Consider the following 57671-nt stretch of genomic DNA (forward strand, 5'->3'; position numbering starts at 1 on the left):
GATACAGTAACAAGCGTTTCCGTATCCGGACGGGGAATCAACGTGGTTGGCGAGGTTTCCAGCGCCAACCCCCAGAATTCACGATACCCCAACAAATAAGCGACCGGACGACCTTGAGCACGCGCTGCGACAAGGATCTCGAAACGCGCCCGGACCTCGACGTCTGACGCCCTATCCCCCCAGGTATACAGCCAACTGCGCTCTACACCCAGCACATGACACAACAGCATCTCGGCATCGCGCCGTGGACTCGGCGAGCCAGCCGCATCAAGGCGCCTCCCCGCCATTACCAACAATTCATCCAGCGACACGGACAAGATCCTCACCCCCCTTGAAGGGCCGCCAACTGTTCTGCTTGGTGCTCATGCAACAATGGCTCGATCACGTCATCCAGCTCACCCCCCAGGACCTCTCCCAATTTATACAAGGTCAAGTTGATACGATGATCGGTAATGCGCCCCTGGGGGAAATTATAGGTCCGAATACGCTCACTTCGGTCCCCGGAGCCGACCAATGAGCGCCGGGTATCCGCCTGTTCCTGTCGCTGGCTGTCCACGGCCTCCTGTTTAAGGCGCGCGGCAAGAAACGCAATGGCTCTGGCACGATTCTTGTGCTGGCTGCGCTCCTCCTGACACTCGACCACCACGCCGGTCGGCAAGTGAGTGATTCGTACGGCCGAATCCGTGGTATTGACGTGCTGCCCTCCAGCACCGCTCGAGCGAAACGTATCCACACGCAAGTCATTGGGATCGATATCGACCTCACCAACTTCACGGGCTTCCGGCATGACAGCGACAGTACAGGCGGAGGTATGGATACGTCCCTGGGATTCTGTCGCCGGCACACGTTGCACACGGTGTGCACCCGATTCGAACTTCAAGCGGGCGTAGACGCCCTCGCCCTTGACCCGTGAAATCAGCTCCTTGTAACCCCCCTGTTCACCGTGGCTGGCACTGACGATCTCCACTTGCCAGCCTTGTTTCTCGGCATAACGGGAGTACATACGGAACAGGTCCCCGGCAAACAGGGCCGCCTCATCACCACCAGTACCGGCACGGATCTCCAGATAGACGTTACGGTCATCATCGGGATCCTTGGGTATCAGCAAACGCAACAGTGTGTCTTCAAGCTCGGCGAGACGTGCATGCCCCTCGGCCAGCTCCTCTTCCGCCAGCTCACGCATCTCGACGTCACTGTCTCCTGCCAACTGCTGCGCTGCCGCTATATCGTCTTCCACGGCCCGGTAATCCTGCCATGCCGCTACCAGCTCCTCCAGCTCGGCGTACTCCCGGGAATAACCACGGAATCCCGTCTGATCGGCGATGACGTCCGGGTCGGACAGTAACGCGGCAAGTTCCTCGAAGCGCTCGTGAAAAGACTCCAGGCGCTGTCGCAACGTCTCTTTCATGCAGGATCCTGTAACGGTGAAACAGTCGTCATGAATCGCCGGACCGTGACGAATCAAACAATAACGCCTCGGCAGCGGCGATGATGTCATGCCGCTCGGCTCCCGAGGCTTCGCGAAGGCCCAGGGTCGGCCCATGCATCAATTTGTTGGCCAGTTGGCGGGTCAGGCGCGAAACCACCTTTTCCGGATCTTCGCCACGCGCAAGTTGTGCCAGCGCCTGAGATTCCACCTCGGCTCTCACGGCCTCGCCCTGTTCGCGATAGCGGCGGATCAAGTCCCCAGCACTCCTGATGCGACGCTCATGCTGCCAACTCCCCACCCCTTGTTCGATCAACGATTCTGCCTGTTCGGCTGCCAATTGCCGATGTCGGCGATTCTCTTCGATAACCTCATGGAGATCATCGACGGTATATAGAAACACGTCCCCCAACTCGCCGACCTCGGGTTCGATATCACGTGGCACGGCAATATCGACCATGAATACCGGTCGGTGTCGGCGCCGTTTCAGCGCCCGCTCGACCATTCCTTTACCCAAAATGGGTAAAGGCGATGCGGTGGATGAAATCACGATATCGGCATGGACCAACACCTCGGGAATTTCGTCTAGCGTGACGGCCCGTCCATCGAACTGCCGTGTCAACACCTCGGCACGCTCGCGAGTGCGGTTGGCCACGACGAGATTTCTCACTCCCGCCTCACGCAGGTGGCGCGCCACCAGCTCGATCGTTTCCCCCGCACCGATCAACAATGCCGAGGAACGGGAAAAATCATCGAAGATGTGGCTGGCCATGCTCACCGCCGCATAGGCGACCGACACGGGATTTTCACCAATTCCGGTTTCGGTTCTGACCTGTTTGGCAATCGCGAAGGTATGCTGGAACAAGCGCTCCAGCTCTCCACCCAGACCACTATGCTCCCGAGCGAGTTGGTAAGCCTCCTTGAGCTGCCCCAGAATCTGCGGCTCGCCCAACACCATGGAGTCGAGTCCTACAGCAACACGCATCAGGTGCCTGGCAGCTTCGACATCCAGATAATGGTAGGCACAACCCGCGAGGTCCTCTATCGGCAATCCATGAAAGCGGCCCAGCCAATCCAGGATAGGCCGCTCACCCTGAGTATCATGCGTCACGCAATACAGTTCTGTTCGATTGCACGTCGACAATACCGCCGCTTCACTGACTTCAGGCAGCGCGCGTAATTCCGCCAAGGCCGATTCCAGTTGAACCGGCGTAAAGGCAACCTGCTCCCGCATGTCCACGGCAGCGGTATTATGATTGATTCCGAGGGCCAACAGCGTCATTCGTCAGGGTCTTTGCTTATGCTCATCAAGGCGTTCACGGCGAAGGTATCTTGACCGAATGCCGTTATTCTACCACAGCCCACATCACTGACACGCCCCAACCGATGCTTTGCCCGTGGCAATCGAGCCGTTATGCTGAGCGCTCGGCACATTGAACGAGGCCTCCATGCGCGTAAGCTTGTCACTTTTCGCACTGGGATTTACCAGTCTGGTCACACTGACCGGTTGCGAGGGGCTGGTTACCAAACCGGCGAATGTCAACTCGTCAGACGATCCCATGGCTGGCGCGCCTCCCATTGAAAAAGGGTTGGATGCCGACGGCCTGTCGACACTCCTGACGGCCGAATTCGCCGGGCAGCGCGGCGACTACCGGCGTGCCAGCCGGGATTATCTCGAAGTCGCTGGACGTTACGATTCCATTCCTCTCATTGAACGGGCGGCTCTGGCAGCGCGTTTCGCCGACGACCGGGAGTTACTGGAAACGATCACGGAACGCTGGCAACAACTGGCCCCGGAGGCCGAGGCCCCTATTCGCCTCCTGGGCAGCCTGGCGCTACAACGTGGTGACTGGGAAGCCGCCCTGGCACAACGGCTGGCATTGGTAGAGCGCGGCGGTCAAGGGGAGTTGACCGATTTTGCCGATATGGCGATCGACCGTGGAGCGCCGCTGGAGCCGTTGCTGACCCAACTGCACCGCTATCTCGATGAAAGGGACCAGAGTCAACGCGCGCAATATCCGGATATCGTGCTGGCTACCGCCCAGCTTGAAGCAGCCAATGGCGATCACGAATCGGCACGGACACGATTGGAGGCACTGGCCGACGACTCACCCGAAATGCCTGAATTATGGCTGGCTCGAAGTAATATTGCGCTGGAAACCGAGCGCCCGGCCGAAGCAAAAGAGGCCGCTCAGCAGGGGTTGGACCTGGCACCGGATGATGACCGCTTCATTCTTCTCCTGGCTCAGAGTGAGCTGATGCTGGGCAATCCGGACCGGGCTGAGGTGCAGACCAGCACGCTACTGGAGCGTCATCCCGACAATGACGACCTACGACTGGCCGTGGCGCAGCTGTATCTCGATGAAAATCTCACGGAACCGGCTCGTCGGCTACTATTGCCAATGACCGATCGAGACACTCCGCCGCCACGCGCCTTCATGCTGTTGGGGAGGATCGCTGCCGAGACCGGCGAGACCGACAATGCCCTGCTTTACTTTCGTCAGGTTCCACCGGGAGAGCATTTCCTGCAGTCACGGCAGCTGGCCGCGCAAACGCTCATCGACCATGATCGTCTTGAACAGGCGCGCGAGTTCCTGCATATCGAGCGGCTTCGCCACGAGGAACAGGCCGCGGACCTGATCGCTCTAGAGGTGGAACTGCTGGATCAGGAGGGACTGGAGGAGGACGCCGATCAATTGCTGAACCAAGCCGTCGAGGCCGATCCCGACTCTGCGGATTTGCGTTATGTGCGCGCCATGCGGTCCTTCAATAACGATGACCTTGATGCCATGGAGCGGGACCTCAAGCAGGTTATCGATAATGACCCTGACAACGCGACAGCCCTCAATGCGCTCGGTTACACCCTGACCGACATGACCGAGCGTCATGAAGAAGCCAGAGAACTGATCGAACGCGCCCATGAGCTGGAACCGGACAACCCCGCCATTCTCGACAGCATGGGATGGGTCTATTACAAGCTGGGACAACATGAGCGCGCACTGCCGTATCTCCGGCGTGCCTATGCCGCCATGCCGGATCAGGAAGTGGCGGCCCACCTGATTGAAGTTCTGTGGGTACTGGACAAACGCGATGAGGCGCGGGAACTACTGCAAGAAAGTCAGGAACGCTTTGATTCGCGCCCCTTGATCGAGGACCTGCTCGAACGGCGACCCGACCTGATACAGTAACCGATCATCGATCGTAACGAGAACGCCATGACCCGATTATTCACAGTATTTCTGTTCACCGTATTGATGGTCGGCTGCGCCAGTCGTCCGCCCTCTCACGAAGACGGCCCTCAACCGGGCCAATGGGATGCGCAAGAGTCAACACTCGAAGCGCTCGAGCGCTGGCAATTGGTTGGCAAGGTCGGGCTACGCCTTCCCAACGATTCCACCAGCGCCAACCTGGACTGGCATCAGGGCGCAGCCTACTACCGCATGATGCTGACTGGCCCCTTCGGGTCCGGCCGAAGCGTCCTTGAAGGCCGTTCTGATGAAGTGACGTTAACGACTGGTGAAGGTCGCTTTGAAGCCGAGACACCAGAAGCGCTGATGCAGGAGCAACTCGGTTGGTCCCTGCCCGTCTCGTCGCTTCATTATTGGGTGCGCGGCCTGCCTGCACCCGACAGGGCAAGCCAGCGTGAAATGGATGACCGAGGCTTCCCCGCTGAACTCGATCAGGATGGCTGGACGATCGAATATCGTGACTGGACTCTCGTGGAAGACTTATGGCTGCCACGCCGGATGGTCATGACGCAAGATGATGTCCGTGCCACTCTGGTGGTCAACGAATGGGAACCGCAGGTAGACAATGATTGATGTGGAGAGCACCGAACTACGTCTCCCTGCACCGGCGAAGCTCAATCGTCTACTGCATATCACTGGCCGGCGCAACGATGGTTACCATGAGCTGCAGACGCTGTTCCAGTTTCTCGACATCAGCGATACGCTGGATTTCCGCCGTCGCGACGATGGGCATATTCGTCTTGAACCGCCTTTGCCGACGATCGCCGAGGCAGACAATCTCATCGTGCGGGCGGCTCGTCTGCTTCAACAGCAGAGTGGCACCCGCTACGGTATCGATATTCGCCTACACAAGCGCTTGCCCATCGGCGGCGGACTTGGCGGCGGAAGCTCCAATGCCGCCACGACATTGCTGGCCCTCGACCGACTCTGGTGCCTGGGCCTGGATGCCGACCGCCTTGCAGAACTCGGTCTGACCCTGGGCGCTGATGTCCCGGTCTTCGTGAGAGGCAGGGCGGCCTGGGCCGAAGGCGTCGGCGAACGGCTTCAGCCGGTTGATGATCGCCTCGACCAGCCCTGGTTCCTGGTCATTCATCCAAACGTATCCATTGCCACGGCAGACGTCTTCAACTCGCCGGAATTGACACGAGACACCCCCCCGATTAGTATGGCGCGCGCACTGCAGGGGGGTGTCTCGACTTGGCGAAACGACTGTGAAAGCGTCGTCAGAACCATGTATCCGTCAGTCGATGCCGCCATGAACTGGTTGTCAACACAAGCGCCCAGCATGCTCACAGGCACTGGTGCATGCGTGTTCGCTCAATTGACCAGTGAACGGCAAGCCGATAGCCTGCTGGCCCGAGCGGCTGAGCACTGGCAGGCCTTCAAGGCACGCGGCTGCAATTTATCCCCCCTTCATGCAGCTCTGGGATGTCGCAACTGATCACGACAGGACTCGAATCCAGTTGTTCCCATGCGGTAGCAACACGCATCGAGACTGTCGATCCGCCAAGCAGGTGTTACTGGGGTATAGCCAAGTGGTAAGGCAGCGGTTTTTGGTATCGCCATGCGCAGGTTCGAATCCTGCTACCCCAGCCATTTCTCTTTGGACTCATGGCTTGTCGGCATCCCTGCAAGAGATTCCCAAGACTGCAAAGGTGGCTGCGCGTGTCTAAATTGATGGTTTTCACCGGGAACGCCAATCCCGAACTCGCCCGAAAGATTGCCGAGGGACTCGACAATCGGCTTGGCCATGCCACGGTCGGACAATTCAGTGACGGCGAGATCGCGGTCGAGATCAATGAGAATGTCCGTGGCAAAGATATTTTCATCCTGCAGTCTACCTGCGCACCGACCAACGACAACCTGATGGAGCTGATCCTGATGGTGGACGCGTTGCGTCGGGCTTCAGCCACTCGAATCACGGCCGTCATTCCGTACTTCGGTTACGCTCGCCAGGATCGTCGCGTACGCTCTTCTCGCGTGCCCATTTCGGCCAAGGTGGTCGCCGATATGATGGTCAAGGCCGGAGTCGATCGGGTCATGACCATGGACCTGCATGCCGATCAGATCCAAGGCTTCTTCGACGTTCCGGTCGACAATGTTTATGGCTCTCCGATCCTGCTAGACGATATCGAACGCCAGAATTATGATGACCTGGTCGTGGTTTCCCCCGACGTCGGCGGCGTGGTAAGGGCGCGAGCCATCGCGAAGCAACTCAATGCCGATCTCGCTATCATCGACAAGCGCCGCCCCCAGGCCAACCAGGCCCAGGTCATGCATATCATCGGCGATATCGATGATCGGACCTGTGTTGTCGTCGATGACATGGTCGACACCGCCGGCACGCTCTGCAAGGCTGCCGAAGCGCTGAAGAGCCATGGTGCACGTCGTGCCGTGGCCTACGCCACGCACCCGATTCTTTCGGGCCCGGCGATCGACAACATCAGCGGGTCGGTACTCGACGAACTGGTCGTTGCCGACACGATACCACTGTCCGAAGCGGCACGTCGCAGTGGGAAGATACGCCAACTGTCGGTCGCGGGATTGATTGCCGAGGCCATTCGCCGAGTCAGCAACGAAGAATCCGTCAGCGCCATGTTCCACTGAAGACGACATGGCGTCGGATACGCGCGCCTTCGGGCGCTGATGAAAGCGCCGGAGCCTGGTCGCGGGCCCGAGCGTTTTCCTTTTTTAACTATGAGGTTATTAACCAATGTCAGATTACACACTTACCGGTAACGTTCGCCACGACCTGGGGAAAGGTGCGAGCCGCCGCCTGCGTCGTGCGAACCTTCAAGTGCCCGCCATCATTTACGGTGGCACCAAGGCACCGCAGGCCATCGCCATCGACAAGACGATCTTTTACAAGTCGATCGACGAAGAAGCCTTCTTCTCCTCGCTGATCACACTCGATATCGATGGTCAAAAAGAGCAGGTCGTCGTTCGTGACCTGCAACGGCATCCCCACAAACCACTGGTTACCCATGCCGACTTCCTGCGCGTCGACGCGGCCCAGGAATTGACGATGAACGTCCCCTTGCACGTCATCGGTGAAGAAGACTGCCGTGGCATCAAGGAACAGGACGGTGTCCTGCATATCCTGGCGACCGACATCGAAGTCAGCTGCTTGCCGAAGCACCTTCCCGAATACCTTGAAGTCGACATCAGCGACCTCGAGCTCGGCGACACACTGCATATTTCGGACCTCAAGCTGCCCGAGGGTGTCACGTCTGTCGCACTGTCACACGGTGAAGACCACGACGCCGGCGTCGTCAGCATCACGCATCCGACGCGCGGTACCACCGAGGGCGACGAGGAAGAAGAGCAAGCCGCAGAAGCTGGCGAATCTGCCTCGGAAGAGCCTGAATCAGACAGCAGCGAAGGTGACGAAGAGAACAAGGGCGAATAATCCACGTCTGATCGTTTCGCCATCAACCTGAAGGGCATCGGCATGAGCCAAGTGAAAGCGATCATCGGTCTGGGCAACCCCGGACCGAAATACGACAACACGCGGCACAATGCCGGTGCCTGGGTCATCGAGGCCGTAGCGAAGCATCATAATGTGCCGTTGCGTCTCGAAAAGAAATTCCAGGCTCTGTATGCCCGATTATCGTTGGCAGGCGAAGATCGATACCTGTTATTTCCCCAAACCTACATGAATCGCAGCGGCGCTTCCGTCGCTGCCTTTTGTCAGTTTTTCAAGCTGTCGCCTCCGGAACTGCTGGTCGCTCATGACGAGCTGGACCTCCTGCCCGGCACCGCCCGCTACAAGCATGGCGGAGGTCATGGCGGGCACAATGGCCTTCGAGACATTGCCAGTGCGCTCGGTAATGATAAATCCTTTTCTCGCATTCGCGTCGGGATCGGACACCCAGGCGATTCAAGCCAAGTGACCCAATACGTGCTGGGAAACCCTGGCAAGGCAGAGCGGGCGGCGATTGACGCCGTGCTGGAGGAAATTCTGGCGACGCTCCCCCTGACCTTAGAGGGAGAATGGTCCAAAGCCATGAATCGGCTGCATAGTTTTTCAGCCTCCAAATGAGCAGTCAGTCATAAGCTTGAAGCTATAAGCTGTAAGTCACAGCCTGCTGCGCACCAGGACCGGGGGTATTGGCTTACCGCTTATGGCTTAAAGCCGAGTTGAGTAGACTCCCTGCAACTCTTCACTCATGAAAACGCTTCCAGGAACATCCCATGGGTTTCAACTGCGGTATCGTCGGCCTGCCCAATGTCGGCAAGTCCACACTGTTCAATGCATTGACCAAATCCGGTATTGATGCCGAAAACTTCCCATTCTGTACGATCGAACCCAATGTCGGCATCGTGGCCATGCCGGACCCACGCCTCGACAAACTGGCCGAGATCGCCAAACCCCAGAAAGTCATTCCCACCACCATGGAATTCGTGGATATCGCCGGCCTGGTTGCAGGCGCTTCCAAGGGCGAAGGACTTGGCAACCAGTTTCTTGCCAACATCCGCGAGACGGATGCCATAGCTCATGTCGTACGCTGCTTCGACAATGACAATGTCATCCACGTCAGTAACCAGGTGGACCCCCGCGTCGATATCGAGACCATCAATCTCGAGCTGGCCCTTGCGGACCTCGATAGCGTCGAAAAGGCGCTGCAACGACTAGCCCGGGTCGTCAAAAGCGGCGACAAGGAAGCCATTGCCACCAAGGCAATATTAGACCGCATCCATCCGCATTTGGCGGAAGGGCAACCGCTACGAAGCTTCGGGCTCGATGACGATGAAAAACGTCAACTCAAGAGCTTCAACTTCCTGACCCTGAAGCCCACCATGTACATTGCCAATGTCAATGACGATGGTTTCGAGAACAACCCCTATCTCGATACCGTCAAGGAAATAGCGACTCAGGAAGGTGCGGTCGTCGTCCCCGTTTGCAACCAGATCGAGGCCGAAATCGCGGAGCTCGACGAGGAAGAACGTGACATGTTCCTCGACGAACTGGGAATGGAAGAGCCCGGCCTCGACCGTGTCATTCGTGCCGGCTATCAATTGCTCGGCTTGCAAACCTACTTCACCGCCGGTGAAAAGGAAGTGCGTGCCTGGACAGTACCGATCGGCGCCACGGCTCCGGAAGCTGCCGGTGTCATCCACACCGACTTTCAGAAAGGCTTTATCCGGGCCGAGGTGGTCAGTTACGCGGACTATGTGTCCCTCGGCGGAGAACAGGCTGCCAAGGATGCCGGCAAATGGCGTCTAGAAGGAAAGGATTACATCGTTGCCGATGGCGACGTCATCCATTTCCGTTTCAATGTCTAGATGACATACCACCCGGGATCGGGACTCCATTCGAGTTCCGACTCCCGTTTCCCGGCCGACACTGGCGTATTCCTTCTTTCTCCATCCGTTCGCAACGGCAGATTACCGGTTGCCATCAGCCCTGTCATGGCCGACACTCTGGTTAGACTAAGGTCTAAATTCTGTCACACCTACATCATATTCCCCGGTTTTTGACAAATCCTGCCAAGAAATTGGCAAGACACCCTGCCGTCACCCACTCTACATTCTAGGCACGAAACCGTTGGGCCGGAAACCACATCAACCGCGCCTTGGGACATCGCCATGCATCACCATGCACGCGATCTGACGGTGCCTTGGTTTCCTTTCGCCCAACCATGACACGCTAGGGGTAATCAGATGCTGAATGCCAATGACATGCTCGTTAGCGCTACCTGGACGCAGGAGCTCGATACGCTCTTCAACCGGATCAGCGAGCATTACATCGTCGATGAAAATGCTTTCGTGGCTGAACTTGTCGATGTCCTATCCGCCGACAAGGACGATTACAAGCGCATCGCCGACAAGACGGCTGAACTGGTTCGTGACGTGCGCGACATGGACACGGCTGTCGACACGATCGATGAACTATTGCAGCAATACAGCCTGGATACCCACGAGGGTCTGATGCTGATGTGCCTGGCCGAAGCGATGTTACGCATCCCGGACAAGGCAACGGCAGACGCCCTGATCGAGGACAAGCTGGGACCGGCGGACTGGAAATCGCATCTGGGTCAGAGCGAGTCCTGGTTCGTCAATGCATCGACATGGGGGTTGCTGATGACGGGCCGCGTCATCAACCTCGATCAGCCCAAGGAAGGCAAACCTGCCAGCTTCATCAACAAACTCGTCAATCGGATGGGAGAACCCGTCATCCGTCGAGCCATGTACGAAGCCATGAAGATCATGGGCCGGCAGTTCGTTCTGGGACGCGATATCGACGAAGCGCTGAAACGCTCACGAGCACTCTTCGATAAAGGGTATACCTACTCGTACGACATGCTGGGCGAAGCCGCACGGACACGCAGTGATGCCGGTCGTTATTTCGATGATTACGCCAACGCCATCAAACAAGTCGGACATACCAGCCAGACACTGGCAAGCACGACACCGGCCCCGTCGATATCCATCAAACTCTCGGCACTGCATCCACGTTATGAGTTCGGACGTCGCGCGCAGATCCTCGATGAACTGGTTGCCACCGTGAAGCAACTTGCCCAAATGGCGAGGGAACGGGACGTCGCGATTACCATCGATGCCGAGGAAGTCGACCGACTGGAACTGTCACTAGAAGTGTTTCGGGCGGTGTATGAAAGCGATGTCTGCCGTGGCTGGGGGCATTTCGGCCTTGTGGTCCAGACCTATTCCAAGCGTGCACTACCGACGCTTCACTATCTTAACCGCCTTGCCGACACGCAGGGTGACGTCATTCCCGTCCGTCTGGTCAAAGGGGCCTACTGGGATAGTGAAATCAAGGAAGCCCAACAGCTCGGTGTCGACGGCTACCCTGTCTATACTCGCAAGGCCAATACCGACGTCGCCTATCTGGTCTGTAGTCATTTTCTGCTGTCCGACGACACTCGAGATCATCTGTTTCCTCAGTTTGCCACGCACAACGCCCATACCATCAGCACCATCCTGGAGCTCGCCAACGAGACCGATCGTGCCTTCGAATTCCAGCGTCTTCATGGCATGGGGGAAGCCCTCTATGACGCGGCACTCTCCCGTGCTCCCGAGGGAACCTATTGCCGTATCTATGCACCGGTAGGTGCCCACAAGGATCTACTGCCCTACCTGGTTCGACGGCTACTGGAAAATGGCGCCAACTCTTCCTTCGTACACCAACTGGTCGACCCCCGGGTGCCGGTCGAATCGTTGTGCGTTCACCCGGTAGAAACGCTTCAGCAATACGAAAGCTACGCCAACGACAAGATTCCACTACCGCCTTATATCTATGGTCCGAAACGCAAGAATTCGCAGGGAGTGAACTTGAACATTCACAGTCAGTACCAGCCACTCATCGACGAGATGGCGACCTTCATGGACAAGGAGCACCACGCCAAACCACTGCTGGCCTTCAACGTCGACGACGATACCGATGCACGCCATACCGTGCTTTGTCCGTTCGACCGACGCGTTCAGGTCGGCAGTGTGCAGTGGACCTCCGCTGACCAGGCAGCCAAGGCGGTCGATGCAGCCTGGTCGGCATTTCCCCGCTGGGAAGCGACTCCGGTCGGCGAGCGGGCCGAGATTATCCGCCGCCTGGCGGACTTGATGGAAACCCACATGGCGGAATTGATGACACTCTGTTCTCGCGAAGGTGGGAAATTGCTGACGGATGGCGTGGCTGAAATTCGCGAAGCCGTGGACTTCTGCCGCTACTACGCCGTGCGTGCAGAAGAATTGTTCGGCGAGTCAACGCCGCTGCCAGGCCCCACAGGCGAGACCAATGAGCTGATACTCGGCGGTAAGGGTGTCTTCGCTGCGATCAGTCCATGGAACTTCCCCGTGGCAATTTTCTGTGGCCAGATGGTTGCGGCCGCCGTTTCCGGCAACACCGTCCTGGCGAAACCGGCTGAACAGACGTCGCTGGTTGCCCATCGTGTCGTCGAACTGCTCTACGAAGCCGGCATGCCACGGGATGTCGTGCAGTTGTTACCCGGCGATGGTCCCACCGTAGGCAGCATTCTAACTTCCGATCCCCGTATCACGGGCGTTGTCTTCACTGGCGGCACCGATACCGCGCAAATCATCAACCGAAGCCTGGCAGCTCGCGAAGGGGCGGCACTTCCGACCCTGATCGCCGAAACCGGCGGACTGAATGCCATGATCGTCGACTCGACAGCCCTGCCTGAGCAAGTGGTCGAGGATGTCATCCAGTCCTCGTTCCAGAGCGCGGGCCAACGTTGCAGTGCATTACGCGTGCTCTATTTGCAGGAGGATGTCGCCGAGCGTGTCATCGAGATTCTCAAGGGAGCCATGGACGAATTGCGTGTCGGCGATCCCAGAGACCTGGGGACCGATGTCGGTCCAGTGATCGATGATGATGCAAGGCGAGGCCTCATGGCTCATATCGATGGACTCAAACAGGAAGGCCGACTGGTCGCCGAAGCCCAACTCGATCCGACACAGACGGGCAATGGTACCTTCATTGCGCCCACCGCCTTCGAAATCGATGGCATCAACGATCTCGAGCGTGAACAGTTCGGCCCCATCCTGCACATCGTGCGTTACCGTGCCGCCGATATCGATGATGTCATCGAGTCAATCAACAAACGGGGTTACGGGCTGACCTTCGGCGTGCACAGTCGCAACGAGTCCTTCGCTGAGTATATTGCCGAAAAGGTTCGTGTCGGTAACGTCTATGTGAATCGCAATATCATTGGCGCCGTTGTCGGTGTGCAGCCTTTCGGTGGACAAGGGCTGTCAGGAACGGGACCCAAGGCAGGAGGCCCACATTACCTGTTGCGCTTTGCGACCGAAAAATCACTGACCATCAACACCGCAGCTCTGGGCGGCAATGCCTCCCTATTGGCACTGGAGGATGACTAACAAACTGACTGATTCGCCGCATCGTCGATGGAGCATGCAAGCTTGTGCATCACGAGCGCGTGAAATGTCACGGCGTTTCAGCTAATACTCATAAAAGATGGAAAGTGTCCGATAGCCCGTCCATAGAACGGGCTGCAAACACAACACATGGCGCAATCAGCGCATGTCAAACAGCCCCTGGAGAGGACAACCCCATGGTTCAAAACGACTTCACCATCGGTTTGACCTTTGCCGTCTACCTGGCCGTCATGCTCGGTATCGGTATCGTCGCCTACCAACGTACCACCAACTTGTCCGACTACATACTAGGGGGACGTTCCCTGGGTCCGTGGACGTCGGCGATTTCCGCCGGCGCCTCGGATATGTCCGGCTGGTTGTTGCTCGGTTTACCGGGAGCCGCCTATGTCAGCGGAATTTCCGCCAGTTGGATCGGTATCGGCCTGCTTATCGGCACCTGGTTGAACTGGTTGATCGTCGCTCGGCGTCTGCGCATCTACAGCTTCAAGGCCAATGATTCACTGACCCTGCCGGATTTCTTCGCCAACCGGTTCCGCGACAAGACACAGCTTTTGCGCGTCGTATCAGCCGTTTTCATCCTCCTGTTCTTCCTGTTCTACACCAGTTCCGGACTGGTGGCTGGCGGCAAATTGTTCGAAACGGTCTTTGGCCTCGATTACACAATTGCCGTATCGGTAGGCACGTTGGCGATCGTCGCCTATACCTTCTTTGGCGGCTTCCTTGCCGTCTCCTGGACCGACTTGATCCAAGGACTGATGATGGCCGCCGCCCTGGTGATCGTCCCCGTTATCGCCTTGGTGTCTCTGGGTGGATTCAGCGGCGCCGGTGAGCAGATTCTGGCCGAGAATCCCGACATGTTGAGTTGGTTCGTGGATGCCAACAACGGGGAAGCGCTCACGGTCATCGGCATCATCAGCTCATTGGCCTGGGGACTTGGCTACTTTGGGCAGCCCCATATTCTGGCGCGCTTTGCAGCCATTCGCAGTGAAGACGATATCCCCACGGCCCGACGTATTGCCGTAAGCTGGTCGGGTCTGTGCCTGATCTGCGCCGTTGCCGTCGGCGTGCTGGGACTGGTCTACATGTCCCGCGATCTAGGAGATGGTGAAACAGTCTTCATGGTCATGGTCAACGCCATCTTCCACCCGGCAGTGGCCGGCATCCTGCTGGCAGCCATCCTGGCCGCGGTGATGTCCACCGCTGACTCGCAACTCCTGGTATCATCCTCCGCCTTGACCGACGATTTCTACAAGGCCATGTTCCGCAAGGATGCCTCACAAAGCGAATTGGTCTGGGTGGGACGCCTGGCTGTCGTTGGCATTGCGATCATCGCCTACCTGTTGGCCATGAACCCCGACTCCACCGTGCTCGGACTCGTCTCCTACGCCTGGGCCGGATTTGGAGCCGCCTTTGGTCCAGCACTCGTCATGTCCTTGTTCTGGCGCCGCATGAATCAGTGGGGCGCACTGGCAGGCATCATCGTAGGAGGTGTCACGGTAGTCCTCTGGGCCGAACTGACTGGCGGGATATTCGATCTGTATGAGATCGTGCCCGGCGTCGTCCTTGCCTATATCGCTATCGTCATCGTCAGCCTGGTCACCGCGGAACCCAGCCAAGACATCACCGACGAGTTCGATGAGCTCAAGCAATCTTGATCTCGATGGCCGGAGCCTTCCACAGAGAAGGCTCCGGCATGCCCGAGTGTCAAGCCCGCCAGATCAACAGCAGGGTAAACACGCCCAATACCCACCAACAGGTGGGGGCTCCCAATAGACGCTGGCGCCAGTGGCTCTGATCATACAGGCCCATTCCATACACGAAGCCTGCTCCCAGCGCCCAGACTCCGAGCGCAATGGCAGGCAAGCGTAGTGGCATGGCCAGAGAGGACAATAATTCCGGCCGCCACAGCAACCACAGAGCCAATCCAGCCGTGACGCCCATCGTCATCAGCGGCGACCAAGGATGGCGGTAAAGACGGTCATGCCCCATCGCTTCTCTCCATGTCGACTTTTACTCTCACGCTCCCAGTAAAGACGATTTTCGGTATTGAGGCGACTCGGTGTCATCCAGCCTGTGTACCTACGATACCGGGATAATTCGCTGACATTATTACGACTATTGTCGTGATAGTTTTTTTAAACATGACTTAGGAAACACTGTTTCCTATACTCCAGTTGTTCAAGATGACGCTTCATGCCTATCGGTAATGACACTTTGATAGCATGAAGTTGTTACACAAGGGAGGGTGACTGATGAACAAACTCAAACTCATGACTGCCGCAATCATCGCCGGAGGCTGCCTGTTTACTGTCCAATCGGCGTTGGCTTACAGTGCCGGTGACATTTTCGTTCGCGGCGGTGTCGCCAAGTCCGAACCCGACGGTTCCGATAACGGCGACATCCAGGGCAGTGATCTGACCATCAAGGATGAGACAGGCTTTACTTATGGCCTAGGCTACCTGTTCACCGACAAGGTCGGTGTCGAGCTCGGTGGCAGCGAAAAATTCGAACACGACCTACGTCTGAACGGCGCCGATGCGGAAAGTGTCGATCGCATGCCGGTCAATCTGATGGTCAACTATTACCCGCTAGGCGGCATGGACTCCCGCGTACAACCCTATGTGGGTGCGGGCGTCAATTATACGCGCTTCTCCGGCGAACCAGGCGATCTTGACGTGGATAGCTCCTATGGCGCCGTCGGCCAACTGGGTGTCGATCTCGCGGTTACCGACAACGTCATGCTCAACGGTTTCGCCAACTATGCCGATGTCGACGGCGATATCGAACAGAACGGTACCAAAGTCGGTAACGCCGATGTCGATCCCGTTACCATCGGAGGCGGCGTAACCCTGCGCTTCTGAATATGGCACTCGAATGACGTCAATGTCGAGGTCCAGTAAACGACGACGCCGTCCCAAGGAGCGGCGTCGTCGTTATCTGTGTCCTGCAGCTTATCGTGGCGAGTGACGTGAAAGCCCCAGCATGGTCAATACAGCATCATCCAGCCCCTCGACGACGTCCACTTGGGAGAGTTGGCGGTGGTATGAATCACTCAGGAAGGGCCGCCCGGCCAACAGATGATCAAGATACTCCCGAGCCGGCTTGAGCCCGGGACGAATGCGCTCAGGGACGGCAATATAGACCCAGGCATCAATCGTGCCCAGCGAGGTCAGGATCGCTTTCCGTTGCCGCTGATAATCATGCGGGACCCCTTCGAAAGGGTCCATCAACTCGACCTGGGCGGCATCTGCCAATTGAAACAGCGCCCCTTCCACCTGGGAGCCAGGCTGGTGAACAACATTGGCATGGGCGATACCGGGAATGCGAGATGCCTTGTTGAAGGACAAGGCGTGATCGGGAAGCACACCGGCAAGGACCCGTTTTGTCGAACCGATACGGGCTTGCACCCGATCGGGATTCATATTACTGCCATAAGCAAAGTAGTAGGTCATACCTCAACCGTTCTCCGTTATGACACGATCCACTTCCTCAATAGCCCTGACCACCAGCAACAACTTACTGGCTTTTACCTGCTGCTCCTTCAGATAGTATTCCACCATCGGTGCCACCTCGCTTTTGTCAGGTAACGCCGATTCTTGCTCGATGATGATATCCAGTTTCGATATGAAAACGAACCGCAGCCACTGCGGCAGTTCCATGGTATCGATACAAAAGGGTTGCTGACTTTGATAAGCCTGTGGCGGCGGTTCCGGCACGCGCCACATATCGCTCGCTTTCAACGTCGCTTCCAGGCGGCGCAACGACTCATCAAGCTCATGGTATACATTCATATCGCCCCCATACGGTCTTTGCCACCATTATCCCGACCATTGATGCCTCTGGCCAGAATCTATCGACCAACAATGTCTGTGACTTCATTCACAATTGGCGTGAAAGATCCTGTGGACAAACATGGGAAAACGCTTCACAGCCAAAGCGACATGCCGCTCTCAAGACATTGATCAAAAATTGTCCACCCCTGCTGGCAATCACTCCCGCAAGTGGCTGACAAGATCCCAGTCGGCAGGGTACAGTGCCACCGTCCGGGACGGGATACGATCTATGCAACCGATTCATACGCTTCACGACTTCTTCATGCGCAGCGGCGCGTCCTTGCACCTTTACCATTTGGGCCGACGCCTGGCGTCTTGCCCCACGCAGGTACTCGCCGACTTCGAGGCCAACCAGACCCCTTGGCCATATCCATGGCAGGGAGAAGCCCGAATGGCCTGTGTTTTCCGCTTGGGGGAACGTCAGGATCCGATCATCTGGTTTCTCGCCCTGCCTGTGGATGAGCAAGGTATGTTACAGCCGGGTCCTCGTGATGCGTTCATCCATCGATTGCTCGAAACGCTTGGTCGTAGCATGGAGGGGGCGTCCAGTGACGTGGATAACCTGATGTCGGATAACCCGCTGGCATTTACTCCCAGTCTCCCCATGCAAGCCATGTTGCATGCACGCGCAACACTGGAGTTGGACCAGCCTGCCAGTCAACACCATGAACTGGCTGAAGCCTATCTGACAGGCGAATTGAGTGACCAGCCCTGGCAGGCGCTGGGTCTACAGGGTCTGGCTGATGTCATCACGCGCATGGATGACAGTGAGAGCCAGGCACTGGCGGGACGACTTCACATGCTCCCCGTCGAAGTATTACGGCCACTCGGTGACTGCCTGGCGCACATCCCGATAGAGAGAGCACTGGCGCAGGCGCTCCGTACTCGCGGTGACAAGGCGGCGCAAGAGGGCGACATCGAAACATTCTGCGCTTGCGTGCGCGCTATCGCGCAGGGACCGACCGACATCACAGGACAATGGTACGACGCCCTTTTGCAGGATCCGGCCGCGTGCGGTCCTGATCTGTTCGCGGCAATGGCCGCCAGAGGTTGGGAGCAGCTAGAGGATGGAGACAGACTCCCTCTGTTCCTGACACGTCTCGCGGAACACCCCAAGGCGGACTTTTCTGCATTGGCCAAGGACCTCGCCATGATCCCTCGACTTCGCTTACCGGTACTCATGTGTCTCCGCCATGCCGACCCCGATTCACCAATCGGCAAGCGTCTTGCCCAACTTCATCGGCCAGCTTGAGAGCACGTCACCATGAAAGAGCTACCCTATCAGCCCAAGGCGATCATCGGCCGTCGCGAAATGGTCACGTTGCCCGCACTCCAGCTCAGCCTCTGTTGCAAGGCCGATACAGGGGCACGGACCTCCTCCCTGCACGCTGAAGAGATCGAAACGTTCGAGGAAGACGGCCACATGTGGGTGAGTTTCGTCACTCGCAGCGGTGGTGCCAACAGTCCCGCACATCGTTACCAACTCCATCTCCATGATCGTCGGCGTGTTACCAGTTCCAATGGTATGGCAGAATGGCGCTACATTATCCGCACCCGGATCCTGCTAGGCGAACTGGATCTACCCATTGAACTGTCACTTGCGGATCGCAGCGACATGCGCCACCCCATGTTACTGGGACGGCGCGCTATGCGCAGACTGCTGATCGCCCCCGGGGCCGCCTTTCTTCATGGCGAACCCTGATCGATTTTTACACGCCGCTATGTCCCGAGACGGAGAGAGCCATGCATATCGCCCTGCTATCCCGCAATCGTACGCTATACTCGACCCGCCGGTTGATAGAGGCTGCCGAAGCGCGTGGGCATAGTGTACGCGTGGTCGATACGCTGCGTTGCTACATGAATATCGCGTCTCATCGGCCATCGATCCATTACAAGGGCGAAGAAATCGAGTCATTCGATGCCATCATTCCCCGTATCGGTGCATCAATCACGTTTTATGGCTGTGCCGTACTGCGTCAGTTCGAAATGATGGGGACCTATGTACTCAACGACAATGTGTCCATTACACGCTCTCGGGACAAGCTGCGTTCACTCCAGTTGTTATCGCGCAAGGGGATCGGCCTGCCGGTGACGGGGTTCGCCCACTCACCGGATGACATCCCCGATCTGATCAAGATGGTCAGGGGCGCACCGTTGGTCATCAAATTGCTTGAAGGCACCCAGGGCATTGGCGTCGTCCTGGCCGAAACCAATCAGGCGGCAGAGAGTGTCATCCAGGCATTCATGGGAATGAAAGCCAATATCATGGTCCAGGAGTACATCAAGGAAGCCAGGGGAGCCGATATTCGCTGTCTCGTCATCGGGGATAAAGTTGTCGCCTCGATGAAACGACAGGCCATTGAAGGTGAGTTTCGTTCCAACCTGCATCGAGGCGGTAGTGCCAGCGTCATTCGTATTACTCCGGAAGAGCGATCAACGGCCATTCGTGCCGCCAAGGCGATGGGACTGCGTGTCGCCGGGGTCGATCTACTGCGCTCCAATCACGGTCCGGTTATCATGGAAGTCAACTCTTCGCCGGGACTACACGGCATCGAAACAGCGACGGGCAAGGACATTGCCGGTCTGATCATCGACCATCTGCAAAAGAATGCGGTCCGTTCCCGCAAGACACCGCCAAAACCCAAAGGATGACATGTTCAGCTGTAATCAAAAGCGCAAAATTCTTCCAAAAAGGGCTAGCAAAACACTGTTTCCACCCGCACAATCAGCGTCACCGGAGGAGGTGATCGCTCATGTTTCTCGATAATCGCCAAGTGGCGATGGATAGCGTTCTGGAAGCGCTTGCGGACAGTCTCGATTATTTTCAAGACAATCTGGAGCGCTTGCGACCATCGCTACGCGAAACGCTGAAGCCGCATTATGAGGCCCGTAGCAAGGACCTGGAGGAATTGCAGGAACTCGCTAAAAAGCACCTGCACATGCTGCCGCGCGATGCTGACGTCGAGCGTGACGATTACCTCTGGCTCTGGAGCAGACTCAAGAGCTTCGTCGGTAATGACAGTCAAGTCCTGCTCGGAGAACTGCTCGAGCAGGAACGGGTACTGATGCAAGCACTGGCGACCCTGCATACCCACCCTCTTCCCGATCCCATTGAACCGGTGACAGAGCGTTGCTGGAAAGGTTGCCGGGAATTGATACGCGTGCTCTACCAGCTACAAAAGAAAACGACATAGCTCGATTCAGTCGCTCGTTGATTCTCCTCGATCGGCAGGTACCGCTGGGGGTAGCAATTGATCGGGGGGTACGATCCGAAGTGGCTCACGAGGCCCCAGGAAGTAAGGCTGACGTCCCCACAAGTAGATATCGCCTAGCATGGAGACCCGTGCAATCCATTCACGTGCTTCCAGCCGCCAGCTTTCCGACGCATGATCCGGTGACACAGCGCAACCAGTGGCGTCGAGTCCCAGCGCATCGGCAATATACAGTGCACGAGGCAAATGCCAGGGTTGCGTCACCAGCATGGCGCGTTCGACACCGAAAACTTCCCGTGCCCTTGCCAACGTGTCAAATGTGCTGAAGCCGGCATAATCCAGTGTCATGTCAGCCTCGGCCACATCTCGACCACGAAGGTCTCGCCACATCGTTATCGGTTCATTATAGAACTGCGTACGATTATCGCCGGATAACAGCAGATGACTGACTTGTCGCTGACTTATCAGATCGGCCGCCCCCCGCATACGTGCCTCGAAATAGGGGTTGCGTCCGCCGGCACGAGTCCAATGGGAGGTACCGAACACGATACCAACCGGCTGCTTGGTGCACTGTGCCACCCGATGCTCAATGCGCCCCTGAGTTCGCGTCAGTACCCAGAGATTGGCTGCCACGAAAAACAGGCCGACGATTACCACGCCGGCCCCGAGTATCATCAGTAGTGTTTTCAGCCATTTCCATCGTAGCGGCTGCATTCGCTCTCCCCAACGTCGGCCGCCGCATGGCTACCGGCCAACCAAGCTAGAACATACCCAGCTCCAGCTTTGCCTCGTCACTCATCATCTCTCGACTCCAGGGAGGATCGAAGACGGTTTCGACGTGAACCTGGGAAATCTGAGGAGCTCCCAGAATCTTGTTTCGCGCATCGGCCGCGATCACGTCTCCCATTCCACATCCCGGCGCCGTCAGCGTCATGCGAATGGTGACAATACGTTCGCCGGATAACAAGCGTTCGATCCGACATCCATAGACCAGTCCCAGCTCGACGATATCGACCGGAATCTCCGGATCATAGCAAGTGCGCAGTTGGTCCCAGACGAACTGCTCGAGCTCCTCATCACTGGCCTCCTCCGACAAAGTGGGTCTCGGCAACGGGTCCAGTCCCAATGCATCGAGATCGGCTCCCTGAATCAGATAGAGCCGCCCTTCGACAGCAACGGTCACCGTACCGCCCCTGGCCTGCATGACGGATACGATACAGTCCTCGGACAGAGGCTCGGCTGTGCCAAACGGTATGGCGATGGCATTCACCTCCCGCTGCAACGGTAATTCTTGTCCCTTGTCGAGCGCCTCAAGCTGCTCCATCTTGCCATGGACTCCTGTTCAGAAAGGGGATCAGCGAAGCATACCCAATACCTTGTCGAGCGACTCGACGAAGATATCCACCTCTTCTGGTGTATTGTATGCAGCGAACGAGGCCCGGCAGGTAGCTTCGACACCAAACGAAGCCAGCAAGGGCTGGGCGCAATGATGGCCAGTGCGAATCGCCACACCGAGCTGATCGATCAACAGCCCGATATCCTGAGCATGCGCACCATCGACGACGAATGAAATCACCGCGGCCTTATCTGGCGCCGTGCCAATGATACGCAAGCCATCGATACGGGACAGCTCATCCGTGGCATGCGCCAGCAAACGCTGCTCCCAGGCACGAATCAGCGTCATACCGATCCCGGATACCCATTGCAGCGCCTTGCCAAGCGCAATAACTTCCGCAATCGGTGGTGTTCCGGCTTCAAATTTGTGGGGAATGGCCGCAAAGGTGGTGGGTGACTCGAATGATACCTGATCGATCATCTCCCCACCGCCCTGCCAGGGCGGCATGGCCTCCAGCAGCTCCGCCCGACCATACAGGACACCCACGCCAGTCGGGCCATACACCTTGTGGCCGGAGAACGCATAGAAGTCGGCTCCAATCGCCTGGACATCAATGGTTTCATGAGGAGCGGCCTGCGCCCCATCGATCATCACCAGCGCACCGTACTCATGGGCGATACGCGTCAATTCGATAACAGGATTGACGGTACCACAAGCATTCGAGACGTGATTGACGGCGACAAGACGAGTACGGGAAGTGAACAGATCACGATAGGCCGCAAGATCCAGGACACCCCGTTCATCAATCGGGATAACCTTGACGACGACTCCCAACTGCGTGGCAAGCAGCTGCCAGGGAACGATATTGGAGTGGTGTTCCAACCGCGACACCAGCACTTCATCGCCCTCGCGCAATTCGCTACGCCCCCAGGCATTGGCCACCAAATTGATCGCTTCCGTCGTGCCTCGGGTAAAAATGATCTCACGCCGCTCTGCGGCATTGATGAATTCCCGGACAGTATCACGCGTCGCTTCGAATGCCGCCGTCGCTTCGTCTGCCAGGGTATGCAGCCCTCGATGGATATTGGCGTTATAGCGATTATAGACCTCTTCCAGCGCCGCTATCACCTGATGCGGTGTCTGGCTGGTGGCCGCATTGTCGAGGTACACCAACGGTTTGTCGTGAACTTGCCGACCGAGTATCGGAAAGTCACGACGTACCTTGACCACATCCAGCATCAGATCACTGAAATCGGTCATGATCACTCTTCTCCCAGCGCTGAAGCGGACTCGACCAGTCCGGCCAGGTTGAAGCGTTCGGGCAACTTGCCGGCTACGGCGAGTTCGACACGCTCGGCAATTGCATCGACCTGCACCTGCTCCATGACCTCTCCCGCGAAGGCCAGCGTCAACAAGCCACGCGCCATTTGCTCGTCAATACCACGGGTGCGCAACGCATAGACGGCCTCCTCGTCGAGTTGACCGGTCGTCGCGCCGTGTGAGCACTTGACATCATCGGCGTAGATTTCCAACTCGGGCTTGGTATCGATTTCGGCGCGATCGGACAACAGCAGGTTGGCGTTGTTCTGATACGCCTCGATCTGCTGACTATCGCGCTTGACCATCACCTTGCCGTTGAAGACGCCACGAGCACGATCATCGAGAATCCCCTTGTAACTCTCATTGGAGTAGGTCCGAGGCGCATTGTGATTGACCAGCGTATGGTTATCGACATGCTGACGGCCACGCACGAAGAACAGACCGTTATACTGAGTCTCAGCACCTTCGGCATTGAGGTCGGCGACGAGATCGTTACGAACCAGCGCCCCGCCCAGGGTCAGATTGAACGACGTGAAACGGCTATCACGTCCCTGCTCGGCATGCAGACTCGAGATATGCAGGTCACCTACCGGTGCCTCCTGAAGCTTGTAATAGGACAGGATGGCGCCACGGTCGAGCATGATTTCACTGACCAAGTTGGTAAAGTTGGCGGCCTCTGCTTCCCCGGCATGATGCTCGATAACGGTCGCCTCGCTACGACCACCGGCTTCGACCAATACCCGAGGATGACTCATGACAGGCCGGTCATTCGCACGCGACAGAAATTGCACGATGATCGGTTTGTCGACCACGGTGCCAGCGGCGAGACGGATCACGGCTCCCTCTTCGGTAAAGGCGGTATTGAGTGCCGTGAAAGGAGAAAAATCGATTCCGGCCAAGCGACCCAATGCACCGCCAACCGCTTCATGATTAGCCTCCAATGCCTGGGACAACGGTTCGATGGAGACCCCTTCCGGGAGTGAATTCAAATCCGACAGCGACCGCGAAAACACGCCATCCACAAAGGTCAGACGTAACGCATCGATCGGGAGCGTCAACGCTGCTGCAGTGGCAGGAGAAAACTCGGCGTTGTCGGTCAGTTCGAAATCACCGCGGGAAATGGACCGTATATCCGTATATTTCCAGTCCTCGACCCGCTTGTGAGGGAAGCCGACCGCCTCGAATCGTGCTGCACCGGCCTGACGGCGTGCCGTGATCCAGGTCGGCTCATCACCACGAACCGCATTGCGGGCTTGCAGCTTGTCGAGAAAGGTCTGTTCATCACTCATGCGGCAGACTCCTCGAGCACCCAATCGTAACCACGTGCTTCCAGGTCATAGGCCAATTGCTTGTCACCGGTCTTGGCAATGCGCCCATCGACCAGAACATGGACAACATCCGGCTCGACATGCTCCAACAGGCGCTGGTAGTGAGTCACGATGAGAATGCCACGCTCCGGGTCGCGCAGCGAGTTGATGCCTTGGGCGACAACGCGCATGGCATCGATATCCAGCCCGGAATCGATTTCATCGAGCATGACCAGCTTGGGTTGCAATACCAGCATCTGGAGGATTTCGTTACGCTTTTTCTCGCCACCCGAGAAACCCTCGTTGACGGCACGCTGCAGAAAACTGGGATCCATTTTCATGGCCGCCAGTTGTTCCTTGACGAGTTTCATGAACTCAGGGGCCGGAATCTCATCCTCACCTCTCGCCTTACGCTGCGCATTGAGCGCGGCCTTGAGCAAGTAGATGTTCTTGACACCGGGAATCTCCACCGGGTATTGGAACCCCAACAGCAAACCGGCCTGGGCACGCTCTTCAACATCCATTTCCAGCACATCACGCCCTTTGAACGTGATGCTCCCCGAGGTCACCTCATAGCCTTCCTTTCCGGCGATGACGGCGGATAGCGTCGACTTGCCGGCCCCGTTGGGTCCCATGATCGCATGGACTTCCCCGGCCTTGAGGGTCAGGTTCAAGCCCTTGAGAATTTCGCTGCCTTCTACCGTTACGTGAAGATCCTTGACTTCGAGCATGTTTTACCTCTGTTTCGTTCCGAGCCGCCGCGGCAACTCCAGCAGTATGATGTCCTGATAAGACCAGGAAAATGACAGTTGATGAGCAGCTCTCTGCTTACCCTACCGAACCTTCCAATGTGACATTCAGTAACGCTTCAGCCTCGACAGCGAACTCCATCGGCAGCTCCTGGAACACATCCTTGCAGAAGCCGTTGACGATCATGTTCACAGCGTCTTCCTCGGAGATACCGCGGCTCTGGCAGTAGAACAACTGGTCCTCACCGATCTTGGAGGTCGTCGCCTCATGCTCGACCATCGCAGAACTGTTGCCGATCTCCTGATAGGGATAGGTATGCGCACCACAGGTGTCGCCAATCAATAGCGAATCGCATTGCGTGAAATTCCGCGCATTCCTGGCCCTCGGCCCGACCTTGACCAATCCCCGATACGACTGATTGGCACGACCGGCGGAAATCCCCTTGGATACGATGGTGGAACGCGTGTTTTCACCGATATGAATCATCTTGGTCCCGGTATCCGCCTGCTGACGTCCATTGGTGACGGCCACTGAATAGAATTCACCGGTGCTGTCCTTGCCTCGCAGCATGCAGGACGGATACTTCCAGGTAATCGCTGAACCGGTCTCGACCTGTGTCCAGCTGATATGGGAACGGTCACCACGGCAATCGCCACGCTTGGTGACGAAGTTGTAGATCCCCCCTTTGCCGTCCTCATCACCGGGATACCAGTTCTGTACGGTAGAATACTTGATCTTGGCATCTTCGAGCGCCACCAGCTCCACGACCGCTGCGTGCAGTTGGTTCTCATCACGCATGGGTGCCGTGCAGCCTTCGAGGTAGGAAACCTGCGCCTGCTTGTCACAGATAATCAGTGTGCGTTCGAACTGGCCGGTGTTGGAGGCATTGATCCGGAAATACGTTGACAGCTCCATCGGACAGGTAACGCCTTCGGGAACATAAACGAAAGAGCCATCAGTAAACACGGCCGAATTGAGCGCGGCAAAGAAATTGTCCCCTTGGGGCACGACACTGCCGAGATACTGCTTGACCAACTCGGGATACTCGCGGATCGCTTCGGAAATCGAGCAGAAGATCACACCCGCTTCGGCCAGTTTGTCCTTGAAGGTCGTCGTCACCGATACGGAATCGAACACGGCATCCACCGCGACGCCGGCCAGTGCCGCACGTTCATGAAGGGGGATCCCCAGCTTCTCATACGTTTCCAGCAGCTTGGGATCGACTTCATCGAGACTCTGGGGGCGGTCCTCCGGCTTTTTCGGCGCACTATAATAGGAGATCGCCTGGTAATCGATTGGCGGATAGTTCAGATGCGCCCAGGACGGTGTCGTCATCTTCAACCATTGCCGATATGCTTCAAGCCGCCACTCGAGCATCCACTCAGGCTCGCCCTTCTTCCGGGAAATAAAAGCAATGGTATTTTCATCCAGACCGGGCGGTACCGTATCGCTTTCAATGTCTGTCACGAAACCTTGCGTGTATTCGCGACGGACAAGCTGCTCCATCTCTTCACTAGCCATGTTTTCCCCTCCCGGGCGGTTGCTATCGAGCCCTGTGCTCGGGTCTTGAATGTCAGCGGCTGGCCTCGGCGGCCAACGTCACGGTTTGTATGGGTAAGTGTACGGGTAATTTGATTGGCGTCGTCTGCGCCAGATGAGCCAGCGTTACCCCATCCAGAAATGTGCGGATGGCCTGCGAGACACGCTGCCAGTTATCGGCGACACCGCACGTCGCCATCAGATCACAGTCACCATCTGCATGACTGCATTCCGTCATGGCGACAGGACCTTCCATGGCACTGATGATGTCACTGGCACTGATGGCCGATGCAGGCCGCGCCAACAGGTAGCCTCCTTGCGCACCTCGCTGCGACACCAGCAGGTCGGCCTTTACCAGCATCTTCAGGGTCTTGCTGACCGTGGGATACGGCAGATTCACCGCTCCGGCCAACTCCGCAGCCGCGTGAGGATGATCCGGATGGCGCGCTATCTGCGCCATGATCACCGCCGCATAGTCAGTCAATCTGGATAGCTTTAGCATGCTTTGGCTTCCTGAAGTCTTGCGACGACCCTGTATTCGATTGAGGACCATTTTAGTCCTGTATAAATCGGATGTGAAGACTTCAGGCTTGTTTACGCGCTTTTCTGTATCGGAAGGATATTATCGCGGCACTTTTGACGACAATGGCATCAAAAAAGCCAATCATTCCCATTCATCATAGCTATCGCGACCATCCAGCAGAAACAAGAGAGGCGCCCATTGGGCGCCTCTAGAACATCTCATGAGAGACAATACATCTCAGCAGACTCAACCATCGAACGGATCGCGAAGGAGGATCGTCTCGACACGATCTGGCCCCGTGGAAATGATATCGATCGATGTGCCAGTCTGTTCCTCCAGAAAGCTGATATAGGAGCGAGCATTGGCAGGCAGATCGTCGATCCGTTTGGCACCTAGCGTGGAACCACTCCAGCCCGGCAGATCCTGATATACGGGCTCGATGGCCTCGTATCCTTCTGAATCCACGGGCGCGTCCAGGACTTCTCCGTCCTTACTACGATAGCCGACGCAGACCCGGATATTTTCAAGACCATCCAACACATCGAGCTTGGTCAGACACAGTCCCGACACGGAATTGATTTGAACGGCATGTCGCAGGGCAACGGCATCGAACCAACCACAACGACGGGCCCGACCTGTCGTGGCACCGAACTCATGCCCCCGCTCCGCCAGGTGTCGACCGAACTCATCGAACAGTTCGGTCGGAAAGGGGCCGGATCCCACACGTGTAGTATAAGCCTTGGTAATGCCCAGCACGTAGTCGAGATACAGTGGCCCGACTCCCGAACCGGTTGCGGTGCCACCGGCCGTCGTATTGGAACTCGTCACATAAGGGTAGGTACCGTGATCGATATCAAGCAACGACCCTTGCGCCCCCTCGAACAGGATATTCTCGCCGGCCTTGCGTATCTCGTGCACCAGACTCACGGTATCACTCACCATGGGGCGTAACTCGTCAGCCATCTCCATGGCCTCGTCAAGGACTTCCTGGAAATCCACCGGTGCCTCACCGTGATAGTGCTGCAGTACGAAATTATGATAGTCAAGAACTTCACCCAATTTCGACGCGAAACGCTCACGATGGAGCAAATCGCCGAGACGCAGTCCCCGACGCGCCACCTTGTCTTCATAGGCGGGGCCGATACCGCGCCCGGTCGTGCCAATCTTGGCAATGCCCCGTGCCCGCTCACGAGCCTGGTCGAGGCGTACGTGGTACGGCAGGATAAGAGGGCAAGCCGGCGACAAACGCAACCGTTCACGTACCGGAACCCCTTTAGCCTCCAACTCCTTTATCTCGGCAATCAACGCCTCCGGTGACAGCACGACTCCGTTGCCGATCACGCAGGTCTTGTCGCTACGCAGGATTCCCGAGGGAATCAGGTGCAGCACGGTCTTCTCGCCGTCAATCACCAATGTATGGCCAGCATTATGCCCGCCTTGAAACCGAACAACGGCCGCTGCCGATTCCGTCAAAAGGTCAACGACCTTACCCTTGCCTTCGTCACCCCACTGGGTGCCCAACACGACTACGTTCTTGCCCATTACTCTCGTCTCTCATGAGGGATTCGCGATAACAGCTCGGGAATCCGTGCACTCCCCGGCTCAATTCAGGAACGATACTTGCCAATGACCGTTGCCATCTTTCATCAATTGACGATTGCACCGGTGCTGCTCAGGGCCGGTACGCTGGCCCGGCAAGGCCTGCACAACACGCTCTCCCTGTGAACGCAATGTATTCACGCTGTCACGAAGCGACGGACAATCGTCAGCCGGTGCCCAGATACCGTCATCGGCGGGCGGTTCGACAGCCAAGGAGGCCAATAACTTGAGGTCCATGGAAAACCCGGTCGCCGGACGCGCCCGACCAAAGGCGCGCCCCGAGTCATCATAACGCCCCCCCTTGGCAATCGCCTGGCCATAACCGGGAACATAAGCGGCAAACATCATCCCCGTGTGGTACTGATAACCACGTAATTCCGCCAGATCAATATACAGATCGATATCGGGGTAAGCCGAACGCACTCCTTCGACCAGACTCTCCAATTGATCCAATGCGGCCCCCACAGCGGGTGGAGCCTCTGCAAAGACGCTGCGCGCCTCGTCAAGCACTTCGACGCCGCCATGCAGCTCGGCCAGCGCGATCAGCATCTCCGCCAATGTCGTGTCGGAAACGCTGTCACGTACGCACTTACCCAGATCGCCCGGCGATTTGAGCTCCAGGGCTTCAAAAATGGCGCGCTCCTGAGCACTCTCCAGAGCCGCTACCTGTACCAGGCTGCGATAGATTCCAATATGACCAAGCGCCAGATGAATCTCTTCGCCCCCTGCCACCTGCAAGCTGGACAGTGCCAGATTCAGAATCTCCAGATCGGCTTGCTCACCGGCGTGACCAAAGAGTTCAACCCCGACCTGAACCGGACTCCGTCCTCCTTGATACTGATCCGCCTTGGCACGCAAGACATTGGTGCAGTAACTCAATCGGGCGGGGCCCTGGCGTTTCATGGAGTGGGCATCCATTCGCGCCACTTGCGGCGTCACATCGGCACTCACCCCCATCATCCGGCCAGTGAGTTGATCGGTCAGCTTGAACGTCTGCAAATCCAGGTCGGTACCGGTTCCCGTCAATAGCGAGTTCAGGAATTCTACCGGTGGCGGCATCACCTGGTCGTACCCCCAACGGTAGTAGAGATCAAGCAAGGTACGTCGAAGCTCTTCCATGCGTGCGGCCTGAGGCGGCAGCACCTCATCCATGCCGTCGGGGAGCAGCCAGCGGTCAGCGATGGTCATATTGCTATCCTGCCAGAATCGTTCAGCCCATAGTCGAGGGGCGGACCCACAAAAAAAACCGGGCCATGCCCGGTTAATGGAGTCTACCATGTTTAGCGCAGTGATGAACCCGAAATGGGTAACCCGGCGCCACCTGACGCCGGGTCGGGGGAGTTACTCCCCGCCATTTCCGGTTTCCTCGAGCGACTCGAACTGGTTCAGATAGCGGAAGAAGTCACTGTCCGGTTCAAGAACCATCATGTCTCCCTCGCCATCGAAGCTATCGAGATACGCATTCAGGCTACGGTAGAAACTGAAGAACTCAGGATCCTGCTGATAGGCTCCGGCGTAGATCCCGGCCGCTTCTGCATCCCCTTCACCACGCAATGTCTCGGCTCGCTCTTCAGCCTGTGCAAGCAGCACTTCGCGACGCCGGTCGGCATTGGCGCGAATGCGTTCGGCCTCTTCTGACCCCTGGGCCCGCCATTCACGTGCCTCACGTTGACGTTCGGAGCGCATCCGTTCATACACTGCCGAAGAGACGTCATCGGGTAGATCTATCTGCTTGACCCGGATATCGCGAATCGCCACACCCAGTTCGTTACGCATGAGTTCATCCAGCTCTTCGGCCGAACTGGTCATGAGATCATCCCGCTTTTCAGAGATGATTTCCTGCAGGTCCAGCCGCCCGAACTCATTACGCAGGCTTTCGTCGACACGTGGCTGGATCAACCCCAGAGCTGCCATTTCATCCCCCGACGTGGCTTCGTAATAGCGCGTCGGATCGACGATCTGCCATTTCACGTAGGAATCGACGATGACGGCTTTCTGCTCCAGTGTCAGATAGCGGCTCGGATCCGTATCCAAGGTCAGCACGCGGGAGTCGAACTTGCGCACAGTCTGGGTTATCGGGATCTTGAAATGCAGCCCCGGCTGGATGTCTTCTTCCACGATTGCCCCAAAGCGCAGTTTCAGTGCGCGCTCGGTCTCGTCGACGATGTACAGCGAATTGCTGCCCAACCAGGCAAGGGCACCCAGCCCGGCGACGATCAGCAAGGAACGATTATTGATCATTACCGACCCTCCCTGCGGAGACCGCTGCTTGTGCCACTACTGCTGCTATTTTGTTGCTGGCTTCGTATACGCTCCAGCAATTCCGCATCGACCTCATTGTCACTAAGACTGTCATCCTCGCTTGATCGGCTACCCGATCCGCTACCGCTGCGCAACTGATCCAAAGGCAAGTACATGACTGGGCTGCTTTCATCGACATCGAGCAATACCTTCTCGGTTCTGCCCATTACCTCGCTGACGGCATCCAGGTAGAGACGTTCGCGCATCAACTCGGGCGACTGTTGATATTCAACCAGTAACGAGTTGAAGCGATTCGCCGCACCCTGCGCTTCGGCGACGACGGATTCACGATAGCCTTGGCCACGTTCGATCAGCCGCTGAGCCCGGCCTTGCGCTTCCGGAATGATCGCATTGGCATAGGCCATGGCCTCGTTGATCGTACGCTGACGATCCTCACGTGCACGGATCACATCATCAAACGCGTCAATGACAGGCTCGGGCGCGGATGTCGATTCAATGTTGATCGTTTGCAACCGAATACCCGTGCCGTAGGCTTCCTGATACGACTGCAGACGACTGGCCACGGAACTGCCAAGAATTTCACGTCCCGAGGTCAATATATCGATCATCTCTGTACCGCCAACCACATGTCGCAGCGCAGAATCCAGAGAATTATCGATACTCAGTTCCGGATCACGGACGTTGAGCACGTAATCCCGCGGATTCGCCACTTGATACTGCGCCGATATCTCGACTTCGACGATGTTTTCATCTCGCGTCAGCATCGACTGCGTCTGCGTCAGAGAACGTACGCGCGTCACGTTCACCATGCGAACGTCATCAATCAGTGGCGGGTTCCAGTGCAGGCCCGGTGTCACCGTCTCCAGGTACTTACCGAAACGCAGTACTACCCCCCGCTCCGACTGATCGACCAGATAGAACCCGCTGGCGGCCCAGATCGCCGCCGCGACAACCAGCAGCAGCCCAGGCAATGTAAAGCTGTTCCGGCGGCCACCGCCACCGCTGCCTTTTCCGCCACCGCCACGCTTGCCGCGACCACCGAGCATTCTGTTGATCTTGTCCTGAAACTTCTTCAGCGCCTCGTCGAGGTCTGGCGGTCCTTGATTCTTGCCACCGCCTTTGTCACCACCCCCGCCACGGCCACCGCCGCTCCAGGGGTCGTTTTGCTTACCACCGCCAGGCTCATTCCAAGCCATACGTCCTCTCCACTATGTGTTGCGTTACTCGAGCTGTAGACATCAGTCGCAGCGGCATACCGCAACATCGCATACCGCGCCTTCGGTTGCACTTTGGCGAATGTCGAATGGCGTTTCCCCGATTGCTGTCTGCAACCTCAAGGGTCCCAAACCGGTTTATCACGCTGATCCGATGACAAATACTCGTCGGCATTCTCATCCAAACGTGACAGCAGTTGCATGAAATCACGTTTAGGCAGGCGTATGTCCAGTAGACTTCGCCCCTGATTATCAAATTGTTCTTCATTCACGGCACCGAGTTCATGCAACCCGGCACGTAACCGTGCCTTGGTCGGTGACAATGTCAAGCGGGTATCGAGCACATCCCCCGCGAGACGCTCGGAAAGCGCCTGATTCAGCAAATCGAGCCCCCGTCCCTGCTGTGCCGACAGCCAGACGATCTCGGGGACGCCATCACTGTCTCGCTCGATTCGCGGTGCCGCATCGAACAGATCAATCTTGTTCATGACCAGCAGCGTCGGGACTTCGTCTGCGCCGATTTCCTGTAATACGCTACTCACTTGCTCGACATTGACGTCACGATCCGGATCAGCCGCATCAATGACATGCACCAGCAGCGATGCCTCGGCCGCTTCCTGCAATGTCGCCTGAAACGCCTCGACCAATTTATGCGGCAAATGCCGGATGAATCCTACCGTATCGGCCAGAACGACCGGCCCGACATCAGCAATCTCCAAGCGACGCAAGGTCGGGTCAAGCGTGGCGAACAGTTGATCCGCGGCATACACCGATGACTGGGTCATGGTATTGAACAGCGTCGACTTGCCGGCATTGGTATAGCCGACCAGCGAGACACTCGGAATCTCCGCACGTGCGCGAGCACGGCGGTTCTGGCCGCGCTGGCTTCTGACCTTGTCGAGCCGTTTATGGATTGCCTTGATACGTCCCCGAAGCAGTCGCCGGTCGGTCTCGAGCTGCGTCTCGCCGGGACCACGCAGACCGATACCACCCTTCTGGCGCTCCAGGTGTGTCCAGCCACGTACCAGGCGAGTGGACATATACTCAAGTTGTGCCAACTCGACCTGCAGTTTCCCCTCGTGGGTACGGGCCCGCTGAGCAAAGATATCGAGAATCAAGCCGGTCCGATCCAGCACCCGGCATCTCAACGCATGCTCCAGGTTACGTTCCTGGGACGGGCTAAGTGCGTGGTTGAAGATCACCAGCTCGGCACGATGCTCAGCGAGACGCTCGCGCAACTCCTCGAGCTTGCCGCTACCAATGAAAGTGCGGGGGTCGGGACGTCGCCGACTCCCCTGCATCATCGATACCGGTTCAGCCCCGGCGGAACGCACCAGTTCGAGAAACTCTCCCGGATCTTCACGCGCCTGCTCATCCTGAAAATCGATATGGACGAGTATCGCCGTTTCGCCGGCATCGGGTCGTTCAAAAAACAATCACTACCTCGCGATCAACTATCATCCTCGGCTATTGCGGGATCCTGAGCCGGCAATCTTACGCTACGCGATGGAACCACCGTAGAGATAGCATGCTTGTAAACCATCTGACTAACGGTGTTGCGCAGCAGAATGACGAACTGATCGAAAGACTCGATCTGTCCCTGCAACTTGATGCCATTGACCAGGAAAATCGATACCGGAATGCGCTCCTTGCGCAGAATGTTCAGGTATGGATCTTGAAGGGACTGCCCTTTGGACATTTTGCTCTCCCTAATACTGTCTCTTTGATTAATGTCATTCTTCTCGTTCGCCGATCGCCTTGGCGGGTCGGCGCAAGAAAACGTCGATAGGCCATGGCCGTCTCATCGAACCTGCCATATTACGCTAAGTGGTGCTTTTGCGCACGATCTTCAATACTTCGGAAAAGGCTTCTTTTCGTTGCGCATCCACCCAGTACAACCCTCGCCACCCTCGCATCCAGGTGATTTGGCGCTTGGCCAGCTGACGAGTCGCGATCACACCTCGCTGGTATAGGGTGTCTCGATCCCCATAACCATCGAGATACTCCCATGCCTGACGATATCCGACACTTTTCATGGATGGCAGTTTCAAATGCAGATCGCCCCGTTCACGCAAGGCGGCAACTTCATCGAGAAATCCCTCATTCAGCATATGGGCAAAACGTGTCGCAATGCGTTCATGCAGAACCTGCCGATCGGCCGGTGCCAGTCCTATCGACAGGGTACGCCAGGGGAAGGTGTCAGGACGCTGCTCACGCCATAACTCGCTCATCGGTTTCCCCGTGACTCGATACACTTCAAGCGCTCGCATCAGGCGCTGAGGGTCGTTGTCACTGATACGGGTCGCCGCTTCCGGATCGACACGCGCCAGCTCAGCATGCATGGCTGCTAATCCCTCGCTTTGTCGCCAGGCCTCCAACTCGGCTCTGACCGAAGGGTTCGCCGACGGAAGGTTGGCCACGCCATCCACCAGATGCTTGTAGTAAAGCATGCTTCCACCCACCAGCAACGGTACCCTGCCTGCTGCGGTAATTTGTCGCATCTCTCGAAGAGCATCATCGCGAAATTCGGCCACCGAATAGGGTTCGGCAGGGTCTCGGATATCGATCAATCGATGCGGGGCCCGGGCCCTCTCGTCGTCGTCGGGCTTGGCGGTACCGATATCCATCTCGCGGTAGACCATGGCCGAGTCCACGCTGATCAAGTCGCAATCCAGCTGCTCATGCAGCTTGATCGCCATATCGGTCTTGCCGGATGCCGTGGCGCCCATCAAGAAAATCGCCAATGGGCGGGAATCTGTATTGCTCATTGGCCACGCAGGAACAGTCTATCGAGTTGATTCATGGACATCTCACACCACGTAGGACGCCCGTGATTGCATTGACCACTGCGTTCCGTACGCTCCATGTCACGCAGCAACGCATTCATCTCCGGTATCGTCAGTTGACGATTGGCTCTGACACTGCCGTGACACGCCATGGTCGATAACAAATCGTTAATGTGTGCTTCGAGACGATTGGACTGCCCATAATGCTCCAGGTCATTGAGCATATCGCGAATCAGTGGCTCGACATCGGCATCGGCCAGCAGTGCCGGCAACTGACGCACCAGTAGCGTTTCAGGTCCGGCAATATCCAGTTCGACCCCCAGGCGGGCAAAGGCCTCGCGCTCTCGTTCGGCGGTTTCGACCTCTCTCGCACTCACCGCCATGGAGACCGGCATCAGCAGATTCTGCGCATCCAGGCGTCCTTCATGGACCTGAGTCTTCATGCGCTCGTAGGTGATTCGTTCATGGGCCGCATGCATATCTACCAGGACCAGGCCACGCTCGCTTTGCGACAGAATGTATACCCCATGCAATTGGGCGATCGCGTATCCTAACGGGGGCGCCCGTGTCGCGTCATCGCTGTCCGGCAATGAGGTCACCGGCTTGACCGGGGGCTCGGCTGTATCCCCCGATGCGTCTCCGCGCCTTACCACCGATGGCGTGTCCTGCTGAGGAGTCAAAAGGCTCGCTTCATGATCGGGATGCAACGCTTGGTAACCGGCCATGAACTCGCGGACTCGAGCCGGTGTCGGTCTGGTCGCGTCGTCCCTGGCATGTAACGCCATGGGCTGTTGCTGCCACCTCGGGGTTTTCGGTTGCTGAAGCGCTTCCGGTTGAACATCCGTGGTCGATGCTTCATCAGTTGCTGGTGTCTCGACCGAGTCCCCAGCGGGTCGAGCCTCACCCAGGGCACGATGCAAACTGGAAAAGAGAAAGTCATGCACCATCCGACCATCACGGAAGCGCACCTCATGCTTGGTCGGGTGCACATTGACATCGACCACCGACGGGTCGAGCTCGAGATAGAGAATGAACACCGGGTGCCGGCCATGAAACAGCACATCACGATAGGCTTGTCGAATGGCATGAGCGACCAGCCGGTCACGGACGACTCGGCGGTTGACGAAGAAATATTGCTGGTCGGCCTGGGCCCGCGAATGGGTCGGCAGCCCCACCCATCCCCAGAGACGCATCCCCCCGGTTTCCATATCCAGGTGCAGCGCATTATCCAGAAACTTGCTGCCCAATAGGGCGGACACCCGGCGCTCTCTTGCGCTGGCATCCACGCCCGGACGCAATTGATGCAGTGTCTTTTGCTGATGGCGTAGCGTCAGTCCAATATCGAAACGAGACAGTGCCAGGCGACGAAACGCTTCTTCCACATGGCCAAATTCGGTTTTTTCGGTTCGCAGGAACTTGCGGCGAGCCGGGGTATTGAAAAAGAGGTCCCGTACCGTCACTGATGTACCGCGTGGATGCGGCGCCGGTGACAACCGCGGCTCCATCTCACGCCCTTCAGCAACGACTCGCCATCCCCACTGGGGGTCGTCATGAATGTTCGATATCAGCTCCAGACGAGACACTGAACTGATCGAAGCCAGCGCTTCTCCACGAAACCCGAGGCTACCGACGCCCTCAAGATCGTCCAGCGATGCGATCTTGCTGGTGGCGTGCCGGGACAGTGCCAGCCCCAGTTCTTCCTCGGCGATACCGCCACCGTCGTCGCGAACCCGTATCAATCGGGTACCGCCGTTTTCAAGCTCGATCTCGACACGTTCACTGCCGGCATCGATGGCATTCTCGACCAACTCCTTGACCACCGAAGCAGGACGCTCCACCACCTCTCCGGCAGCGATCTGGTTGGACAGGCGGGGATCGAGGATACGTATGTGTCGATGTACGGTCATAAGTTATGAACTGGGGATTCTCAGCACCTGGCCGACGCGAATGATATCGCCATTGATCTCGTTGGCTTGTCGCAGCCGGGCGACCGGCACCTGATGCCGCGAAGCGATTTCCGACAGGGTATCACCGGGTTGAATCCGGTACTCATCATTGGACTCTCCCCGTTCTTGATCACGCTGCCAGGCCAACAGGCTGGTCGGCGGGGGATTCTTCTCGAAATGACTCAGCATACCGGAGAAAATCGCATTGGCCATTTTCTTTTGATACGCCGAATCAACCAATCGACGCTCCTCCTCCGGATTGGAAATGAAGCCCGTTTCCACGAGCAGAGAGGGGATATCCGGTGACTTCAACACCATGAAACCCGCCTGCTCCACCTGGGACTTGTGCAACCGATTGATTTGTCCCAACCGTCCCAGCACCTGATCACCAATGGACAAAGAGTCATTCAGTGTCGCTGTCATGGTGAGATCCAGCAATACGCCTCGCAGCACTTCATCCTTGTCATCAAGCGATAGATTGCCATCCACACCGCCGATCAGATCGGATTCATTCTCGCTTTCCGCCAACCACTTGGCTGTTTCGGATGTCGCGCCCCGCTGCGAAAGGGCAAATACCGAACTGCCTCGAGGTTGAGAGCTGCGAAAGGCATCCGCATGAATCGAGACGAAAAAGTCGGCTTTCTGCTCGCGTGCGATTCGAGTACGTTCCCTGAGCCCCACATAGTAGTCACCGTCACGAATCATGACGGCCTTGAAACCTTCCGCCTCATTGACTCGGCGCTGAAGCCGGGTGGCGATGTCGAGCACGACATCCTTCTCACGTGTTCCCGCCGGCCCCATGGCCCCCGGGTCCTCTCCACCGTGCCCGGCATCGATGGCGATAATGATATCGCGTTTGGGATGCGGCTGGGCCTGTTGCAACGCATCGACGGCCGACTCGTCGACGTCCAGACCTTCCATCCGACTCTTCGCCTGTACCCGATCGGCGGCAATTTCCTGCTCACGAATCATGGCTTCGATGGGATCGATGGGATCCTCGACGGCACTTTCTCCGGGATATTCCAGATCCACGACCAGTCGATGCCCATACTTGTCGTTGGGTGCCAGGGTGAAATCTCGCGGTTCGATGGCACGATCGAGATCAAGCACGACACGCAGGTCATCGCCGTTACGAACACCGGAGCGAACGCCGCTTATTGCGCTGCCATCGAGGTCGAGAGAATCCAGCTCGGTTTCCAGGCGGCTGTCGTCAAGGTCGATCACCAAGCGATCCGGGTCCTCGAGCATGAAGACATTGGCTTCAGCCGCTTCCGAGAGGTCGAATACGAGCCTCGAGTGATCGGGTGCGGCCCACAGGCGAACGTTATCGATCTGAGCGGCGACCGCAGGCGTCGACCATGGCAGCGCAATAGCCATTAGCCACCCCGTCATCCGGACGAGCCACCGGAATGCGTTTTCCGACGTAACGAGCTGCCCCTCTCTTTTACCCACGACGACGTTCAAAGCGCCCATCCCATAACCTGCTCTGTCATGTTCCATCATCCACACTGGCGGCACCGAGCCACGCCGCCCCGGGGTCTTCGAGAGACTGCAATGCCAGCCTGCCATGGTCGCTATACGCTGCCACAGACAAGCAACGGCCTGATGAGGCGACCTCTAACCGTATCCAGAGGTCCGGCAGCGGAAGCCATCCCGCACCGCGGCTAGGCCATTCGACCAGGCTCAGACTCTCTTCGCCCAGCAGATCACGTGCCCCCATGAACTCCAACTCTTCCGGGTCCCCCAGCCGATACAGGTCGAAATGATATAGCGTGACCTGCCCCAACCGATAGGGCTCCACCAGTGTGTACGTTGGGCTTTTCACGGCGCCATGGTGGCCATAGGCAAGTAATACGCCACGAGCCAGGGTCGTTTTCCCGGCACCCAACTCGCCCTCGAGATACACAAGCCCCCGCCCCTGCAAGGCCACCCCCAAGGCCTTGCCAAAGGCGACCTGTGCCGTTTCATCGGGAAGCGTTATGCCATCCATCTACTTGTCTTGCCTCTTTTCAAGACGCCTCTCGGGACTCACAGAGCGAACGGTTGAGCCATGACCGCGCATAGGATGCCAGATCACTGGCCAGCAAGCCACGTTCGCCCTCTTCTCTGGCCGCCTTATCCGCTGCCAGCGCATGCACCATCACCCCGAGGCAGGCAGCACGCTCGAGCTCCTGCCCCTGAGAAACCAGCGCCGCCACGATGCCGGTCAGGACATCTCCCATTCCGCCACTGGCCATGCCGGGATTACCATAAGGACAAACCCAAGTGCCATGCTTCGCTGCAATCAAGCTTCCGCTACCCTTGAGGACGGCGACGCCGCCAAAGGTTTCCTGCAAACACCTGACGGCCTTCAAACGATCGGCCTGTACCTCATCGGCACGCCACCCCAGAAGGCGAGCGGCTTCACCAGGATGCGGCGTGAGAATCCAATCCTCGCGAACCGTCACACTAGAAGCACCAGCTAGCAGATTGAGCCCATCGGCGTCGACGACCAACGGACAATCGACATTCCGTACCGTCTGAAGAGCCCCCTGCCCCCAAGCGCTCTGGCCGAGTCCCGGCCCCACCGCGACGACATCCACACCGTTGAGAAGCCGCTCCAGATCCCCGGCACTGCGTACCCCATGCACCATGACTTCGGGACATGACACGAGACTGGCCGTGACATGTTCCGGGGCCGTCGCCAGGGTCACCTTTCCGGCCCCCGCTCGGGCCGCGGCGCGACTGGCCAGCAGTGCGGCACCCCCGAAACCGGGCGCACCGCCCACGACCAGCACGTGGCCGTAGTTTCCCTTGTGACCATCACGCGATCGTGACGGCAACCATGTCGGCAACAACGACGACGACAACAATCCGGCAACCGGTGCCAGGTCGGTATGCAATGACGCATCGACATCCAGGGTTTCCAGGCGGTGCTCTCCGACATAGGCTGGTGCATTACCGGTATGCAACCCCAACTTGTCGGCAATGAATGTCACGGTCAGCGTGGCATGCACCACCGTTCCCAGCACGACCCCGGTATCCGCCGAAAGCCCGGAGGGGATATCGATGGCCAGCACCGGTAATGCACTGCCATTGATATCGGCAATGGCCTCTTCATAAGGGGATCGGACGTCGCCTTGCAAACCGGTTCCCAGCAGAGCATCCACGATCACTTCCCCTTCCATCCCGCTGCCGGGATGCCAAGCGGCCGGCTTGACGCCCGCCTCACTGGCCATCGTCACGGCTCGGGCCGCGTCTCCGGACAACGATTCGGGATCACGCAAGGCCAACAACTGGACTCCCAGTCCATCCGCCGCCGCCAGCGCTGCGACGACATAGCCATCGCCGGCATTATTCCCGGCTCCACAGAACACCGTTATGCGCCTGATTTGCGGCCAACGGCGTCGCAGGGCACGATAAGCCGCTCTGCCCGCCCGCTTCATCAGCGCGAACCCATCGCCGTTCATGTCGCCAGCGATGACCCGACGATCCAGTTCTCGCACCTGTTCGGCCAAATACAGTACTGACGCAGGGAACGACATAGGTTTCTCCGTGCATGGCATGAGGAACATATACTAGTGTAGGGTGAGCAGCGCGCCAGCCAAAGTCTGCTCCATACGACGCCACGATATTTCCACGATCATGTCATCCGCCGCCGAACGCGAACTCAATGAGTCCGACCTTGCCCGGCTCGCCGACCTTATCAAGACCTGGGGTCGTGAACTGGGCTTCCAGCAAGTGGGTATCACCGATACCGACCTCGAAGCGCATGAGCACTATCTCGAGCGCTGGCTCGCCAACGGTCGTCACGGTGAAATGCAGTTCATGGAAAAGCATGGTCGCAAACGTACGCGTCCCGCCGAACTCGTTCCCGGGACGCTGCGGGTGATCAGCGTGCGCATGGACTATCTGCCCCCTGAAGTCGAGACGACCAAAGTCCTCGGTCAGCCCAACCGCGCGTATGTCTCGCGCTATGCGGTTGGTCGTGATTACCATAAGGTCATCCGCAAACGCTTACAGCAACTGGCAGAACATATCGAAGCCGAAGTCGGCCAGTTCGGTTATCGGGCCTTTGTCGATTCGGCACCGGTCATGGAGCGAGCTCTCGCTCAGAAAGCCGGCTTGGGCTGGTTCGGCAAGAACTCGATGCTTCTCAATCCCCGAGCGGGGTCGCTGTTCTTCCTTGGTGAGCTCTATACGAATCTGCCACTGCCTACCGATCCCCCTTTCGAGGAGGAGCATTGCGGCAGTTGTACCTCCTGCCAGACAGCGTGTCCGACCGGCGCCATCGTCGACGACAAGGTGGTGGACTCCCGCCGTTGTATCTCGTACCTCACCATCGAGTTACACGGCAGCATCCCCGAACAGTACCGTGAAGCGATCGGCAATCGAGTCTATGGCTGCGACGATTGCCAACTCGTCTGCCCATTCACCCGTTTCACACGGGTCAGCGACGAAGACGACTTTGCCCCTCGCCATGACCTCGACCGCATGGATCTGGTGAGTCTTTTTGCCTGGAGCCGCGAAGAGTTCCTGACCAAGACCGAAGGCAGCCCCATTCGTCGCATCGGTTACGAACGCTGGCTACGCAACCTCGCCGTAGGCCTGGGCAATGCGCCTTGGAGCGACCGCGTGGAAGCCGCCCTACGTGCCCGCCTCGCGTATCCCTCCGATCTTGTCCGGGAGCATGTTCGCTGGGCCTTGGGCAAGCAGCAGGAAAAGCGACAACGCGTCATCACGAAAGCGTGAATCACTCGCCTGCCTTACTCTTCCTCATCACCGGATGGTGTTGGCCGCAGAAACGTTTCTCGGTAATGCGCCAATTCAGCAACCGACTCGCGGATATCATCAAGTGCCTGATGTGCATTCTGTTTCTGGAAGCCACTCATGGCTCCCGGATTCCAGCGTTTGGCCAGTTCCTTGATGGTGGAGACATCAAGATTGCGGTAATGAAAGAATGCCAGCAGTTCCGGCATCTCACGCTCGAGAAAGCGACGGTCCTGATGCACGCTATTGCCGCATACCGGTGACGTACCCGGTTTGACATGGCGCTTGAGGAAGTCGAGCGTCAGGCGTTCAGCCTCGGCGGCATCCGTGGTGCTCTGCTGAACGCGTGCAATGAGCCCAGACTCACCGTGGGTCTTACGATTCCAGGCATCCATCGCCTCGAGCAGTTCATCCGGCTGATGCACGGCAATCACCGGTCCTTCAGCCACTATATTCAAGTGATTATCGGTGATCAGTGTGGCCACTTCGATGATACGCTCACGGTTCGGATCCAGCCCGGTCATTTCCAGGTCGATCCAGACCAACAGGTCATCACGAGGGGGTTGCGGCTGAGACATCAGGCTCTCCTTGGCATGGCGGGCGGACAATGCGCCTGCCTGTGGGTAGAATGCATGGTCATTGTACAAAGCTTTGGGTAGGGATGAGCAAACGCAAACTCACACGTCAGCAGCGCTGGCGTATCGAAAAGATCCAGGCAGAACGAGCGGCCCGGGCCGCCCGGCGCGATCACGAGGAAGCGACGCGACCCACCGCCGGCCAAGTCGGTGTCGAACGCGAAGGGCGGGTGATCGCTCACTTCGGCCATACACTCGATGTCCGAGCCGCCGCGGATGGCGTTGTCTACCGCTGCCATCGACGCGCGAACCTGGAAGGGCTGGTGACCGGTGACCGGGTCGTGTGGCGCGCTGCGGACGACGGCACTGGCGTCGTCGTGGCCAGAGGGGCACGTGACAATATACTGCAACGCCCCGACAACCGAGGCCAACTCAAACCGGTCGCCGCCAATCTGGACCAGATCCTGATCGTATTTGCAGTGGAACCTGAACCTTATCCCAATCTGATCGACCGTTATCTCGTTGCCGCCGAAGCGACGGGCATTCCCCCGATCCTGGTACTCAACAAATGCGATCTACTATCGACCCAGAAGTCAGGAAGTGATCTCTCCCACTTACTGGACGGTTACCATGCACTGGGTTATCCGACGATCAAGGCATCGACGGCTCAATCCGATGGACTGGATGCCCTGTATCACCAATTGGCCGGCAAGACCTCCGTATTCGTCGGCCAGAGTGGTGTGGGTAAGTCCTCACTCATCGACCGGCTACTTCCCGGTGTGTCACTAAGGATTGGTGACCTGTCCGGCGATGCTCGCAAGGGGACGCACACGACGACCACGGCACAGCTCTATACTCTTCCCGAAGGCGGTGAATTGATCGATTCGCCAGGGATCCGCGATTTCAGCCTCACCCATCTCGATGAGCAACAAGTCACCGAGGGATTCATCGAATTCCGTCCTTTCCTGGGACGATGTCGATTTCGTGATTGCCGGCATCGCAACGAACCCGGATGCGCTCTGCAAGCCGCCGTGGAACGTGGTGACATCCATCCCGATCGTTTCGACAGTTATCGGCGCATTCTGAACAGCCTCGGTATAATGACTTGAGATGAGCCGCTATCACAACACGTGCTACCTTGTGTCATCCTGATGCGCCTGTGTCATCATTGATTTCATCGTTCCAGGGCCCGACTGCTTCACTGCCGACGAGAGGATTGCCCCATGAGTTCCGAAGCCAACCTACTGCCATTGATCGTCGAACCCGAGCAACTGGCACAACATCTCGACGCCCCAGAATTGTTGATCGTCGATGTGCCCCTGCGCGCCGAGAGCTATGCGGCCGGCCATGTCCCGGGCGCGGTGTTCCTCGACCACCGACAGCTCCTGCGGGGCCGTGGCGAGATCCCTACCGAGGTTCCCGATACCGACACGTTATCGGCATTGTTCTCTTCCCTGGGACTGACCCGCGATACCCATGTCGTTGCCTACGACGATGAAGGCGGCGGCTGGGCGGGACGCCTGCTATGGACCCTGGATTTGATCGGTCATACTCGCTACTCCTACCTGAACGGCGGGATTCATGCCTGGCGAGCCGAAGGCCTTCCCCTGTCCACCGACGATGTCGCTCCGACGCCCAGTCACTATCAGGCCGACATTCTCAACCCTGACGCCGCCATCGACCGTGAGACCCTTCAGGAACGACTGGGAGAGAAAGGACTGGCCATCTGGGATGCACGTTCACCGCAAGAGTATGGCGGGGAAAAGGGCCAGAACCGCCACCTCGGCCACATCCCCGGTGCCGTCAACATGGAATGGACAGATGCCATGGATCGTGACCGCCACTTGCGTATCCGCGACTATGTCGAACTCATCACTGAACTCGAGGCCATGGGTATTACACCGGATATGGAAGTGGTCACTCACTGCCAAAGTCATCACCGCAGCGGTTTTACCTGGCTGGTCGGCAAAGCGTTGGGTATCGAGCGTATGCGAGCCTACCCGGGCTCCTGGCAGGAATGGGGTAACCGCGACGATACACCGATCGAACGCTGATATAATAACGGATTGCTAATATCGTCAGGATCGCCGCCCCCGAAGCCAGAAGGAAGAGTATATCCCTTGTCACGCGACAAACTTTTCGCCCTCATCCAATACCCGCTGCCCCACCACCTGATTTCACGCGCGGTGGGCACGCTGGCCCGAAGCCGGATCAGTTGGCTCAAGAACCTGCTGATCAAGACGTTCATTCGACGCTTCCAGGTCGACATGAGTCAGGCCCAGGAGCCGGACCCGACAGCATATTCTACCTTCAATGATTTCTTTACCCGGGCCCTGAAAGCGGAGGCCCGCCCTATCGGTGACGGCATCGTCTCGCCCGCCGACGGCACCCTATCGCAGGCCGGACGGACTCATCACGGCACTCTCATTCAGGCCAAAGGACAGGCGTATTCCATCACCAGCCTGTTGGGCGGTGACATGCGCCGCGCGGCACCTTTCCGACAAGGAAGCTTCGCCACGATCTATTTATCCCCCAAGGATTACCATCGCGTCCATATGCCGGTGACGGGCACATTGAAAGAGATGATCTATGTCCCCGGACGGATTTTTTCCGTCAACCGGGCCACGGCCGATCATGTCTCCAACCTGTTCGCACGCAATGAACGCGTAGTATGCATCTTCGATACCGAGGAAGGCCCCATGGCCATGGTGCTGGTCGGCGCCATGATCGTCGCAGCGATAGAAACTGTGTGGGCGGGCCAGGTCACTCCCCTTTCGGGGGATGTTCAGACGATTCGCTTCGACACGCCCATCACGCTGACCAAGGGCGAGGAAATGGGGCGCTTCAAGCTCGGCTCAACCGTCGTGCTCTGCTTCAGCCGTGAGATCGATATCAGAGCGGGAGATCACGATATCCCGGTGGCCATGGGTGAGAGACTCGACCGACCCACCGAGGCTGGAGAGACGCCTGATGCCACTGCATCCGTAGCCGATAACGCCCGGGGAGAGCAGCAGGCTTGACTAGCACCTCGGGGTCGCAAACGCCATCACGTCGGCCACGCATGTCTTCCCCAATGCCAGTTGCACCAGGCGGTCGAACCCGAGTGCAACGCCGCTGCCTGACGGCAGGCCGGCTTCCAGCGCCCTCAGGAGCCGGTGGTCGACCGATACCTCGGGTTTGCCGAGCTGTCGACGCCGGTGATTGTCCTCGCTGAAACGAACGGCCTGCTCCTGGGCATCTGTCAGCTCATCATACCCGTTGGCCAATTCCAGGCCGGCCAGATAGACCTCGAAGCGTGCCGCGACCGGGGTGCCGTCCTCGTCATCGTGATACCGACGTGCCAGTGCCGCCTGGCTGGCCGGATAGTCACGGACGATATCCACCCCCTGCTGCCCCAGTCGGGGTTCGATCATATGACTCATCAGGAGATCCAGACAGTCATCACGCTCCGCTTGGGACATATCGAGCCCCCCTTCACGGGCAGCAAGATCACGTAACTCGACCAGCGGCAGGGTAAAAGGGTCAATACCGAGATGTTCACGAAACAGATCGCGATAACGATGATAGCGACAAGGACCGGGGTCAGCCGATAGTACGCTCCTGATCAGGGAGTCGACCTCGCCCATCAACGCCTCCAACGCCATGCCGGGTCGATACCACTCCAACATGGTGAACTCGACATTGTGACGCCGGCCGACTTCGCCATCACGAAAGGTCCGGGCCAACTGGAATATCGGGCCGCTGCCCGCCGCCAGAAGTCGTTTCATGTGGAATTCCGGCGACGTCTGGAGCCACAGTCGCTCGCGTCCGGTATCCGTGGTCGCCTCGCAGCTCAGCGATTGCAGGTGCACATCGGTGCTGCCGCCATGGCCCAATACCGGGGTTTCGACCTCCAGCACTCCACGTTCGGCAAAAAACGACCGTACGCGCGCGAGCAACCTTGACCGCTCTCGCAGGGCCTCGATGGATGCCGAAGGTTGCCAATCCGCCGCCATACCGGCCTCCTCGGAAACGACGAGGCCACACCGTGGGGTGTGGCCAGATGCCATGGTCAGGTGTTACAGACGCGTGATGCCCCTGACCTTGGTCGACTACGCGCGTCCGACGTATTCCCCGGTACGCGTATCGATCTTCAGCTTTTCCCCCTCGTTGATGAACAGAGGGACACGAGCCACGGCACCGGAAGAGAGCGTCGCCGGCTTGGAGCCACCTTGCGCGGTGTCACCTTTCACTCCCGGATCGGTTTCGGTCACTTCCAGTTCGATGAAGTTGGGCGGCGTGACATTGATCACCGCATCGTTCCAGAGCGTGACGGTATAGATCACCTGCTCCTTGAGCCACTTCTCGGTATCTCCCAGCGCCCGCTTTTCTGCAGGATACTGTTCGAACGAGCCGTCATTGAGCATGAAATACCACATCTCGCCGTCGGTATAGAGGTACTCCATCTCGAGTTCCAGGACATCAGCGGCTTCGAGGGATTCACCGGACTTGAACGTACGCTCCCAGACGCGGCCGGTCATCAGGTTTCTCAGCTTGACCCGATTGAACGCCTGCCCTTTGCCGGGCTTGACGAACTCATTCTCGACGATGGTACAGGGATCACCATCGAGCATGACCTTAAGACCGCCCTTGAATTCGTTGGTAGAATAGCTTGCCATGACTCCTCGCTGCTGATGATAGCGGGCATCGCGCCCGCGCTACTGAATGTCCAGCGAGCCTTGCTCGCTCCTCGTAACTGGTGATGCATGATAACCCGAAGCCCGACCAATGTGCAGACCAATACCATCGCGCTCCATGAAGACGCCTCAACGCGATGGCAGACTCAGCTCGCCCGGGCCATCCGCGATCCCAGGGAGCTATGCCGGCGACTCGACCTGAACCCGCAATGGCTGCCGGGAGCCGAACGCGGTCACGAATTGTTCGAAGTTCGCGTGCCGGAGGCCTATCTCGCACGCATTCACCACGGTGACCCCGATGACCCGCTATTGCGCCAGATAGTCCCCCTTGCAGAAGAAGACGTGGCGACTGAGGGGTATGTCCCCGACCCTCTCGCCGAGACCGATCAAACTCCACGTCAGGGCGTCATCCACAAATACCGGGGACGCGTACTGCTGATCGCCAGCCCCGCCTGTGCCATCAACTGCCGTTACTGCTTTCGTCGGCACTTCCCCTATCAGGAGAACTCCCCGTCACGCGAGCAATGGCGAGACAGCCTGGCTTACATTCAACAGGACGCCAGTTTGCGTGAAGTCATTCTCTCCGGAGGCGATCCGCTAGCGAGCAGTGACCGACAACTGGATTGGCTCGTCGGGCAACTCGATGCCATCCCCCACCTGAAACGGCTTCGCATCCATACGCGGCTACCGGTGGTCATTCCCGATCGCATCGACGATGCCCTCAGCCAATGGCTATCGCGCACCCGCCTTGCAAAGATCGTGGTGCTGCACATCAACCATGCCAACGAAATCGATGACGCCGTCATCAAGGCCTGCCAGCGACTCAAGGCACTAGGCGCCACCCTGCTCAATCAAAGCGTACTGCTCCGTGGTGTCAATGACAGTGTCGACGCCCTGGACGCCTTGTCAGAACGGCTGTTCGACGCGGACATACTGCCCTATTACCTCCATGTACTCGACCCGGTCAGCGGTGCTGCACACTTCGATGTCCCGGACGATGAAGCCAGATCCCTGGTCGACGCCTTGCGGTCTCGCCTGCCTGGTTTCCTGGTGCCACGCCTGGTACGGGAAATCCCGGGAGAGGCGAGCAAGACCCCTTTATAGCACAAGAAGGAAAGCCGCATCCCGCTGACATTTCCTTCTTGAAGAGGCGTCATCACATCAGGCCAATGTTTCCGCCGTGACATTCGGCGCGGCCTGATCGGTTGCTGCCATATGGCGGTTGAGAGCACTGACCACTCCCTTCATGGACGCGCTGGTGATACTGCCGTCGATACCGACACCGAATACGGCCTTGCCATCGAGACGCACCTCGACATAAGCAATGGCCTCGGCGTCCGACCCCTGACCCCGGGAGTGTTCATGGTAATCGATGATCTCGGCATCGACACCGTTGGCCGCCAGCGCCTTGATGAAGGCTGCCAACGGGCCATTCCCCTCTCCGACGATCGTCCGACGCTCGCCATGGATTTCGACATCCGCCTCCATTCGTACATGAGGGCTGTCAGGGTCGGAGGAGAGGCGATGGGAAATCAATTTATAGGGCTGATCGGCATCGAGGTATTCGTCTGCGAACGCCTGGAATATCATCTCCGACGTAATCTCTTTCCCGGTACGTTCCGCCACTTCCTGAACTACCTGGCTGAACTCGATGGACAGTCGGCGGGGAAGCTCGATGCCGTGCTCCTGTTCGAGAAGATAGGAGACGCCACCCTTGCCGGATTGACTGTTGACCCGTATCACTGCCTCATAGCTACGCCCCACGTCCATCGGGTCGATCGGCAGATACGGAACATCCCACATGGCCTCAGGATGCTTGCGACGCTCGTTCATCCCCTTCTTGATGGCATCCTGATGCGAACCGGAAAAGGCAGTGAACACCAGGTCACCGACATAGGGGTGACGGGGGGGCACCGGCAACTGGTTGCAGTATTCCACTTCGCGCATGATGGGTGTGATATTGGAAAAGTCGAGCCCCGGATGAACGCCTTGCGTATACAGATTCATGGCCAGGGTGACGATATCCACATTACCGGTTCGCTCGCCATTGCCGAACAACGTCCCCTCGACCCGATCGGCTCCTGCCATCACTGCCAACTCGGCGGCCGCGATACCCGTACCCCGATCATTGTGGGGATGCACACTGACGATCAGACTCTCCCGGTTTCTGACGTTACGACAGAACCATTCGATCTGATCGGCATAGTGGTTGGGCGTTGCGATCTCGACCGTCGCCGGCAGGTTGACGATCATCGGTTTCTCGACGGTTGGTTCGTAGGTATCCATGACCGCCTCGACGATCTCCACGGCGAAGTCCAGCTCGGTCGAGGTAAACAATTCCGGTGAATACTGGAAAGTCCAGTCGGTTTCCGGGCGCTGGGCCATCAGGTCGCGGATCTGGGCCGTCGCCTCGGTGGCGATATTGACGCACTCGGACTTATCGACCTTGAAGACCACCTCGCGGAACATCGGATCCGTCGCATTGTAGACGTGAACAATGGCTTTCTTGGCCCCCTTCAGTGCATCGAAGGTCCGTTCGATCAGATGCGGACGCGCCTGAGTCAACACCTGGATCGCCACGCCATCCGGAACAAGATCATTGTCGATCAGCTCGCGCACGTAATCGAAATCGATCTGGGACGCCGAGGGGAAGCCGACCTCGATCTGCTTGAATCCTATGTCGACGAGCAGATTGAAGAATCGCCGCTTGCGCTCCAGGTCCATGGGATCGATGAGCGCCTGGTTGCCATCGCGCATATCCACACTGCACCACTGAGGAGGCGTGTCGATACGCCGATTCGGCCACTGGCGGTCAGGCAGGTCGACGGCAACAAACGGTCGGTATTTGGTTGCGGGATCGTTGAGCATCATGGCGCGGTCTCCAGGCAAAACGGCACTAGGTTCGATAGACACTAGGCACAGGGACGAAACGACAACGCCCCGGCAACAGAATGTTGGCCGGGGCGTCAAGATAACCACTGGCATCGCGATGATTCGGGCGATACGTGCCCATCATTACACTCGCGATGGCATCGTTGATAGTGATGAAAACGGTGATTGCAGACATTTCGATACCCCAGCTTACCTTGACACGATAACGCAATGCACATTGCATTGCCCGAACCCTTTACAGGTCGGTAAGTCGTAGTCGTAGGTCTAGGCTGAGTCGAAATGTCATAGTCATGGTTATAAGCAAATCAGGCGATGGCTTGCTTGTCAAGCTGATACTCTCGATACATCGCCAATGGCAGGGCATCTTGTTAGCGGCGATCGAGCTTGTCCTCCATCCGCGATAGCTGTTCCCGCAAGGATCTGACGTCCTCGCGCAACCCCTGAAGCTCGGCGGCTTCCCCCTCACCGCTTTCGAACTCGATTTGCGCCCCTTCCTTCTGCATGACGTCGAGCACGATGCCGACCATCATGTTGAGAAAGATGAAAGCCGTCAGGAACAGGAAAGTCAGGAAGTAGATCCAACTCCAGGGATAGAGCTCCATGGTGTCATAGAGCACATCCGTCCAGTCTTCGAACGTAGCGACTCGAAACAGCGTCAACAGTGCCAGGGCAATATTGCCCCATAGGAACTCATCAACGTCGGCAAACAGGAAGCTACCGATGGCGGCGTAGATATAGAAGATGATGAACATCAACAACGCCACGTAGCCCATGCGAGGAATCGACTTGACCAATGCCGCCATCAACACCCGTAGTTCCGGGATCATCGATACCAGCCGGAGAACACGGAATATACGCAGCAACCGCGCCAGCAGTACCATCTCGCTATCATTGAGCGGAACCAGACTGGCCACCACGATCAGGAAATCGAAGACATTCCAGCCACTGCGGAAGAAATCGCGCAACCGGCGCTCGGCAGCCATGCGCACCAGAATCTCGGCCAGGAAGAACAGCGTCACTGCCCAGTCGAAATAATAGAGCACCTGTTCGAAGCGGCTGGCTTCATCGTAGGTCTTGGCGCCGATCAACACCGCCGAAAGGATGATGATGGCGATGACAAACGCCTCGAACAGCTTGTTGGCACGCAGCCGCTCGAAGCGCGACTGCCAGATATCCAGGGTCTCGCTCATGATGACTAAACCAAACTATCTATTTGATATTTTAGGGATTTTAACAAGCAAGCCTGTGCTATAACCTTCTTTGAGATAAGCGCCACGACCCACCTTACGTACAATCCTACGTACAATTTCCGCATACCGGAGCCGCGATACTACCATGTCGCTTACAGGTGTCATCACTACCCTATCCGAATCAAGCATCTACGGGTGCTTTTCCCGTGAATTAGCTTGATCCCGGTATGGTCTGGTCAGCATTTCAAACGTAGCCAGGCCTGTCATGAAGCTTACCTCCTTCAAAACTTCGCCTGGGCTGGCAAGCCTACACAAGCATGACTAATCTCACCTTGAGGGTTATCCCTCAACTACCACAACTGACTGGAGGGTAATATGGCTAAGGCCCCAATTGGCACTACAGCACGCACGGGTGAGAACTGCCCAGAAAGTGGAGTATGGAGAAGCCAGGACGCTGCGAGTACGACCGCCCCCATTGCAAAAGGCAATAGGATGCCTCCTCACAATGATAAAGCTGTGACCTGGAAGCTAGTCCAATATGCATAACGGAGGCCGACCTTAAAGCGCCTCGGCCCTTAATGCCGGGGCGCTTTAAGCAGCAACGAGTCGGACACGGGCCTGTAGGAAATCTCGATCAATCCGGCACATTGTTGTCATCGTCATAAACTCGGGCATCGTAATTGATCGCAGTCACATTGACTCGCTCGAAGCCGCGAGGACTGATCGCCTGCACCAACACCGGGAATCTCCAGCGCTCGATGGTGCCGAAATAGACGTGAGGCGGTTCCTTTTGCGGGTCGATCTCAGGCACTGGATCACCGTCATGGGCCGCTAGAATCTGATAATCGTCCGCGCCTGGCTCTGCAGGAAATGGCCCCGCCAGAGTGCCGTCAGGACGACGCCATGCCACGACGTGATCGGCATCACTGCCCCAATCCATTGGCTCACTCACGACCAGCAGATACTGCTCACCCTCATCGGCAACCATCTGCAGGATGCTCGATTGCCCGTATCCCGGCACATCATCGATCACCGCGTCATAACTGAGATAGCGGCTGTTGAGCGCATCAAGCTCGGTGGCAAAGTCGTACTCCCAGCGCCGGTATTTCAGTTCGCGCCGGCGACGCATCCCGATACGCCATGCCCTTGTTCGGCTCGTCACCCCCTCAAGCGTCACTTTCTCCGCTCTTACGCCCTGGTCGCCCGGCAGCCGACACTCGACGGTTTCCTCTGTCCATGAATCCGACGACACAAACTCGACATCCACGCCATCCGCATCATCCGGGCGGGGCGCTTGAGCCTTGCGCGTCGGCGGTGACAGCATATTTTGCTGCGAGTACGGGTGCTCGATCTCCTCACGCGGCTCGTCACGTGCGGGTCGCAATCGGCCGGCATCGATGGTCAGCTCGGCCATTCCGGCACGTAGGCAGCGGTTGATGCTTTCTTTGACGGTTGAGTCGTCCTTGGTCACGAAATCGAAAAAGTCGCCGCGTGCCTGCCAGGTATCGTCGAGCCGTTCAAGCTCATCGAGATCGAGCTCGTCATCGGTATAACCCACACTCTTGGCGATATAGGCAAACCAAGGCGCGATATCGCGCGTAGCTTGTGGCTCCGTCCATCCGTCGCCGTCTCGCACCGGCAGCATCCGTGTCGACACGACCGAGATCTGATTTTCGGTCTGTGAAGCAATCGTGTCGGAGCCGTAGACCGTCATCGCCAGTGTCGTCACGCCCTCGTATGAGGTTTTGTCAGGCAGCCGGGAGCGCAGGCCATACCACTCAAGCTTGTCGAGCGATTGCGTCGACGTATCTTCCTGGCTCGTCCGCCGTAGCCGGACCTCGGGCGTCATCTGTGAACCGAAATTCGTGGAGAACGTCCATCCTAGCTGATCGCGTGATTGCCCGATCAGCGTCTCTGTGACCGACGTCCAAGCGGTGTCCCCGTAGTTGCGGTATTGCAACTCGACATTGCGCGAGCGAGAGAGGATCGCACCATCATCGGCTATGCGTCCCAGACCGCTCGGTGCAAATATATCCCACTCGATACGGCTCGTTGTCTCGTTTTCCGGGCAGGCGAGATAGGGGCCGAGCCAGTCCGAGTTGAGGTCGTCGGTATCGACAGAGATCTCAAAGTCGCTGGTCGAGCCCTCTGCAAACCCACTCCAGCCAGTGTCGATCGAACCATCGGGATTCGTGCGAGAGACGATCAATCCCCGGCGCGTGGTGTACGACTCATCGCTGCCGTAGTTGCCCTTCGTGATATTGGCAATGCCGGCAGTAACGTTTGTCAATTCACTGAGGCTACCGTCTACCTCAATCTCTGTCGCGGTGATGTTGAGCACGCCATATTGCCCGGCATTCGGCGTACCGAATACCTCGATGGTATCGCCGATCTCGATGTTGAGCCCGGCGAATCCGCCCTCATTGGCACTTATCGTCTGCGCGACATCACTAAAACTCACCTGCCAATACTGAATGATGGCATCGATGATATAGCGCACACCGGTGATATCCACGGCTACGCTGTACTCGTCGGGCTCCAGAAACGCCTGAGGCTCGCCACCGGTCGAGTCGAGCGTCATCCCATCGGGGTCGCCGGAAACGATCTCGTTGATAACATAGTTGCCGTCAATCGCGGTGTCGCCGCGTATTGTGATGGCGTCACCGTCACTCAGGCCACTGAAATCGCCCTGGAGAATGTCGCGCAGATAGTTGTCATTCTCGTCTTGCCCGCCATCGATCACGATCACGTCAGCGAACAGATCGACGATCAAGCGGAAACCGGTCTCCCAGTTCTGCGGGATCGTGCCTGACCCGCTCGGCAGCGTGATCGCCTGACCGCTGAAGTTGGCCGCACCGGCATTGAGCGCTGGGGTGACGACGTTGCCGCGATTCAGGCGAAGCCCGCTTGACCCTGTGCTGGGGCCGACCTCGGGCGCGTTGAACCAGTTGCGGTGTGCCTGGTGGCCGCTCACATTCTCGCCGGGATCGAACACCTGATAATCGACATCCTCGCCGAGCGATTCAATCGGTGTCGAGCCAATGCGGATCTCCATACCGTCACGGCTGAACTGTCCCTTGCCGATGCACAACAGGATATCGAGCGCCTGGTTTCGCTTATCGACGAAATAGCGGCGGGGCGCCGTCAGATAATCCGGCATACGCCGGTACCGACCAGCCTGCTCAGGAATTACATCGCCCAACTTGGGCTGGTTGCCTTCGGCAGTTACCTCGAGCAACTCGCGCCCGCGCTGCGATGACTGGTTACGCTGGCTGGGCATCGACGGCTTGAGCAGCAACGTTGCCGCCACTGCCGCCACGCCCGCGACCACGGCGGCGATCAGCAGCTCGGGGCCGCCTTTTGGCTGGGGGCGAATCTCGACACAACTATCGCGATCAATGCGGGTGGCTGACCACGCGCACGGCGGCACAACGTGCCCGTCTACAGCGATACTGATCGGCGGAACGTCTCTCGGTTCGTATCCCTCGACATGCGCGTACAGCCACTGCTCAACAGTAACGCCGCTAGACTCATGGCGCTCCATCGGCTCGCCCGGCAGGTTACTGGGATAGACGAGTATCTGGCCCATGCGGGCTCCTATGCATAATAGATAATGGTCAGGTACTGGCGTTCGAATGCGGCCACTGAGAGCCAACGAGGGCCGGTCGATGCGCTGGTTTCCAGCACGCCTCGGCGGCCATCCAGATCAACACACACGGCGACGTGCGTGCATAACGGCTCGTCACCGTGCTTTTTCCAGACGGTCGCTATCGCACCCGGCGACCATTTTTTCCCCGGTGTAAACGCCCCCGCCTCATGGCGACACGCCTCGGTCAAACCCCGCTTGTCGTCAGCGCTGATACCGCCGTAACTCGGCAGCAATGGCAGCCCGTAAACCTCATGGCGTATCGCTCGCGTGAGTCCGTAGCAGTCATACTGCCGTTGGCCTGACACGACATCGCCGCGCCCGCCATCGAGGTAGGCGCTATCCAGATAGGGTTGGAGCATAAATCAGCCGATATAACGCAGGCCCGGCGCGAACGTGGCGGTGTACCGATCACGCGGCCATGCAGTGTTGATGATGTCTTGAAAACTCGCCGTCACCTGCACCGTCGATCCCTCGAATTGCGGTTCGACGAGCACCATTTTCAGCGGCGGTTCGGCAGGCTCGGAAAGCTGGTCGGCAATGTACGAGCGATAGATCACATCGATCTGGCCACCCGCCTCCAGTGCGCGGTCGATAGCGTCCTGAGCAATGCCGGTGACATTCTCGATGGCGAACTGGAGATTCTGCTGGCCCGACGGGTCACGCGACGGCAGCGAGATATCCAGCCCCGACCCCTGAAACGTCACCTCTTCGCCGGTTTCCAGGGTGACCGTATGGTCTTCGAACCCCGTGCAGGTCAGGATCGGGCCATCAGGAAACGACGGGTGGCTGATTTCCAAGGTCGGAATCAGCACTTCATCGACCGGGGCCGAGGCGTAGAGGGTTGAGAGGATGGTCATTTAAATTTCATCTTTTAAAACATTTATGCATCGTAGAAATCATAAATTATATCTCTCACCCGAGAGCTTGATCCTGCGATCTTAGATCGAGAATAGCGAGTACCGAATACACGTATACCACCATTCCCGCCAGGGCTGGAATCATCAACATCAATATCGTAGGTATCATTTTCCAGATATCCGCCAAGCATATTGACACGTATCGCGGGTGTTCCATCGGATTCTCCCGCAACTCTGACTCCTCTATTGTTACCCTCTCCTCTGCATCCATGTAGATCAACATGTTCCAGTCCTCTGAATTGGAACCCTGTTGCGTTAGCGTCAGACCTGCATTTATCGAGCACGTTATCGTTGGCTCGTCGAGTTCCAGAATTCGTAATATCCCCGTCAAAATAGAATCCTCTATTATCAAATCCTATTGTCTGAACTTGTACAAAATCGTTTTTATAAACCCCATAATCTTCTTCGGCTTCAACTTTAACACCGTCAGTACAAGTGCCAATGTTCCTGAACAAAACTTTCTCTATAATGCACTCCCTGCAACCCTTAAGGTATAGTGCTGATTCACCTCCACCGCTAATCTCAACGTAAAGATCACGCATCGATGCACCACGTAACGGATCATTAGCATTCCCTATAATCTCGAATGTGTTTCCTGAGCCGTTATAAACAATCTTGGTACCGGAGCCATTAATGCTGCACCCATGTCCCTTAATAATGCCGCCAGATAATAATGGTAGTTTACTGTCCATTCTGATTTCGCCTTGCGGCAAAAGAAGCATACCTGGAGATGCGTAACTGTAAGCGGCTTGCAGCTCTGACGATCTATCGATATTGTCACCAGTAGTCACCCCCCACCATTGGGCGAGATAGTAACCATCAACTATCGTCTCCCATGCTCCAGAAGCACCAGTGGCATCACTATCGGGAGCAACCCACGCGCCCTCACCGGGATCGCTGCTGACCTCGGACGATCTGTCTCCCGATCTCCATCGCAATGTGCGCGCCCGCTCGGTCATGCCAATAATACATGACTGCCCATCCTCAAGGGCGCTCACAGGTATTGTTCTAAGCGCCCCTTGAGTTATCGCATGGATAGTCCGGTGGTTTAACGCTTTGGCTGTTGTTTGAGTTCCGTCGTTTAATTGTTGTGTCTGTTCAACCCACCCTTCACTCGTCGCATCCCATCGATATCGGCTGCCATTCAAGACATTCGCTTGCTGTCCGTCATTGAGGCTCGTTGTATCGTACGACTCCATATCGGAAACGGAATCGAATTTTAAAACGACATCTTTAACCTGTGTTCTCTTACCAAGCGCAGCATTAAGCGATTCATTACCTGAATTAGTGCTAACGGATACTAGATCACCGCCCTGACTAGCATCACCCAATTCCTGACGTAAATTCGCATCTCCCACCGACACAAACCGAGTCTCATCATCACCATCCCACGTACCTGTCGTCGTGTACGGCAGATCAAGATCGGCTTTCGCGCGGTAAAACTCACCGTCCTTGGTGAATATCTCGTTGCGGGCCTCGATATCAAGCGGACCATCGGCATCGTAGTCCTCGTATGCGCCATCCGTACCGGTACCGACATACCCACTATTCGCCAGAAAATCCTGAAAATCTTGCTCCATTCCCCACCAGGTCTTGCGATCATTGCCTAGCCGATCCTTGTGCGACCTTTCGCTCTGGTTGTTCGTGAGCTCATCGAGGTTTTGCGCGTTGTCGTAAAGGTCGCGCGCGTCGGTGGAGCCGATCTCGTTGCCGGTGTTGAATTTCGTCATGGTCATACCTCAAACGAAAAACCCCGCTCGAGGGCGGGGCAAGGAGGATTTGAAATTGTGGGTGTCAGTCAGCAGGCCACTCGCGGTTCATGGCCTGATCGAAGATGGATTGATAGAG

54 protein-coding genes and 1 tRNA gene (2 of these 55 cut by a window edge) are annotated in these 57671 nt (G+C 57.5%); 20 read left to right on the plus strand and 35 right to left on the minus strand.

Translation table 11 applies throughout. From position 1 onward, the window contains the following. The 3 genes in view from prmC to hemA are tightly spaced (at most 28 nt apart) and all read right to left on the minus strand, a layout consistent with a single transcriptional unit that may run on beyond the window. Positions 1-311 carry the beginning of a peptide chain release factor N(5)-glutamine methyltransferase gene (prmC, locus tag BLW01_RS01100; RefSeq protein WP_092567647.1) on the minus strand. It extends 523 nt beyond the left edge of the window, so the window shows 311 of its 834 coding nt (coding positions 1-311); it begins with the start codon at positions 309-311; its stop codon lies beyond the left edge, outside the window. A gap of 11 nt (positions 312-322) precedes the next feature. Continuing rightward, on the minus strand, positions 323-1408 hold the full coding sequence (prfA, locus tag BLW01_RS01105; RefSeq protein WP_092567648.1) for a peptide chain release factor 1: 1086 nt from the start codon (positions 1406-1408) through the stop codon (positions 323-325). A gap of 28 nt (positions 1409-1436) precedes the next feature. Continuing rightward, positions 1437-2708, minus strand: coding sequence for a glutamyl-tRNA reductase (hemA, locus tag BLW01_RS01110; RefSeq protein ID WP_092567649.1), 1272 nt, complete (start codon positions 2706-2708; stop codon positions 1437-1439). Positions 2709-2874: 166 nt separating this feature from the next. Here hemA and BLW01_RS01115 point away from each other — a divergent pair, with 166 nt between their 5' ends. From BLW01_RS01115 to putP, 10 genes are all read left to right on the plus strand, one after another. Next, positions 2875-4614, plus strand: coding sequence for a tetratricopeptide repeat protein (locus BLW01_RS01115; RefSeq protein WP_092567650.1), 1740 nt, complete (start codon positions 2875-2877; stop codon positions 4612-4614). Positions 4615-4641: 27 nt separating this feature from the next. Next, positions 4642-5247, plus strand: a complete 606-nt coding sequence (lolB, locus tag BLW01_RS01120) for a lipoprotein insertase outer membrane protein LolB (RefSeq protein ID WP_092567651.1) — start codon at positions 4642-4644, stop codon at positions 5245-5247. Next, positions 5240-6115, plus strand: coding sequence for a 4-(cytidine 5'-diphospho)-2-C-methyl-D-erythritol kinase (gene ispE / locus BLW01_RS01125; RefSeq protein ID WP_092567652.1), 876 nt, complete (start codon positions 5240-5242; stop codon positions 6113-6115). The genes lolB and ispE overlap by 8 nt, the downstream gene beginning before the upstream one ends. Before the next feature lie 80 nt (positions 6116-6195). After that, positions 6196-6270 (plus strand) — tRNA-Gln (locus tag BLW01_RS01130). 69 nt (positions 6271-6339) lie between these two features. Continuing rightward, a complete protein-coding gene (locus tag BLW01_RS01135; protein WP_175529729.1) occupies positions 6340-7281 on the plus strand; it encodes a ribose-phosphate pyrophosphokinase in 942 nt (313 codons plus the stop codon). A gap of 106 nt (positions 7282-7387) precedes the next feature. Next, entirely contained in the window at positions 7388-8083 is a 696-nt protein-coding gene (locus BLW01_RS01140) for a 50S ribosomal protein L25/general stress protein Ctc (protein WP_092567654.1), read from the plus strand. Positions 8084-8125: 42 nt separating this feature from the next. Continuing rightward, entirely contained in the window at positions 8126-8716 is a 591-nt protein-coding gene (gene pth / locus BLW01_RS01145) for an aminoacyl-tRNA hydrolase (protein ID WP_092567655.1), read from the plus strand. A gap of 152 nt (positions 8717-8868) precedes the next feature. Continuing rightward, positions 8869-9960, plus strand: a complete 1092-nt coding sequence (ychF, locus tag BLW01_RS01150; protein WP_092567656.1) for a redox-regulated ATPase YchF — start codon at positions 8869-8871, stop codon at positions 9958-9960. Positions 9961-10338: 378 nt separating this feature from the next. Continuing rightward, positions 10339-13530, plus strand: a complete 3192-nt coding sequence (gene putA / locus BLW01_RS01155; protein WP_092567657.1) for a bifunctional proline dehydrogenase/L-glutamate gamma-semialdehyde dehydrogenase PutA — start codon at positions 10339-10341, stop codon at positions 13528-13530. 194 nt (positions 13531-13724) lie between these two features. Continuing rightward, entirely contained in the window at positions 13725-15203 is a 1479-nt protein-coding gene (putP, locus tag BLW01_RS01160) for a sodium/proline symporter PutP (RefSeq protein WP_092567658.1), read from the plus strand. 49 nt (positions 15204-15252) lie between these two features. Here the strand turns inward: putP and BLW01_RS01165 are convergent, their stop codons facing one another. Continuing rightward, on the minus strand, positions 15253-15537 hold the full coding sequence (locus BLW01_RS01165) for a cyd operon YbgE family protein (RefSeq protein WP_092567659.1): 285 nt from the start codon (positions 15535-15537) through the stop codon (positions 15253-15255). A 263-nt stretch (positions 15538-15800) separates the two neighbouring features. Between BLW01_RS01165 and BLW01_RS01170 the strand changes: the two genes are divergently transcribed. After that, complete coding sequence (locus BLW01_RS01170) at positions 15801-16409, plus strand: OmpW/AlkL family protein (RefSeq protein ID WP_092567660.1); 609 nt, start codon at positions 15801-15803, stop codon at positions 16407-16409. A gap of 90 nt (positions 16410-16499) precedes the next feature. On the opposite strand, the gene BLW01_RS01175 is transcribed toward BLW01_RS01170, so the two are convergent. Both BLW01_RS01175 and BLW01_RS01180 read right to left on the minus strand, forming a co-directional pair. Then, the gene (locus tag BLW01_RS01175; protein WP_092567661.1) at positions 16500-17000 is read right to left on the minus strand and encodes a gamma-glutamylcyclotransferase family protein; all 501 of its coding nucleotides are present in this window, start codon (positions 16998-17000) and stop codon (positions 16500-16502) included. Between the two features lie 3 nt (positions 17001-17003). Continuing rightward, on the minus strand, positions 17004-17339 hold the full coding sequence (locus BLW01_RS01180; RefSeq protein WP_092567662.1) for a YqcC family protein: 336 nt from the start codon (positions 17337-17339) through the stop codon (positions 17004-17006). Positions 17340-17610: 271 nt separating this feature from the next. Between BLW01_RS01180 and BLW01_RS01185 the strand changes: the two genes are divergently transcribed. From BLW01_RS01185 to BLW01_RS01200, 4 genes are all read left to right on the plus strand, one after another. Further along, positions 17611-18633, plus strand: coding sequence for a DUF3549 family protein (locus BLW01_RS01185; protein ID WP_092567663.1), 1023 nt, complete (start codon positions 17611-17613; stop codon positions 18631-18633). A gap of 12 nt (positions 18634-18645) precedes the next feature. Further along, a complete protein-coding gene (locus tag BLW01_RS01190) occupies positions 18646-19083 on the plus strand; it encodes an ATP-dependent zinc protease family protein (protein ID WP_092567664.1) in 438 nt (145 codons plus the stop codon). 41 nt (positions 19084-19124) lie between these two features. Next, complete coding sequence (gene rimK / locus BLW01_RS01195) at positions 19125-20033, plus strand: 30S ribosomal protein S6--L-glutamate ligase (protein WP_092567665.1); 909 nt, start codon at positions 19125-19127, stop codon at positions 20031-20033. Positions 20034-20134: 101 nt separating this feature from the next. Further along, the gene (locus tag BLW01_RS01200) at positions 20135-20575 is read left to right on the plus strand and encodes a hypothetical protein (protein ID WP_092567666.1); all 441 of its coding nucleotides are present in this window, start codon (positions 20135-20137) and stop codon (positions 20573-20575) included. 6 nt (positions 20576-20581) lie between these two features. Here BLW01_RS01200 and BLW01_RS01205 read toward each other — a convergent pair whose 3' ends face one another. From BLW01_RS01205 to BLW01_RS01290, 18 genes are all read right to left on the minus strand, one after another. Beyond that, on the minus strand, positions 20582-21307 hold the full coding sequence (locus BLW01_RS01205) for a SanA/YdcF family protein (RefSeq protein ID WP_092567667.1): 726 nt from the start codon (positions 21305-21307) through the stop codon (positions 20582-20584). A gap of 46 nt (positions 21308-21353) precedes the next feature. Next, positions 21354-21917 carry a putative Fe-S cluster assembly protein SufT gene (gene sufT / locus BLW01_RS01210; RefSeq protein WP_092567668.1) on the minus strand — a complete coding sequence of 188 codons (564 nt, stop codon included), beginning with the start codon at positions 21915-21917 and terminating at the stop codon, positions 21354-21356. 30 nt (positions 21918-21947) lie between these two features. After that, entirely contained in the window at positions 21948-23189 is a 1242-nt protein-coding gene (locus BLW01_RS01215; protein ID WP_092567669.1) for a cysteine desulfurase, read from the minus strand. A 2-nt stretch (positions 23190-23191) separates the two neighbouring features. Next, positions 23192-24538 carry a Fe-S cluster assembly protein SufD gene (gene sufD / locus BLW01_RS01220; RefSeq protein ID WP_092567670.1) on the minus strand — a complete coding sequence of 449 codons (1347 nt, stop codon included), beginning with the start codon at positions 24536-24538 and terminating at the stop codon, positions 23192-23194. After that, on the minus strand, positions 24535-25287 hold the full coding sequence (sufC, locus tag BLW01_RS01225) for a Fe-S cluster assembly ATPase SufC (RefSeq protein ID WP_092567671.1): 753 nt from the start codon (positions 25285-25287) through the stop codon (positions 24535-24537). The genes sufD and sufC overlap by 4 nt, the downstream gene beginning before the upstream one ends. A 97-nt stretch (positions 25288-25384) precedes the next feature. After that, positions 25385-26827 (minus strand): Fe-S cluster assembly protein SufB, encoded by a 1443-nt coding sequence (sufB, locus tag BLW01_RS01230; RefSeq protein ID WP_092567672.1) that lies wholly within the window; start codon positions 26825-26827, stop codon positions 25385-25387. 52 nt (positions 26828-26879) lie between these two features. Continuing rightward, positions 26880-27347, minus strand: a complete 468-nt coding sequence (locus BLW01_RS01235; RefSeq protein WP_092567673.1) for an SUF system Fe-S cluster assembly regulator — start codon at positions 27345-27347, stop codon at positions 26880-26882. A 267-nt stretch (positions 27348-27614) separates the two neighbouring features. Beyond that, positions 27615-28910: an adenylosuccinate synthase gene (locus tag BLW01_RS01240; protein WP_092567674.1), complete on the minus strand. Its 1296-nt coding sequence runs from the start codon at positions 28908-28910 to the stop codon at positions 27615-27617. Positions 28911-28970: 60 nt separating this feature from the next. Continuing rightward, entirely contained in the window at positions 28971-30155 is a 1185-nt protein-coding gene (locus tag BLW01_RS01245) for an ATP phosphoribosyltransferase regulatory subunit (RefSeq protein ID WP_092567675.1), read from the minus strand. 153 nt (positions 30156-30308) lie between these two features. After that, a complete protein-coding gene (gene hflC / locus BLW01_RS01250) occupies positions 30309-31208 on the minus strand; it encodes a protease modulator HflC (protein WP_092567676.1) in 900 nt (299 codons plus the stop codon). Beyond that, the gene (gene hflK, locus BLW01_RS01255) at positions 31208-32425 is read right to left on the minus strand and encodes an FtsH protease activity modulator HflK (RefSeq protein ID WP_092567677.1); all 1218 of its coding nucleotides are present in this window, start codon (positions 32423-32425) and stop codon (positions 31208-31210) included. Before hflK ends, hflC begins: the two co-directional genes overlap by 1 nt. Before the next feature lie 137 nt (positions 32426-32562). Next, on the minus strand, positions 32563-33879 hold the full coding sequence (gene hflX / locus BLW01_RS01260) for a ribosome rescue GTPase HflX (protein ID WP_092567678.1): 1317 nt from the start codon (positions 33877-33879) through the stop codon (positions 32563-32565). Between the two features lie 14 nt (positions 33880-33893). Then, positions 33894-34142 (minus strand): RNA chaperone Hfq, encoded by a 249-nt coding sequence (gene hfq, locus BLW01_RS01265; RefSeq protein ID WP_092567679.1) that lies wholly within the window; start codon positions 34140-34142, stop codon positions 33894-33896. Positions 34143-34266: 124 nt separating this feature from the next. Beyond that, positions 34267-35211: a tRNA (adenosine(37)-N6)-dimethylallyltransferase MiaA gene (gene miaA, locus BLW01_RS01270; RefSeq protein ID WP_092567680.1), complete on the minus strand. Its 945-nt coding sequence runs from the start codon at positions 35209-35211 to the stop codon at positions 34267-34269. Then, positions 35208-37136 carry a DNA mismatch repair endonuclease MutL gene (gene mutL, locus BLW01_RS01275; RefSeq protein ID WP_092567681.1) on the minus strand — a complete coding sequence of 643 codons (1929 nt, stop codon included), beginning with the start codon at positions 37134-37136 and terminating at the stop codon, positions 35208-35210. The genes miaA and mutL overlap by 4 nt, the downstream gene beginning before the upstream one ends. A 3-nt stretch (positions 37137-37139) precedes the next feature. Next, positions 37140-38552, minus strand: coding sequence for an N-acetylmuramoyl-L-alanine amidase (locus tag BLW01_RS01280; RefSeq protein WP_229806342.1), 1413 nt, complete (start codon positions 38550-38552; stop codon positions 37140-37142). 112 nt (positions 38553-38664) lie between these two features. Next, positions 38665-39165, minus strand: coding sequence for a tRNA (adenosine(37)-N6)-threonylcarbamoyltransferase complex ATPase subunit type 1 TsaE (tsaE, locus tag BLW01_RS01285; protein WP_092567683.1), 501 nt, complete (start codon positions 39163-39165; stop codon positions 38665-38667). Positions 39166-39184: 19 nt separating this feature from the next. Continuing rightward, positions 39185-40699, minus strand: coding sequence for an NAD(P)H-hydrate dehydratase (locus BLW01_RS01290; RefSeq protein WP_092567684.1), 1515 nt, complete (start codon positions 40697-40699; stop codon positions 39185-39187). Positions 40700-40799: 100 nt separating this feature from the next. Here BLW01_RS01290 and queG point away from each other — a divergent pair, with 100 nt between their 5' ends. Beyond that, positions 40800-41906: a tRNA epoxyqueuosine(34) reductase QueG gene (gene queG / locus BLW01_RS01295; RefSeq protein WP_092567685.1), complete on the plus strand. Its 1107-nt coding sequence runs from the start codon at positions 40800-40802 to the stop codon at positions 41904-41906. 14 nt (positions 41907-41920) lie between these two features. Here queG and orn read toward each other — a convergent pair whose 3' ends face one another. Beyond that, a complete protein-coding gene (gene orn, locus BLW01_RS01300; RefSeq protein WP_092567686.1) occupies positions 41921-42502 on the minus strand; it encodes an oligoribonuclease in 582 nt (193 codons plus the stop codon). Between the two features lie 83 nt (positions 42503-42585). Here orn and rsgA point away from each other — a divergent pair, with 83 nt between their 5' ends. The 3 genes from rsgA (at position 42586) to asd (ending at position 45519) form a co-directional block, all read left to right on the plus strand. Beyond that, positions 42586-43608 carry a small ribosomal subunit biogenesis GTPase RsgA gene (rsgA, locus tag BLW01_RS01305; protein WP_092567687.1) on the plus strand — a complete coding sequence of 341 codons (1023 nt, stop codon included), beginning with the start codon at positions 42586-42588 and terminating at the stop codon, positions 43606-43608. Between the two features lie 114 nt (positions 43609-43722). Next, complete coding sequence (locus BLW01_RS01310) at positions 43723-44553, plus strand: sulfurtransferase (protein WP_092567688.1); 831 nt, start codon at positions 43723-43725, stop codon at positions 44551-44553. 66 nt (positions 44554-44619) lie between these two features. After that, a complete protein-coding gene (gene asd, locus BLW01_RS01315; protein WP_092567689.1) occupies positions 44620-45519 on the plus strand; it encodes an archaetidylserine decarboxylase in 900 nt (299 codons plus the stop codon). On the opposite strand, the gene epmA is transcribed toward asd, so the two are convergent. Continuing rightward, a complete protein-coding gene (gene epmA / locus BLW01_RS01320) occupies positions 45520-46494 on the minus strand; it encodes an EF-P lysine aminoacylase EpmA (protein ID WP_092567690.1) in 975 nt (324 codons plus the stop codon). It abuts the gene before it with no gap. A 96-nt stretch (positions 46495-46590) separates the two neighbouring features. Further along, the gene (gene efp, locus BLW01_RS01325; RefSeq protein ID WP_092567691.1) at positions 46591-47157 is read right to left on the minus strand and encodes an elongation factor P; all 567 of its coding nucleotides are present in this window, start codon (positions 47155-47157) and stop codon (positions 46591-46593) included. An 87-nt stretch (positions 47158-47244) separates the two neighbouring features. Here efp and epmB point away from each other — a divergent pair, with 87 nt between their 5' ends. Beyond that, positions 47245-48279, plus strand: coding sequence for an EF-P beta-lysylation protein EpmB (gene epmB, locus BLW01_RS01330; protein WP_092567692.1), 1035 nt, complete (start codon positions 47245-47247; stop codon positions 48277-48279). 57 nt (positions 48280-48336) lie between these two features. Here the strand turns inward: epmB and leuA are convergent, their stop codons facing one another. The 8 genes from leuA to BLW01_RS01370 all read right to left on the minus strand — a co-directional run. Continuing rightward, positions 48337-50046 carry a 2-isopropylmalate synthase gene (leuA, locus tag BLW01_RS01335; RefSeq protein WP_092567693.1) on the minus strand — a complete coding sequence of 570 codons (1710 nt, stop codon included), beginning with the start codon at positions 50044-50046 and terminating at the stop codon, positions 48337-48339. Positions 50047-50071: 25 nt separating this feature from the next. Beyond that, a complete protein-coding gene (locus tag BLW01_RS01340) occupies positions 50072-50290 on the minus strand; it encodes a hypothetical protein (RefSeq protein WP_092567694.1) in 219 nt (72 codons plus the stop codon). A gap of 145 nt (positions 50291-50435) precedes the next feature. Further along, the gene (locus tag BLW01_RS01345) at positions 50436-51257 is read right to left on the minus strand and encodes an ion transporter (RefSeq protein ID WP_092567695.1); all 822 of its coding nucleotides are present in this window, start codon (positions 51255-51257) and stop codon (positions 50436-50438) included. A gap of 634 nt (positions 51258-51891) precedes the next feature. Then, positions 51892-54846, minus strand: coding sequence for a host specificity factor TipJ family phage tail protein (locus BLW01_RS01350; protein WP_092567696.1), 2955 nt, complete (start codon positions 54844-54846; stop codon positions 51892-51894). Between the two features lie 8 nt (positions 54847-54854). Continuing rightward, positions 54855-55265, minus strand: coding sequence for a hypothetical protein (locus tag BLW01_RS01355; protein WP_092567697.1), 411 nt, complete (start codon positions 55263-55265; stop codon positions 54855-54857). A 3-nt stretch (positions 55266-55268) separates the two neighbouring features. Continuing rightward, positions 55269-55763 (minus strand): DUF1833 family protein, encoded by a 495-nt coding sequence (locus BLW01_RS01360; RefSeq protein ID WP_092567698.1) that lies wholly within the window; start codon positions 55761-55763, stop codon positions 55269-55271. A 23-nt stretch (positions 55764-55786) separates the two neighbouring features. After that, entirely contained in the window at positions 55787-57553 is a 1767-nt protein-coding gene (locus BLW01_RS01365) for a hypothetical protein (protein ID WP_139243893.1), read from the minus strand. Between the two features lie 64 nt (positions 57554-57617). Continuing rightward, a protein-coding gene (locus tag BLW01_RS01370) for a hypothetical protein (protein ID WP_092567700.1) crosses the window boundary here: on the minus strand, positions 57618-57671 show its end. The gene runs 408 nt beyond the window's last position; only the last 54 of its 462 coding nucleotides appear in the window; the start codon falls outside the window, past its right edge; the stop codon is at positions 57618-57620.

Source organism: Aidingimonas halophila, from assembly GCF_900106955.1.
GTDB lineage: Bacteria > Pseudomonadota > Gammaproteobacteria > Pseudomonadales > Halomonadaceae > Aidingimonas > Aidingimonas halophila.

Coding starts and splice junctions, on each gene's coding strand:
- prfA (WP_092567648.1), bottom strand. CDS start 1,408: ATGAAAGAGACGTTGCGACAGCGCCTGGAGTCTTTTCACGAGCGCTTC.
- hemA (WP_092567649.1), bottom strand. CDS start 2,708: ATGACGCTGTTGGCCCTCGGAATCAATCATAATACCGCTGCCGTGGAC.
- BLW01_RS01115 (WP_092567650.1), top strand. CDS start 2,875: ATGCGCGTAAGCTTGTCACTTTTCGCACTGGGATTTACCAGTCTGGTC.
- lolB (WP_092567651.1), top strand. CDS start 4,642: ATGACCCGATTATTCACAGTATTTCTGTTCACCGTATTGATGGTCGGC.
- ispE (WP_092567652.1), top strand. CDS start 5,240: ATGATTGATGTGGAGAGCACCGAACTACGTCTCCCTGCACCGGCGAAG.
- BLW01_RS01140 (WP_092567654.1), top strand. CDS start 7,388: ATGTCAGATTACACACTTACCGGTAACGTTCGCCACGACCTGGGGAAA.
- pth (WP_092567655.1), top strand. CDS start 8,126: ATGAGCCAAGTGAAAGCGATCATCGGTCTGGGCAACCCCGGACCGAAA.
- ychF (WP_092567656.1), top strand. CDS start 8,869: ATGGGTTTCAACTGCGGTATCGTCGGCCTGCCCAATGTCGGCAAGTCC.
- putA (WP_092567657.1), top strand. CDS start 10,339: ATGCTGAATGCCAATGACATGCTCGTTAGCGCTACCTGGACGCAGGAG.
- putP (WP_092567658.1), top strand. CDS start 13,725: ATGGTTCAAAACGACTTCACCATCGGTTTGACCTTTGCCGTCTACCTG.
- BLW01_RS01165 (WP_092567659.1), bottom strand. CDS start 15,537: ATGGGGCATGACCGTCTTTACCGCCATCCTTGGTCGCCGCTGATGACG.
- BLW01_RS01170 (WP_092567660.1), top strand. CDS start 15,801: ATGAACAAACTCAAACTCATGACTGCCGCAATCATCGCCGGAGGCTGC.
- BLW01_RS01175 (WP_092567661.1), bottom strand. CDS start 17,000: ATGACCTACTACTTTGCTTATGGCAGTAATATGAATCCCGATCGGGTG.
- BLW01_RS01180 (WP_092567662.1), bottom strand. CDS start 17,339: ATGAATGTATACCATGAGCTTGATGAGTCGTTGCGCCGCCTGGAAGCG.
- BLW01_RS01185 (WP_092567663.1), top strand. CDS start 17,611: ATGCAACCGATTCATACGCTTCACGACTTCTTCATGCGCAGCGGCGCG.
- BLW01_RS01190 (WP_092567664.1), top strand. CDS start 18,646: ATGAAAGAGCTACCCTATCAGCCCAAGGCGATCATCGGCCGTCGCGAA.
- rimK (WP_092567665.1), top strand. CDS start 19,125: ATGCATATCGCCCTGCTATCCCGCAATCGTACGCTATACTCGACCCGC.
- BLW01_RS01200 (WP_092567666.1), top strand. CDS start 20,135: ATGTTTCTCGATAATCGCCAAGTGGCGATGGATAGCGTTCTGGAAGCG.
- BLW01_RS01205 (WP_092567667.1), bottom strand. CDS start 21,307: ATGCAGCCGCTACGATGGAAATGGCTGAAAACACTACTGATGATACTC.
- sufT (WP_092567668.1), bottom strand. CDS start 21,917: ATGGAGCAGCTTGAGGCGCTCGACAAGGGACAAGAATTACCGTTGCAG.
- BLW01_RS01215 (WP_092567669.1), bottom strand. CDS start 23,189: ATGACCGATTTCAGTGATCTGATGCTGGATGTGGTCAAGGTACGTCGT.
- sufD (WP_092567670.1), bottom strand. CDS start 24,538: ATGAGTGATGAACAGACCTTTCTCGACAAGCTGCAAGCCCGCAATGCG.
- sufC (WP_092567671.1), bottom strand. CDS start 25,287: ATGCTCGAAGTCAAGGATCTTCACGTAACGGTAGAAGGCAGCGAAATT.
- sufB (WP_092567672.1), bottom strand. CDS start 26,827: ATGGCTAGTGAAGAGATGGAGCAGCTTGTCCGTCGCGAATACACGCAA.
- BLW01_RS01235 (WP_092567673.1), bottom strand. CDS start 27,347: ATGCTAAAGCTATCCAGATTGACTGACTATGCGGCGGTGATCATGGCG.
- BLW01_RS01240 (WP_092567674.1), bottom strand. CDS start 28,910: ATGGGCAAGAACGTAGTCGTGTTGGGCACCCAGTGGGGTGACGAAGGC.
- BLW01_RS01245 (WP_092567675.1), bottom strand. CDS start 30,155: ATGACCATCGCTGACCGCTGGCTGCTCCCCGACGGCATGGATGAGGTG.
- hflC (WP_092567676.1), bottom strand. CDS start 31,208: ATGATCAATAATCGTTCCTTGCTGATCGTCGCCGGGCTGGGTGCCCTT.
- hflK (WP_092567677.1), bottom strand. CDS start 32,425: ATGGCTTGGAATGAGCCTGGCGGTGGTAAGCAAAACGACCCCTGGAGC.
- hfq (WP_092567679.1), bottom strand. CDS start 34,142: ATGTCCAAAGGGCAGTCCCTTCAAGATCCATACCTGAACATTCTGCGC.
- miaA (WP_092567680.1), bottom strand. CDS start 35,211: ATGAGCAATACAGATTCCCGCCCATTGGCGATTTTCTTGATGGGCGCC.
- mutL (WP_092567681.1), bottom strand. CDS start 37,136: ATGACCGTACATCGACACATACGTATCCTCGATCCCCGCCTGTCCAAC.
- BLW01_RS01280 (WP_229806342.1), bottom strand. CDS start 38,552: ATGGCTATTGCGCTGCCATGGTCGACGCCTGCGGTCGCCGCTCAGATC.
- tsaE (WP_092567683.1), bottom strand. CDS start 39,165: ATGGATGGCATAACGCTTCCCGATGAAACGGCACAGGTCGCCTTTGGC.
- BLW01_RS01290 (WP_092567684.1), bottom strand. CDS start 40,699: ATGTCGTTCCCTGCGTCAGTACTGTATTTGGCCGAACAGGTGCGAGAA.
- queG (WP_092567685.1), top strand. CDS start 40,800: ATGTCATCCGCCGCCGAACGCGAACTCAATGAGTCCGACCTTGCCCGG.
- orn (WP_092567686.1), bottom strand. CDS start 42,502: ATGTCTCAGCCGCAACCCCCTCGTGATGACCTGTTGGTCTGGATCGAC.
- rsgA (WP_092567687.1), top strand. CDS start 42,586: ATGAGCAAACGCAAACTCACACGTCAGCAGCGCTGGCGTATCGAAAAG.
- BLW01_RS01310 (WP_092567688.1), top strand. CDS start 43,723: ATGAGTTCCGAAGCCAACCTACTGCCATTGATCGTCGAACCCGAGCAA.
- epmA (WP_092567690.1), bottom strand. CDS start 46,494: ATGGCGGCGGATTGGCAACCTTCGGCATCCATCGAGGCCCTGCGAGAG.
- efp (WP_092567691.1), bottom strand. CDS start 47,157: ATGGCAAGCTATTCTACCAACGAATTCAAGGGCGGTCTTAAGGTCATG.
- epmB (WP_092567692.1), top strand. CDS start 47,245: ATGATAACCCGAAGCCCGACCAATGTGCAGACCAATACCATCGCGCTC.
- leuA (WP_092567693.1), bottom strand. CDS start 50,046: ATGATGCTCAACGATCCCGCAACCAAATACCGACCGTTTGTTGCCGTC.
- BLW01_RS01340 (WP_092567694.1), bottom strand. CDS start 50,290: ATGCAATGTGCATTGCGTTATCGTGTCAAGGTAAGCTGGGGTATCGAA.
- BLW01_RS01345 (WP_092567695.1), bottom strand. CDS start 51,257: ATGAGCGAGACCCTGGATATCTGGCAGTCGCGCTTCGAGCGGCTGCGT.
- BLW01_RS01350 (WP_092567696.1), bottom strand. CDS start 54,846: ATGGGCCAGATACTCGTCTATCCCAGTAACCTGCCGGGCGAGCCGATG.
- BLW01_RS01355 (WP_092567697.1), bottom strand. CDS start 55,265: ATGCTCCAACCCTATCTGGATAGCGCCTACCTCGATGGCGGGCGCGGC.
- BLW01_RS01360 (WP_092567698.1), bottom strand. CDS start 55,763: ATGACCATCCTCTCAACCCTCTACGCCTCGGCCCCGGTCGATGAAGTG.
- BLW01_RS01365 (WP_139243893.1), bottom strand. CDS start 57,553: ATGACGAAATTCAACACCGGCAACGAGATCGGCTCCACCGACGCGCGC.